This window comes from Kitasatospora sp. NPDC087861, from assembly GCF_044742585.1.
In the GTDB taxonomy this organism is placed as follows: Bacteria; Actinomycetota; Actinomycetes; order Streptomycetales; family Streptomycetaceae; genus Kitasatospora.
The window spans coordinates 1-49,192 of the sequence record NZ_JBIUUS010000046.1; the positions used below are offsets into that span (position 1 = coordinate 1).

Below are 49,192 nucleotides of genomic sequence, written 5' to 3' on the forward strand. Positions count from 1 at the left end.
ATACACCCCGCCCACCACCCCCCCCCCCCCCCCCGCCGGGGCCCCCCCCCCCCCCCCCCGGGGCCGCCCCCCCCGGCCCTATGTGGTCCGAGGACCTATGTGCGCGAGGGGGGAGTTGAACCCCCACGCCCTTTCGGGCACTGGAACCTGAATCCAGCGCGTCTGCCTATTCCGCCACCCGCGCATCTGGGTGATGAGGAATATCGTAGCCCATCCGCGCGGGTGCTCCGAACCAGGTCGGAGGGGGCGGGGTGGTCAGGCGAGCTGCTTGACGATCCAGTCGACCAGGACGCGGGAGACGTGGCTGTGCTCGGTGTTGGCGTCGTCGAACTTCACGGCGTCGAGGTGGCCGTTCTGCAGGGCATCCTCGGAGATCGCGGCGGCCGGGTCGACGTCCCACTTCACCGGGTCGAAGCCCAGCGCCACCGCGCTGACGGCCGGGACGAAGGTGCCGCTGCGGTACTCGTCGGAGATCTTCGCCTTGAGCGCCGTCGCGACCTTGCCGAAGGAGTCCAGGGTGCCGCCGGGCACGCTGTCCAGGGCCGGGACCTCGGTGGTGGTGCTGCGGCGCACGGCGAGGCCGAGGTGCATGCCGCCGATGCGCTCCTTGTCGCCCTTGTTCGGCTGGAAGCGGGCCGTGGCGCTGGCGATCAGGGCCTGCCAGTCGAACGCCACCTCGCCCGCCGGCAGCGGGAGGCCGACGCCGTCCCGGCGGCCGTTGGAGACGCCGAGCTTGCGCGGGATCCGCGGGAAGTTGCCGACCCGGTCGAGGTCGGCGAGGAACTCCTTGCGCAGGTCGCTGGCGGTGGCCACCGGGCCCTTGTACTTCGCGTTCTCGACCCACGCCCAGAGCAGCTGCTGAGCAGCAGGGCTGCGGATCAGCTCGGCCTGCTTGACGCCGTCCGGCCCGGCCGGGGTGTAGTCCTCGAAGAAGTACGCCATCTGCTGGAGGATCAGCGGGATCCAGGCGCCGTTGTGCGGGGAGTCGAAGGAGAGGTAGGTCGCCGCCTGGTGGTCGCCCTGGGGGTCGGACTCCAGCTTGGCGAGCGCGTAGCGGGTGATGATGCCGCCCATGCTCACCCCGCCGACGGTCAGCCGCTCGTCGCCCTTGCGCTCGGCGATGGCCCGGCGAATGGCGTCGATCGCGACCTCGGCGTTGGCCTGGATGTGAGTGTGGCGCTCGGTGAAGCCGATCAGGACGATGTCGTAGCCCTTGGCGAGCAGTTGGTCGAAGAGGCCCGGCCGGCCGTCGGCGACGGTGTTGAAGTAGGAGAAGAGGCCCGGGAGGTCGCTGGGGCCGTAGTTGAAGCCGTCCGCGAAGAGGAAGGGCTTCCGCAGGCCGAGCTTCGGGTTGGCGTAGTAGACCGCCGCCTGCCCGGTTGCCGTCTGCCCCTTGTACGGCGCGCCGGTCAGGTCCCAGACGACGTCGGCGTCCCGGCCGCCAGCCTCGCCGGACAGCGCGGTGGTGAACCAGACCTCGGGCTTGAGGGAGCCGGCGATCTCCGCCAACTCTGCCTTGGTGGGCTCGGACTGGCCCTCCTTGAGGGCCGTGAGCGATACGTCGATACGGGGTTCTTGTGCCATGACTGCTACCGCCTCTGTTGAGTCGAACAGGGACTACCCGTGCACTGCGGGCGACTGTAACCGTCCGGTTACGTATCGCATCGGCATAACACGCAGAGTGGTCGAAATTGCTCGCGAGGGGTCGCCGGACGACCGGAACTGACCGATCCGCGCTCCGAGGCCCTGCCTGCGTCGGCGGGTGCGGCTAGCGTGAGCACGCGGGGCAGTTCGACTGATACCAGGGGGACCGATGGAGAACGTGCCGGACCATGGCCGGACCGTGCGGAACGGGTCGCTCGCGATGATCGGCCTGGGGGTTCTGCTGTTCGTCCTCAGCCTGGTCTATCTGATACCGCACGACATGGGCGTGACGTCGGCTCTCCGCAGTCGCGGCGTCCACACCCCGGCGGTCGTCACCGAATGTGCCGAAGTGAGCGGGCCGCAGGACAACCCGGCAGGCAACGCCAACTGCCGGGTGCGGTTCACGACTTCCGAGGGGGCATCCGTCGAGACCCGACTGGCCTATGTCACCGACAGTATCAAGGCCCGTGACACGGTGACGGTGGTGTACGACCCCCAGCACACCGACGTCGCCGCCCTTGCTTCGAGCATCGGCTTCTGGAACTCACTGACCCGGAACGCACTCGATGTGGTCGCACTGGTCGCGTCGGTCGTCATGACCCTGCTGGGCCTCGCGGCCCATCTCGCCTACCGCTGGCTCATCCGGGGAGGTCGCCCGAACGGACGGCCGCGATGAAGGCTCCCCAGGCGGCGGCGGGGAAAACAAGGGCCGGACCGTGCGGATCCTTGGAGTCACGCACTGGGACGGCGCCGGGCAGGAACCCGGGGGCCACCTCGATGCAGTTGCCGCCGTTGTTGCCGCTGTAGCTGCTCTTCCGCCAGGCGGCTGCGGCGAGCTCGTTGCTCATCATCTCTGAAACCCTCCAGCGCCTCGGCGATCAGCCGAAGCGAGTCGCACTCTGACAGGCATTCGCCACGGAGCCGATCATAGCGACGCTGATGCCTGGCCACGTTGGCGGAATCATCGCTCAGATGCCCTCGATCGAGGCTCTCCGAGTACACCAGGCGCTGGCCGTCCGGCAGCTCCAGCAACACCATAGCCGTGTTGATGAGAGTCCGCTGATTCGAGAACGGCATCACGTGAATGACGACGTTCCGAAGCTGGGCCACCCGCAGGAGATGCTCCATCTGACATCTCATCACGCCTGGCCCGCCCACGACCCTGCGGATGGCGCTCTCATCGAGAATGACCAGCAAGAGCGGCCCGTCAGGCGCAAGAAAACGACTCTGCCGACTGAGTCGAGCCCTGGTCAGCTCCTCAATCTCCTCCGAGTTGCCCGCCGTATCGCCAGTGGCGAACAGCGCACGCGCGTACTGCCAGCACTGCAACAGGCCATACATCACGCCGTCCTGGTACACCCGCACCCCGACGACGATGGCCTCCAGGTCCACGTACTCCTGGAACCAGTCCGGGTGCTCGATCGACGCGCTCCAGTCGACCCGACCGTACAGCCGCTTCAGCAGGTCGCCGGTGTTCAACAGCCTCTCGATTTCCTCGACTTCCTCGATCGACGGCTTCCGCTTCCCGCCCTCGGTCCGCGAGACCACCGTCCGGTCGCGGTGCAGGAGCTTGCCCATCTCCTCCTGCGTGTAGCCCGCCGACTCGCGCGCGTAGCGGACCTCCTCACCGAACATGATCGCGGAGCTCGCCGTGGTCCCCCGCCTGATCGTCCGCCGTGCCATCACTAACCCCCTGTTGTGCGCCACACGTCTCGCACGCTGATTTGGCGTCACCGTACCTCCGCCGCCCCGATGATTGACACCAGAACGCAATCATTTGCATGCAGAGCGTGATTGCATGCGCCTCTCACACTCCCCCATCCGCCCCCCGAGGTACTCCACCATGCTCAAAACCCACCGCCCCCGCACGTTCGCGGCCCGCCTCGACTCCCGCCCGGACTCCACCCCCGTCGCCCGGCAGTTGCTCCGCGCCTACCTCGCCGCGCTCCCCGCCGGCGACCGCTACTCCGACATCGCCGAACTCCTCCTCGGCGAACTCTTCGCCAACGCCGTCCAGCACACCGACGCCCCCGCCGACCGTCTGATCGAGGTCCGCTTCGCCCTCATCGGCGACCGGCTGCGCCTCGAAGTCCACGACGCGGGCACCGGCCGCCCGTCCCTCCGCTCCCCCGCGCCCAACGACGAGCACGGGCGCGGCCTCTTCCTCGTCAACGAGCTGGCCGAGCGCTGGGGTTGCTGCCCCCGCGCCGGCGGCATCGGCAAGTTCGTCTGGGCGCTGATCGCACCCTCCCCCGTCGCCACACTCACCGTCCTCGCCGTCTGAAGGTGCCCTCCATGCGACTCGCTCTCACCGCCCGGCACCTGTTCGACACCGGTTCGACCCCGGCCGACGCCTACGCCACCCTCGCCCGCCGCACCCGCGAACCCGTCCGCGCCGCCCGTGCCGTCTGCGTCGCGCTCGGCATCCCCGCCGCCGAGACGCAGCTCCGCCTCGACGACTGCTTCGACGCCCTGCTCGCCGACCCGCGCCCGGGCTCCGAGGCGGACACCGGCGAACTCCTCGAAGCCCTCGGCGTGTTCGACGTCCCGAAGACGCTCGACGACCGCGACCTCGCCATCGTCGACCAGTTCCTCGCCGCGATCGACGCCCTGGGCGGCATCCGCGCCGGCCACCAGCACGGGCTGGCCCGCTGGTTCGTCACCGGGAACCTGACCGCCGCCTTCCTCTCCCTCGCCGCCACCCGGCCCCGCCCCACCACCGGCGACCCGGCCCACTACTGGACCGCCCTGGTCACCGCCGGCGAGTTGCTCGCCGCCTCCCCCGCCCCCGACGCCCGCATCAAGCCCGCCCTGGCCCACTGCCGCGACCGCGCGCAAGCCGCCACCCGGTAGCCCGCATCCGACAGTCGATCGCGCGACAGGTCGACGTTGCGCTGAGTGCAGCGTCGGGCGGGATCGGCCCGACGCTGCAGGCCGATCACGCCCCATGTCCAGGGCGATGGCACCGCCCGTCGAACGCGGGTGATGATGTACTGGGTCAACGTCCGGCATTCGACGGCCAGTTGGGGGATCCCTTGTTCCGCAGCAACCGCCCGCGCACCTTCCACCTCCCCACCCCGCGCGAGACCGCCGAGGAGTGGAGCGAGCGGATCGCCGTCCTCCGCGACGCGCCGCCCGGGTGGTTCGTCCTGCTGGGGCGGATGGCCAGCGACGGCTACCTCTGCCACCTCGACCTGAACTACCACCTGGATCGCGAGTTCGTCGCGATCGTCCAGACCTCCCGGCCCGTCCCGGACAGCCACCGGGTCAAGTCCGTGACCACCCCGGAGAGCCAACTCGCCAACTTCCTCGCGAACTCCGACCGCATCGACCCACGCGCACCCTGGACCCCGCTCGACTCCGGGCCGACCACCGGAGAGTTACGGCTGAACGGCGAGCGCGTCCCCGTCGAGGTCCTGCACAGCCACGGCTGCCGCAGCGCCCTCGTCCCCCAACTCCCCGGCCAGGACGGTTACGTGATCGTCACCGCCCCCGACGAGCACTGGGACACCGTTCTCGACCTGGTCCTCCAACCACCCACCGCGTTCTGAATCTTCACCCCAAGGTGGGGTTTGGCTCAACGAACCCCTACCCCGGTGCCGAGAAGCCAACGGGGTGGCGGCGCTGAGGGCCGCCACCCCGCTCCTCGCCCGAACCCGACCGGCGGCGGCAACCGCTCTGTGCGGGCCGCCGGACCGGGTGCCGGTGCTGTCCGGCCGCAATCCGGTAGCGGACCGAGCGGCGCTTCGGGCAGGCTCTCGGGCATGGTCTCGGTATTGCAGAATGTGGCGATCGACTGTGCGAACGCCTATGAGCTGGCTCGGTTCTGGAGTGAGGTGCTCGGTTGTCCGCTGCATCCGGAGGCCGAGCCGGGTGCAGCGGAAACCGAGGTGGTGCTGCCGGAGGGCCCACTGCTGTACTTCAACCAGGTGCCGGAGCCGAAGACGATCAAGAACAGGCTTCACCTGTGCGTGCGTCCGAAGACCACGCGCGAGGAGGAGGTCGAGCGACTGCTGAAGCTCGGGGCCACCCTCGTCGACGATCGCCGGGAACCGGACGGCCCCGGCTGGGCCGTCCTCGCGGACCCTGAGGGCAATGAATTCTGTGTTCTCCGCAGTGAGTCCGACCGCGCAGCGATGTCCTCTTCAGGCGATTGATGCCGCACCCGGCGGCGTGCCGCTCCCGATCACCCGGTCGCACAGCCCCTGATCGCCACCGCCCGTGCGGCCGGCCACCGATGTACCGGTGGCCGGCCGCACGGGACTGACGGACGGTCAGGCCGCGCGACCCTGCGCCCAGGTGTAGAGGCGGTGGGCGCTGTCGCCGAGGCGCGTGGCGTAGAGCGTGTTGGTCGGGCCGCCCGCGAGATCGTCGCTGGTGGTGGTCACGCCGACGACGGTGCCGGTGCCGGTCCGGGTGTCGAACTGTGCCAGGTGGGGGCCGCCGCTCGCCCCGTGCGACATGTCGCAGGACTCACCCCACAGCAGGGGGGCCTTGGGGCCGGGCTGGGCCGGTCCGGCGCAATGGATCATGCGCGATCCGGCGTACTTGGCGCTGGGGTTGTTGAGCCGGTCCTTCGGGTACCCGAAGGTGTGGATGAACTCGTCCTTGGCCGGCTTGGTGAACGCGATCTTCTGGCTTCCCGTGACGTCCGCGACCCGTCGTCCCTCGGCCGAAGGGTTCGCCACGAGGAGTCCCGCGTCGTAGCCGGCGACGGCGACAGCGTCCGAGGTCGTCTTGCCCGGATCGGCGTCCCAACGGGAGGAGGTGGCCGCCTCCTTGATGCTGAAGCCGCCGAGCGGCTTCGTGCCGTTGCGGTAACCGGGCACGAAGTAGAGGTTGTGGTTCCACGTCGTGTCGGTGGCGGCGGCTCCGACGCCCCTCAGACAGTGCGCCGCCGTGATGACGGTGCTGCGGTTCGCGCTGGCGACGACCGTTGCGGTGCAACTGCCGTCGTAGCCGTCGGAGAAGGTGAAGAAGAGCCGGCCGACGCTCTTGTTCACCGCTCCGCCGTGCGTCCACGTGGCCCCGGGGTCCGGCGTGTTCGCGGGAAGCGGCTGCGGATCGTCAGGCGTGTTGTCGTCCTCGGGCACGGGGGTGATCTCGGGGACCATGGCGCCCGCCAGCTTCATCCGTTCGGGAGTCCAGTAGGCATCGATCCGGCTGCGCTCCTGTTCGGTCGTGGCGCCGGAATGCGTGGTGACGGATTCCCGTTCCGCGGCGAAGGCCGTGTTCGGCAGCAGCACGGCCGCCGTGGTCGCGCTCAGCAGGAGGACTCCCGCGGCGGCGAACTTGCGGGGGAACGCTCGGGGTGTGGTTGACATCGTCGCCAATCTCCTTTGGGTGCGGTTCGTTTCGAGCACGGCTCGGCCGACGCTTCAGGAGCGTTCGGCGGCCTTGTACAGCGGCTTCGTGATCGCGGAGGTGAACTGCGGGCCGACCAGGTGTCGGGTGCAGGCGGGGTCGCCGCGGTCGCAGACCCGGCCCGAGGAGTCGAAGAAGCCACCCAGGGTGTTGTCACCCACCACCGTGCCGATCCCGGAGGACGGGTCGAAGTCGGCGACGCGGGGACCGCCACTGGAGCCGCCGCCCATCACGCAGGGGGCGCCCCACTGACCCCGGGGCTCCGGGTACTTCTCGGTACCGGGGTACTCGCGGGTCTGTCCCACGCAGTGGGCGAGCCTGGCCCCGGTGTACTCGGGCAGGCCCGCGCGGGTGGGATCGCCCGAGGACTCGCGCGGATAGCCGAACTCGTGGACGGAGGCGTTGCCCGGCCGGTCGAAGCCGATGCGCTGTGCGGCGCCGACGGCGTCCTGCACGCGCTTTCCTGCGGCGTTGGTGTTCAGGACCAGGAACGCCTGGTCGTACGCGTTGTACTTCAGGGCGTCCTGCTGGTCGTTGAGGAGCCAGGTGGCGTCGGCGACCCCGGCGCGGGCGACGAACTTGCCGTACGGCGCGAGACCGTCGCGGTAGCCCGGGACGAACATCTCGTTCGACAGCCACTCGTCGTTCTCACCAATGAGGTCAGGGCTGTTGACGCAGTGCCCCGCCGTGACGACGGTGCTGCGGTTGGCGCTGTTCACGACGGTCGCGGTGCAGCTCTCGTCCTGACCGTGGTTGGTGAAGAAGAGCCTGCCCACCGTCCTGCTCAGGGTGTCGGCACCGGTCCACGGAGCGCCGTCGGGGGCACTCTTGGGCGGATTGCCGGACGACGGCGTCGTCAGGGCGGCCATCCGCTCGGGGGTCCAGTAGTCCAGGACGGTCTGCTGCTGCGCGGCCGTGACCGCCTCCGGATGGACGACCACCCGGCTCGCGGTGGCCGCCCCGTCCGTCGCTGCGGCCCCGTCCTGCGCTGCGGCCCCGGCGGCTCCTGCGGGCGCGGCCAGCGCCAGGCCGGCTGCCAACACGGCTGTCGTCAGGACGACTTGGGTGCGCGCTCGGCTGTGGATCCGGTTGCGGTGGCCGCCGATCCGGCCATGTGTTTGTGGCATGCACGGCACCGTAGGAGCGGGATGTCAGATTCTCGTCTGGGGGGAGTCTCATCCGTTCATCGGTATCAGCAGATTCCGGTAACCGGCGTTTCATCCTTGTATCGGTAACGGCCGCACCCCTCACTGACCCTCCTCCCAGGTGCGGTGGCCGAGTTCGGCACCGGCCAGGGTGCGAGTGGCGGCGTCGTCCCTGGTCGCGGGGGTGTTCGTCACGATCGTCTCCGGTTCGTCCCGGGCGGGGAGTTGATCTGCCCGCCGCAGCGTTGTTTGGTGGCTCCTGCTGCTCTGACCCCCGGCGACGAAGGAATGTGACACGGTGGACGAGAAATCTGCGCGGGCGGCGCTCTTCGAGGCGCACCGGCCTCGGCTGCGGGCCGTGGCGTACCGGATGCTCGGCTCGATCAGCGAGGCCGAGGACGCCGTCCAGGAGGCCTGGCTGCGGTACGACCGCACCGACACCGCCGACGTGCAGAACCTCGCCGGCTGGCTGACCACGGTGGTCTCGCGGGTCTGCCTGAACCTGCTGCGCGCCCGGGCGCTGCGCCGCGAGGAGCCGCTGGAGGGCCCGTCGGACGAGACGGGCGCGCCGCGCATCCCGGACCCGCTGCTGCGCGGCGAGGGCATGGTCGACCCCGAGCAGGAGGTGCTGCTCGCGGACTCGGTGGGGCTGGCGCTGATGGTGGTGATGGAGTCGCTGTCGCCGGCCGAGCGGGTCGCCTTCGTGCTGCACGACCTGTTCGCGGTGCCGTTCGACGAGATAGCCCCGCTGATCGAGCGGACGGCGGCCGCGACCCGCCAGCTGGCCAGCCGGGCCCGCCGCCGGGTGCAGGGGCAGGCGCCGGCGCCCGATCCGGACCTGGGCCGTCAACGGGCGGCCGTGGACGCCTTCTTCGCGGCCGCCCGCGGCGGCGACCTGGACGCGCTGGTGGCGGTGCTCGACCCGGACGTGGTGCTGCGCTCGGACGGCGGCGGGGTGCGGGCCCGGCACACGGTGGTGCTGGCGGGCGCCGCCACGGTGGCCGGCCAGGCCGTGCTGTGGGGCGGGCTGTCGCCGTTCGCCCGCCCGGCGCTGGTCAACGGCGCCGCGGGCGCGGTGGTGATCGGCGACAACGGCCGGGCGCTGTCGATCATGGCGTTCACGGTGGTGGACGGCGCGATCGCGACGATCGACGTGCTCACCGACCCGGAGCGGCTGGCGGCGCTGGACCTCTCGGCGTTCCGCGGCTGACCGGTGCGGGTGGGAGGGCGGCCGCCCTCCCACCCGTGGGGCCGGTCAGCGCCCGACGGCGCCGTCCAGCTGCTCGCGGATGAGGTCCGCGTGCCCGGCGTGCCGCCCGGTCTCCTCGATCACCCGCAATCCGACGGTCCGTCACCAACCCTGGGTGGTCACCCAGTCGGCGAGGTGGCGGGCGCACTCGTCGACCGACTCGCGCCAGCTGTGGCTCGCGCCCTCGCCGGCCTCGTCGCTGACGTGCTTGACCAGGCGGACCGGGACTCCGGCGCGGTGCGCGACGGCGGCGACGGCGTAGCCCTCCATGTCGACCAGGTCGGCGTGCTCGGCGAGCCGGTCGCGGGCCGCCGGGTCCGAGACGAAGAGGTCCCCGGTGGCCAGCACCGGCCCCTCGCCCTTGCCGATCACCAGCGGGGCGCCGTAGCTGCGGCCGGTGAGCGCGTACAGGGCGGGGGTGTCGAAGTCGTGCTGGATGACCTGGACGACGTGGTGGGTGCCCTCCCAGCCGGGGCGCAGCGCACCGGCGGTGCCGAGGTTGATCACCTCGGACGGCCGCTCGCCCTGGGCGAGGACGGTGGCCAGCGCGGCGGTGGCGTTGATCTTCCCTATTCCGGTGAGCAGGACGGGCAGCCGGTCGTCGAGGTGGGCGGCCTCCTCGCGCACGGCGACGACGAGCAGCGGGCGGTCGGGCGAGATCGTTCCAAGCAGGCGCATGGGCCCATCGTACGGAGGGCCCCCGCCGTACGAGGCGCACCGACCGGGCCGGGAACGACGGCGTCGCGGCGACGGCCCGACGGCGGTACCGCGGCACCGTCACGGCAGGGGTGCCCGAGACAATCGGACCTCTCCGTTCCGGCTTGTCGGGGGAACCGCATAGGGTGCAACCGGCGTCGGAGGGTTCGCCGCCCGCCCCGCATCCGAGCGGCGGGCCTCGAACAGCGCGCGGCGACCGCGCGGCACGTACGTGGGAACCGTGCGGGACAAGCTCAAGATCGGCGCAAGTCGGGTGTGGCCGGGGGGAGTCACGGCCATACTGCTGGCATCGGCCGGGCCCCGGACAGCGGGCCCGGTCCCAGGGGAGGATGAGGCGGGTGGCGACACCAGGAGGTAGCGGCGCACCGAGCGCCGTAGTCCCGGCACGGCCGAGTCGTCCGCCGGGCGCGCCGGTCGGGCCGGGCGCACCGGCGCCCGGACCGGGCGGCGTGCCGGCACCACGGCCCCCGGCGGCCCGGCCGGCGCCGCGCGGCCTGCGGGGCCGGCTGGCACGGGCCACCCGGACGGCGCCGGGCCGGCTGCGGCTGGCCGGGGCGGTGCTCGCGGTACTGACCGTGGCGTTCGGCGGGCTGACCGCCTGGCAGTTGGAGACCAGGGCGCAGGCCGCCGAGCGGGTCGTCTCGTACAGCCAGCCGCTGAGCCAGGCCGCCGCGGACATCCACCGCTCGCTGGCCGACGCCGACACCACCGCGGCGACCGGCTTCCTGCTGGCCGGGGCCGAGCCGAAGGGCGTCCGGGACCGCTACGAGCAGGACCTCGCGAAGGCCGCCAAGCTGATCGCCGACGCCGCCGCCCGGACCACCGCCACCTCCCCCGCGCAGGGCTCGCTCACCCGGCTGAACCAGCAACTCCCGGTCTACTCCGGGCTGGTGGAGAGCGCCCGGGCGGACAACCGGCAGGGCATCCCGCTCGGCGGCGCCTACCTGCGGTACGCCTCCGAGCAGATGCAGACCGTGCTGCTGCCGGCCGCCGCCGAGCTGTCCGCGACCGAGAACGGGGAGCTGGCGAACGACTACGCCGCGGCCAAGTCCGTGCCGTGGGCGGCGTACGGCCTGGCGGTGATCACCCTCGGGGCGCTGCTCTGGGTGCAGCTGACGCTGTTCCGCCGCACCAACCGGGTGTTCAACCCGGGCCTGCTCGGCGCCACCGCTGCCGTCCTGGCCGGCGGGCTCTGGCTGACCGTCACCGGGCTCACCGCCAGCGCGGCGCTCAAGCAGAGCGACCGCGAGGGCGCGACCCCGCTGCGGGCGCTCAACACCGCCCGGGTGGACGTGCTGACCGCCCGGCTGGCGGAGAACCTGAACTTCGTCGCCCGCGGCTCCACCGGCAAGTACGCGGACCAGTGGACGAAGGCCACCGACCACCTGTCCGGCGACGCGCCCAAGGACGCCCCGGCGGACCGGCAGGCCGGCTCCCTGCCGGAGGCCCTGCGGCTGGCACCGCCCCAGGCCCGGTCGGCCGTCGACGACGCCCGCGCGCAGTACGGCGTCTGGTACGACCGGCACGGCGCCGCGCGGAAGCTGGAGATCGACGCCGCCGACTACCAGGGCGCCCTGGACGCGACCGTGACGGCCACCGACGCCCCCACCACCGCCGACAGCGCCTTCAACGCCACCGACCAGGCGCTCGCACAGGCCGCCGTCGTCGAACAACAGCGGTTCCAGGCCGCCGCGAAGGACGTCGACACCGACCTGCGCGCCGCCGCCGGCGCGGCCGCGGTGCTCGGCCTGGTGGCCGCGGCCGCGGCGCTGCGCGGCCTGGGCCGACGACTGGCCGAGTACCGGTAGAGGGGGGAACGGACAGATGCGCGACAGGACCGTACGGACCAGGCCGGCCGCGGCGCTGGCACTGCTGACGGCCGCCGCGGCCGTGCTCGGCGGGGGCGGCCCCTCCGGCGCCGCACCGGCGACCGGCCAGGCGGCCCGCCAGGCCACGGCACCGCAGGCCGTCCAGCAGGAACAGCAGGAGCAGGCCGAGCCCTGCGACATCTACACGAGCGTCCCGCCCAGCACCCAGGACGGCCCGGCGGTGAAGGCGATCAAGGCCAAGCGCAGCCTGGTGATCGGCGTGGACCAGAACAGCTACCGCTGGGGCGCCCGCAACCCGAACACCGGTCAGATCGAGGGCTTCGACATCGACCTCGCCCGGGCGATCGGCGCCGCCGTCATCGGCGACCCCGACAAGGTGGTGCTCAAGCCGGTGGCGACCGCCGACCGGGTCGACGCCATCAAGGGCGGCCGGGTCGACCTGATCGTCCGCACCATGACCATCAACTGCGACCGGATGAAGGACGTGGCCTTCTCCAAGCCGTACTTCAACATCAGCCAGCGGGTGCTGGTGCCGAAGGCCTCCACCGCGAAGGGCATCGACGACGCGATCAAGGACCGGACGGTGTGCGCCGCCAAGGGCTCCACGGCCTCGACCGTGCTGGCGGCCAAGAACACCGCCCGCCAGGTCGTCACGGTGGAGAACCACCTGGACTGCCTGGTCCTGATGCAGCTCGGCAAGATCGACGCCACCATGACCGACGACGGCCTGGCCGCCAGTCAGGCCGCCCAGGACCAGACCGTGCGGGTGGTCGACGGCGAGGTGCAGCCCGAGGTGATCGGCGTCGCCATGCTGAAGACCAGCCCCGACCTGACCGCCCGGGTCAACCAGGTGCTGGCCGACTACTACGCCGGCGGCGCCTGGCGCCTGTCGTACGAGCACTGGCTCAAGCCGTACATGCTCAACGAGGCCGACCACTACTGGCCGGTCCCGCACTGACCGGACGGGCGCGGGGCGCCACCGGGCCGTTGACGCGGTCTTGACGCCCCGCGCCCGTCCGGCCCGAACGGCCACCGGCTAGGGTTCGGGACGATCACCACGGGGAGACCGGTGGTGGGCACGGGGGTTGTCGTGGGATCGCACGTCGGGATCGCACGCGAGGAGGAAGGACACGGCGTTGGCGGCTTCGGCTGGCCCGGTACTGAGCCGGGAGGAGGTGGACCGCGCGCTGGCGCGCCTCGGCGCGGAGCGGGACGCGGTCGAGTCGGCGCTGCTCGCCCTGCAGGACCACCCGGGGCTGCGGCTACTCGACGGCGCCGAACTGGCCGGGCGCACGCTGGAGCGCTGGTCCGTCGCCGGGAAGGGCCTGCCGCTGCTCTGGGCGCTGTTCGATCGCTACGCGGAGGCGCTCGCCTCGGCCCGCGCCGTCCGGGCCCGCAAGGCCAAGCCCGGCGCGCCCGAACTCGCCGAGCTGAGCGAACTGCTCACCGGCGACGCCGTGACCGTCCCCGGCGGCGCGCTGCCGGACGGCCCGCAGCTGCTCGGCGCGCCCGCCCGGCTGGTCGAGCGGATCAGCCTGGACGCGCTGATGTCCCGGATGAACTCCTGGTACGCCACCGTGCTGGAGGTGGTCAGCGCCGCCGACGCGGTCTGGTCCGCGCTGCCCGCCCGGATCGACCTGCTGCTGGCCGAACTCCACCGGGTGCGGAACCTGGCCGCCTCGCTCGGCGTCCGGGCCGGCGCCCACCCGCTGGGCGACGACCTGACCGGCCTGGAGGCCGACCTCACCGGGCTGCGCACCGAGGTGCGCGAGGACCCGCTGGCGCTGTGGCGCCCGGCCAGGGTGCCCGCCCAGCGCGGCACCGTGCCCGAGGGCGGCGCCTTCGCCACGCCCGCCGGGATGGTCGACACCGAGCGGTTCGACCGGGCCGGGCGGGCGCTGGACGGCGTCCGGCTGGAGCTGGAGGACCTGCTGCGGCTGCGCGACGACGCCGAGGAGCGCCTGCAGGGCGTCGGCGACCTGCTCCAGCGGGCCGACGCCACCCTGGCCGAGGCCCGCCGGGCGCGCGGCGAGGTGCTGGCGAAGATAGCCGCCAGCGACGTCCCGGCGGTGCCCGGGCCCGCCTCGGCGCTGCGTGAACGGATCGTGACGGCCCTGGAGTTGCGCCAGGGCGGGCAGTGGGGCCGGCTGGCGCCGCTGCTGGAGACGCTGGAGGACGCCGCCGCCAAGGAGCTGGCCCGGGCCCGGCAGTCGCTCACCGAGGTGACCCAGCCGCTGGCCGTCCGCGCCGAACTGCGCGGCCGGCTGGACGCCTACAAGGCGATGGCCGCCCGGCTGCGGGTCTCCGAGGACCCGGAAGTGATCGAGCGGTACGAGAAGGCGCGCTGGCTGCTGTGGAGCGCGCCCTGCGACCTGCGGGCGGCGGCCGCCGCGGTGGCCCGCTTCCAGCAGTCGCTGCGGCCGGCGCAGGCCGAGGCCGCACAGGAGGCGACCGGCCCGACGCCGGTCGACGGACAGGTTCAGGGGGGCTGAGGTTGATGGGCGAGACGTGCGTGAGGCCGGAGTGCTCCGGCAGCGGCAGGATCGACGCGGACGGCTACTGCGACGAGTGCGGGCTCGCCCCGACCGGCGGCGCCGCGGTGGCCCCGACCGCGGTCAAGGCAGCCCCGGCCGCCGCGGGCCCCGGCACGCCCTGCCCCCGGGACTGCTCCGGCACCATCGACGCGGACGGCTACTGCGACGAGTGCGGCCTCACCCCGCCCGGCGGCGACACCGGCGTCACCCAGCCCTACGTGCCCTCCGCCCGGGTCTCCACCGACTCGGCGCGCAGCGGCTCGATCCGCTCGATGTCCTCCCGCACCGGCTCGGCCCGCTCGATGTCCGGCCGCTCCCGCTCGCACCGCTCGACCCGCACCGGCAGCAGCCGCTCGGTCTCGGTGCGCAGCAGCCGCGGCAGCGTCAGCGCGGGCACCCGCAACCGGCTGGGCGCCGGTCTGGTGACCGTGCCGACCGTCGAGACGGCCGACCCGGCCCAGGCGGTGCTGGAGAACCCGGAGGTGCCGGAGCGCAAGCGGTTCTGCTCCAAGTGCGAGACCCCGGTGGGCCGGGAGAAGAACGGCCGGCCGGGCCGCCCGGACGGCTTCTGCACCCAGTGCGGCACGCCGTACTCGTTCACGCCCAAGCTGCGCCGCGGGGACCTGGTCGGCGGGCAGTACGAGGTGGTGGGCTGCCTCGCGCACGGCGGGCTCGGCTGGATCTACCTGGCGGTGGACCGGCGGGTCAACGACAAGTGGGTCGTGCTGAAGGGCCTGCTGGACACCGGGGACGAGGACGCGCTGGCCGCGGCCGTCGCCGAGCGGCGCTTCCTGGCCGAGGTGGACCACCCGAACATCGTCCGGATCATCAACTTCGCCGAGCACCCGGACCTGCGCACCGGCTCCACCGACGGCTACATCGTGATGGAGTACGTCGGCGGCAAGTCGCTCAAGGACATCGCCAACGACCGCCGCACCCCCGACGGCCGGCGCGAGCCGCTGCCCGTCGAGCAGGCGATCGCGTACGCGCTGGAGGCGCTGCCGGCGCTCGGCTACCTGCACGGCCGGGGCCTGGTCTACTGCGATTTCAAGATCGACAACGCGATCCAGAGCGGCGACGCCCTCAAGATCATCGACATGGGCGCCGTCCGCCGCCTCGACGACGACGGCCCGATCTACGGCACCATCGGCTACCAGGCCCCGGAGATCGCCACCGACGGCCCCTCCCCCGCCTCCGACCTCTACACCGTGGCCCGCACCCTCGCGGTGCTCACCTTCGACTTCCAGGGCTACAGCAGCACCTACCGGGAGACCCTGCCCGGCCCCGAGGACGTCGAGGTCTTCGCCCGCTACGAGTCGTACTACCGCTTCCTGGTGCGCGCCACCGACCCGGACCCGGCCCGCCGGTTCTCCTCCGCCGAGGAGATGGCCGACCAGCTCACCGGCGTGCTGCGCGAGATCCTCGCCCTCCAGGACGAGCGGCCCCGGCCCGCCATGTCCACCCTGTTCGGCCCCGAACTGCGCGTCGTGGACACCGAGTTGGTCATGCCCACGGAGCAGTCCGGGCAACTGAGGCTGGCCGCCCTGGACCCGGCCGCCGCCGCCCTCGCACTGCCCGTCCCGCGCGTCGACCCCGCCGACCCCAACGCCGGCTTCCTCGCCACCCTGCTCGCCACCGACCCCGAGGAGGCGCTCGCCGCCCTGGCCGGCGCCCCCGCCTACTCCGTCGAGCGGCGGCTGCGCGAACTGCGCGCCCAGCTCGAACTCGGCCGCCGCACCGCCGCCGCGGAGGCCCTCGACGCCTTGGAGCAGGAGCACCCGGACGACTGGCGGGTCGTCTGGTACCGCGGCCTGGTCGCCCTGGTCGGCGCCGCGGACAGCCCGGACGCGCCCGACGAGGCCGGACTGCGCGCCGCCGCCGAGGCCTTCGACGCGGTCTACGACGCCTTCCCCGGCGAGGCCGCCCCCAAGCTGGCCCTCGCCATCTGCGCCGAACTCCTGGAGGACGGCGGCGACGCGGCCGAATTCTACCGGCTGGTGTGGACCACCGACCCGGCCTACCTGAGCGCCGCCTTCGGACTCGCCCGGGTCCGTCTGGCCGAGGACGACCGGCCCGGCGCCGTCCGCGTCCTGGAGTCCGTCCCGGCCACCTCCAACCAGTACACCGCCGCCCGGATCGCGGCCGTCCGCGCCCGGCTGCGCGAACGCCCCGCCACCGACCCGCTCGCCGCCGACCTCGGCGCCAGCTCCGACCAGCTGACCGCGCTGCGCCTGGACGACCGTCGCCGCGAGGAACTGGCCGTCGAGCTGCTCGGCGCGGCCCTCGTCTGGGTCACCGCCGGTTCGCCCGGTGCCGAGCGGAGCGGCGGCACCACGGTGCTGGGACGACCCACGGTGGAACGGGAACTGCGCTTCGCCCTGGAACAGTCCTACCGGGTACTCGCCCGGTTGGCCGACCGGGCCGAGACCAGGATCGAGATGGTGGAACGGGCCAACCGCGCCCGTCCCAGGACGTGGGTGTAGCCGATGCCGCAGCAGACCGTGTGCCCGAGCTGTTCCGAGCCGATGGACCCGGAGGACGCCTTCTGCGGCGCCTGCGGGGCCGGCCGGAACGGCCGGCCCGCCCCGGGCGCGATGCCCGCGAGCTGGACCGCCACCCAGAGCGAGGCCACCCCGTCGCAGCACGGGCCGCTCTGCGCGCACTGCGGGCTGCCGCAGGTCACCTCCGACGGCTACTGCGAGGCCTGCGGCGGCGCCCAGCCGCGCCCGCGCGACCACATGGAGAAGTCCCTCGCGGGCGTCGCCGGGGTCAGCGACCGCGGCGTGCGCCACCACCGCAACGAGGACTCCTTCACCGTCGCCGCCACCTCGCTGCCCGGCGGCGAGCCGGTCGTGGTCGCCGTGGTGTGCGACGGCGTCTCCTCCTCCGACCGCCCGGACCAGGCCTCCGAGACCGCCGTCGACGCCGCCTCCGAATCGCTGCTGACCGCCCTGGAGGCCGGCCGCGAACCCACCGCCGCGATGCGCCAGGCCGTCGCCGACGCCGCCCAGGCCGTCGCCGACCTCGCCCAGGAGGGCCCCGGGCCCACCCGGCCCGACGTCAACGCCCCCGCCTGCACCTTCGTCAGTGCGATAGCGTCCGGCGGCCGGATCACCATCGGCTGGGTCGGCGACACCCGGGCCTACTGGATCCCGGACGACCGCGCCGGCGCCGAGCCGTTCCGGCTCACCCAGGACGACTCCTGGGCGGCCCGGATGGTCGAGGCCGGGCTGATGGGCGAGGCCGAGGCGTACGCCGACCCGCGCGCCCACGCGATCACCGGGTGGCTCGGCGCCGACGCCGAGGAGGTCGTCCCGCACACCCTCGACTTCACGCCGCACGTCCCCGGGGTGCTGTTGATCTGCACCGACGGGCTGTGGAACTACGCCGAGGCGGCCACCGACCTGGCGTACTTCGTCCGCCCGGACGCCCGCACCGAGCCGCTCGCGGCGGCGCAGACCCTGGTGAAGTTCGCGGTCGCCGCCGGCGGCCACGACAACATCACCGTCGCCGTCCTGCCGATCGACCCGCCGGCCGCCGGCGCCGAGGAGGAGGACGCCCGCACCGCCACCGCGCTCGACCTGCCGGTGATCACCCTGCCGGGCACTCGCGCGGGCACGGGCGTCGCGGGCACGGGCGCAGCGGGCACGGGCGCAGCGGGCACGGGCGTCGAGGAGGACGAGGACTACGAGCCGACCCTGCCGGACCTCCCGGTGATCGGCTCCCCCGCCGCCCCGCTGCCCCCGGCCGCACCCCCGCCCGCCCCGCCGGCACCCCCCGCGCCGCCCGCACCCCCCGCGCTGCCCGCCGCACCGACCGTCCCCCCGCAGCCGCCGCACCCGCCGACGGCCTGACCGGACGCCGCCCCGCCCGGCGCCGCACCGGGCGGCAGCCCGGTCCGCCGGCCCGCGCCCGCGCGGCCGGCCCCCACCGACCGATCCCTACCGACCACCCTTCCGACGGGAGCCACCGGCCCATGGCAACACTGGCGAAGCCGAACCTGCCCAGGTTCGACGTGGAGATCTTCCAGAACGAGTTCCTTGCCGACGGCGCCCGCGAGGTCAACGCCATCGTCACCGTCACCGCGACCGGCGGCGGCACCTCCGGCGGGCGCCCGCTCGGCATCACCGACGCGGGCCCGCAGGGCGCCGACGCCGCCGCGGCCGTGGTGATCCTGGTGGACTGCTCGGGCTCGATGGACTACCCCAAGACCAAGATCAACGGCGCCCGCGAGGCCACCGCCGCCGCCATCGACGCGCTGCGCGACGGCACCGCCTTCGCCGTGGTCGCCGGCACCCACGAGGCCCGCGAGATCTACCCCGGCGACGGCACCCTCGCGACCGCCTCCGCCACCACCCGCGGCCACGCCAAGGAGGCCCTGCGCCGCCTCACCGCCGCCGGCGGCACCGCGATGGGCACCTGGCTGGCCAAGGCCGACAAGCTCTTCCTGACCCGCCGCGACATCGCCATCCGACACGCCGTCCTGCTCACCGACGGCAACAACGAGCACGAGTCGGCGGCCGACCTGGAGCGCGCCATCGAGCGGGTCACCGGCCACTTCACCGCCGACTGCCGCGGCGTCGGCACCGACTGGAAGATCGACGAGCTGCGCAAGATCTCCTCGGCGCTGCTCGGCACCGTCGACATCGTCGCCGAACCCTCCGGCCTGGCCGAGGACTTCCGCTCGATGATGGCCGGCGCCATGGGCAAGCAGGTCGCCGACGTCGCACTGCGGATCTGGACCCCGGCCAACGCCGCGGTCAAGTTCGTCAAGCAGGTCGCCCCCGCGGTCGAGGACCTGACCGACCGGCGCGCCGAGGCCGGCCCCCGGGCCGGCGACTACCCCACCGGCTCCTGGGGCGACGAGAGCCGGGACTACCACGTCTGCGTCGAGGTCCCGGCCGCCTCGATCGGCAACGAGATGCTCGCCGCCCGGATCAGCCTGGTGCTACCCCCGCAGGTCGGCGGCGGCACCCCCGAGGTGCTGTCCCAGGGTCTGGTCAAGGCGGTCTGGACGGACGACCTGGCCTCCTCCACCCGGATCAGCCCGCAGGTCGCCCACTACACCGGGCAGGCCGAGCTGGCCTCCTCCATCCAGGAGGGTCTGGAGGCCCACCGGGCCGGGGACGTCGACGCCGCCACCGCCAAGCTGGGCGCCGCCGTCCGGATCGCGCACGCGACCGGGAACGAGGGCACGTACAAACTGCTGCAGAAGGTGGTGGACGTGGTCGACCCCAAGGAGGGTACGGTTCGGTTCCGTAAGAACGTGAGCGAGGCCGACTCGATGACCCTTGAGACCCGGTCGACCAAGACGGTACGTGTGAAGAAGTGACCGCTGAAGACGTGACCGGGCCGACGGCCCGGTGCGACGCCGCCCCAAGCCGGCTCGAAGTGAGGGGGAACTGATGCCGATCTGCCCGAGGGGCCATGAGTCGCAGGCCGAGGACTGGTGCGACTTCTGCGGCTTCCCGATGACTCCGCCGGCCCCGACGCCGCCCGGGGCCCACCCTGGAGCCCATCCCGGGGCCCATCCCGGAGCCCACGGAGCCCATCCGGGGGCGCACGGGGGCCACCCCGCGCCCGGGGCACCCGCCGGGCACGCGGAGCACGGTGGTGCACCCTACGGCGCACCGCTGCCGCCTCCGCCGATGCCGCCGGGGGCCTTCCCGCCACCGGGAGCCGTCCCGCCGCCCGGCGCGATGCCGCCGCCCCCGGCCCAGGGCTTCCCGGACCTCACCGAGGGCCTGGCGGTCTGCCCGATCTGCCGCAGCCCGCAGACCGGGCGGTTCTGCGAGGAGTGCGGGTACGACTACGAGCTCTCCACGCCCTCGCGCCGCCAGCCGCCGCCCGTCGGCGTCCCGGCGCCCGGCGGCCACACCCAGCCGCCGCCGTTGAACATCCCGGCGGCGTACGGCGGCGCCCCGCAGCCGGCCGCCCAGCCCCCGTACGCCCAGCCGCCGCACGCCCAACCGCCCGTCCCGCAGCAGGCGCAGCACCAGCAGCCGCAGCATGCCCAGGCACAGGCACAGGCACAGCACCAGGCGCACCAGCAGCAGGCCCCCGCGCCCGCGCACACCTACGGCTACCCTCCGCCGGAGGGCGCGTTCCCCGAGGCCCCCGTCCGGGAGGACTCCGGCCCGGTGTACGCCGAGCCGCCCGGCCCGAACAACCGCGGCGGCGACTTCGGCACCTCGTTCCACCTCGCCCCGCCGCAGCCCCAGCCGGGGGCCGCCCCCGCGGAGCCGCTCCGGGCCAACTGGATCGCGGTGGTCTCGGCCGACCGCGACTACTTCACCGAGATGATGGCCCGCAGCGGCCCCGAGGCGGCCGGCCTGTTCTTCCCGCCGTACTGCCCCGAGCGGCGGGTCCCGCTGACCGGTCGCGGCCAGCTGCGGATCGGGCGGCGCAGCCAGCACCGCGGCACCGTGCCGGAGATCGACCTGTCGGTGCCGCCGGAGGATCCGGGCGCCTCGCACCAGCACGCGCTGCTCGCCGAACAGGCCGACGGCAGCTGGGTGCTGGTGGACCAGGACTCGACCAACGGCACCACCGTCAACGGCGGCGCGGAGCCGATCGCCCCGCACACCGCCGTACCGCTGAACGACGGCGACCGGATCCACATCGGGGCCTGGACGACGATCACCATGCACCGCGCCTGAAGGATCGTCAGCACGAACTCCGGCCGGGCCGGGCGGAATTCAACTTTCCGCCCGGCCCATTTTGTTCCCGAATCCTCAAAGTATCCGCAAATTCGCCATCTCCGATGTGCACAAGGGACTCCGGAAGCCCTAGGCTCAGGGCACATGACTGCAGCTATATCCGCCGACGGCATCCGTCAGCGGTACGGGGATGTGCAGGCTGTCGACGGGGTGTCACTCACCGTCGAAGCCGGCGAGTTTTACGGGATCCTGGGCCCCAACGGCGCCGGGAAGACCACCACGATGGAGATCCTGGAAGGCGTCCGCAAGCCGGACGAAGGCCGGGTCGAGCTGCTGGGGATGGCTCCCTGGCCGCGCAATCCGAAACTGCTGCCGCGCATCGGCGTGCAGTTCCAGGCCTCCGCGTTCTTCCGGAAACTGACGGCCCGGGAGACCATCCGCACGTTCGCGTCCTTCTACGGGGTCGGCCCCAAGCGCGCCGACGCGATGCTGGAGCGGGTCGGCCTGACCGACAAGGCCGAGGTGATGACCGACCAGATGTCGGGCGGCCAGGCGCAGCGCCTGTCGATCGCCTGCGCGCTGGCCCACGACCCGGAGATCGTCTTCCTGGACGAGCCCACCACCGGCCTCGACCCGCAGGCCAGGCGCAACCTCTGGGACCTCCTGCGGGACATCAACAACGAGGGCCGCACGGTCGTCCTGACCACCCACTACCTGGACGAGGCCGAGGTGCTCTGCGACCGGGTCTCGATCATGGACCACGGGAAGATCCTGCACACCGGTGCCCCGGCGACGTTGATCCGCGAGATCGACGACACCGTCCGGATCAGCGTCGCGTCCGGCCAGCTGACCGTCGAGCGCGCCCGCGACCTGCTCACCGCGGCCGGCGCCGACATCGCCACCCTGGAGGACGACAGCGTCTCGCTCTCCGTCTCCACCCGCCTCCCGGCCCCGGTCCTGAGCGTCCTGGCCGAGCAGAACGCGCTGCGCGGCCTCGAAGTGCGCGGCGCCACCCTGGAGGACGTCTTCCTCCAGCTGACCGGACGGGAGTACCGCGCATGACCGCCAGCACCTCCACCGAACCGAAGGTCCCCGCCCAGCGCGGCGGATCGGGCGGCGGCGCGAGCGCCGAGCGGGAGCGGGTCAGCGCGTTCTGGAGCCTGTCCCGCGCGATGCTGCTCGGCATGAAGCGCGACCGCACCGCGACCTTCTTCATCCTGCTCTTCCCGCTGGTGTTCCTGGTGTTCTTCGGCAGCCTGGGCAAGGGGTCCAGCAGCCCGCACGCCAAGGTGGCGCAGGTCGGCGCGGTGAAGCTGTTCGACTCGATGCAGGGCGGCGACCGGGCCGGGCTGGACCAGGTCCTCACCATCACCCGCACCGACGACGAGGCCGCCACGCTGGAGAAGGTCCGCAAGGGCGACTACGACGCGATGATCAAGCAGGGCCCGGACGGCGAGGTCGAGCTGCGGTTCAGCGCCGCCGACACGGTCCGCGCCGGCGCCGTCCAGGGCGTCCTCGGCTCGGTGGTCCAGAGCGCCAACCAGAAGGCCACCGGCCAACCGCCGGCCTACGTGCTGGACGCCCAGCAGGTCGAGGACAAGTCGCTCAAGTCGATCCAGTTCCTCACCCCCGGCCTGCTCGGCTGGGCCGTCGCCACCGGCGCGGTGTTCGGCGCCGCACTGACCCTGGTCGGGTGGCGCAAGTCCAAGGTGCTGCGCCGGCTGCGGCTGGCCCCGGTGAGCGCGGGCACGGTCGTCAGCTCCAGGATCCTGGTCTCGCTGCTGACCGCCCTGCTCCAGACCACCGTCTTCCTGGTGGTCGCCACGAACTTCTTCGGACTCAAGCTCACCGGCAACTGGTGGCTGGTCATCCCGCTGGTGGCCTGCGCGACGCTCGCCTTCATGTCGATCGGCCTGCTGGCCGGTTCGGTCGCCAAGACCGAGGAGGCGGCCAACGGCATCTCGCAGATCATCGTGCTGCCGATGTCCTTCCTGTCCGGCGCGTTCTTCCCGATGGACGGCGCACCGGGCTGGCTGAAGACCGTCTCCGAGGTCATGCCGCTGCGGTACCTGGTGCAGGCCTCCCAGTCGGTGCTGACCCGCGGCGGCGGTGTCATGGACGCCCTGCCCACCATGGGCGGACTGCTGCTCTTCGCGGCCGTCCTGACCGGCATCGCCTGGAAGCTGTTCAAGTGGGAGGACGCGTAACCGCCTCCCCGGTCGCCTGAGCCCTGCGGGGTCGTACGCCTCTGATCCCGGTGTACGGCCCCGTCGGCGTCTGCGACCATGGTCGGGTGACAGAGATCCGGCGAGGCACGTTCAGCGAGGAGACCTTCTTCGACCAGGTCGGCGGGGAGCCGACGTTCCGGCGACTGGTCCACCGGTTCTACCAGGGCGTCGCCGAGGACGAGTTGCTCCGGCCGATGTACCCCGAGGAGGATCTCGGCCCGGCCGAGGAGCGGCTGGCCCTGTTCCTGATGCAGTACTGGGGCGGCCCGCGGACCTACGGCGAGCAGCGCGGCCACCCCCGGCTGCGGATGCGGCACGTGCCGTTCAAGGTCGACCGCGCCGCGCACGACGCCTGGCTGAAGCACATGCGGGCGGCGGTGGACGAGCTGGCCCTGCCGGCCGGGGCCGAGCAGCAGCTCTGGGACTACCTCACCTACGCCGCCGCATCGATGATCAACACCCCGGGCTGACCAGGGCCGGTCCGGCCACCCGGGCGGGTCCTACCGGAGCGGGCTGAGCCCCAGGCCCGCGCCGGGCGCGGCCACGGTCCGGACCGCCACCGAGCCGGCCGGGGCGCTCAGCCGCAGCCAGCCGCCCACCCGGTGCACGGTGAGCGGGGCACCGGGCTTCAGGAAGCCGATCACGTACGCCGCGTGCACCGCCCGCAGCGGCAGCTCCGGCAGCGCGGCGACCGGGCGGGACCAGATCTCGTCGGCCAGCGCGTCCAGCACCGCGCGGCTGCGGTGGTGCTCCGGGACGGCCTCGCTGCGCGCGCGGAACTCCCGTACACCGGCCATCAGTTCGGGGTACACCTCGGCCGCCGGCGGCGCCCCGACCGGCCGCCAGCCGGTGCGCGGCGGCAGCAGCCCGGCCCAGGCAGGGCCGGTCACCGGGGCGGGCAGCGCGAGGGTGCCCGCCTCGCCGTCCACCCCGTCCAGCAGTTGGCCCGCCGAGACCGTCAGATCGACCGGCTCGCCCAGCCCGGTCAGCCGGGCGGTGCGGATCGCCAGCGCGCCCGAACCGCCCAGCGGCAGCCGCCCGAAGACCGCCAGCACGCCGTCGTCCTCGGCCGGGGCCACCGCCTGCAACCGGACGGCCGCCGCCCGGTCGAAGCGCAGCAGGCGCAGCAGGAAGGCGGAGAGGTCGGCGGCCTCCCCGGCGTCGGTGAGGGCGAGACGGGCGGTGATGGTCAACGCGGGTCAGCTCGAATCGTCGGAGGTGGGCGCTCAGGCGGCGACTACGGCGGGCTCCTCGTCCATGAACCGGGACAGGAACTCCCGCTCCACGGGCGAGATCCGGCGCGGCCGGCCCTCGGCCAGGTCGTAGGGGACGACCACGGTGGACGCCCGGACGTACACCGTCTCGGTGCCGTCCTCGGCGACGTCCTTGATCTCGTAGGACACGGTCAGCGAGGCGCCGCCGATGCGGGTCACCCGGGTCTCGATGGTGACCGGCTCCGGCCGGTGCACCAGCGGAAGCTTGTAGTCGATCTCGTGGCGGGCCACCACCGAGCCGCCCGCGAACTCCCCGGCGCCGGCCTCGGCGGCCTGGGTGAACATGAAGTCGATCCGGGCCTCCTCCAGGTAGCGCAGGAAGACCACGTTGTTGACGTGTCCGAAGGCGTCCATGTCGGACCAGCGCAGCGGGCAGGCGTAGATGTGGCGGGCCACAGGTGTTCTCCTCGACATCCGATCGCCCGCCGCCGTGCGGTGGCGGCGGGCCCGCGGCCCCGGCAGGCCGCCCCGGAGGGCAAGTCTGCCGGGCCGCCGTGACGGCTGGGTGTCAGCCGCGGGTCAGCTTCTTGTACGTGGCCCGGTGCGGGCGGGCGGCGTCGGCGCCGAGCCGCTCGATCTTGTTCTTCTCGTACGACTCGAAGTTGCCCTCGAACCAGAACCACTTGCTCTCGCCCTCGTAGGCGAGGATGTGGGTGGCCACCCGGTCCAGGAACCAGCGGTCGTGGGAGATGACCACGGCGCAGCCGGGGAACTCCAGCAGGGCGTTCTCCAGCGAGGAGAGCGTCTCGACGTCGAGGTCGTTGGTGGGCTCGTCGAGGAGCAGCAGGTTGCCGCCCTGCTTGAGGGTGAGCGCCAGGTTCAGGCGGTTGCGCTCACCACCGGACAGCACGCCGGCCGGCTTCTGCTGGTCCGGGCCCTTGAAGCCGAAGGCCGACACGTAGGCGCGGGACGGCATCTCGACCTGGCCGACGTTGATCCAGTCCAGACCGTCGGAGACGACCTCCCAGAGGGTCTTCTTCGGGTCGATGTTGGAGCGGGTCTGGTCGACGTAGCTGATCTTGACGGTATCGCCGACCTTGACCTTGCCGGAGTCCGGAGTCTCCAGGTCCTGGAGCATCTTGAACAGCGTGGTCTTGCCGGCGCCGTTGGGGCCGATGATGCCGACGATGCCGTTGCGCGGCAGGGTGAAGCTGAGGTCGTCGATCAGGATCTTCTCGCCGAAGGCCTTGGAGAGGTTCTCCACCTCGATGACGACGCTGCCCAGACGCGGGCCCGGCGGGATCTGGATCTCCTCGAAGTCCAGCTTCCGCATCTTGTCGGCCTCGGCCGCCATCTCCTCGTAGCGGGCGAGACGGGCCTTGGACTTCGCCTGGCGGCCCTTGGCGTTGGAGCGGACCCAGTCCAGCTCCTCCTTGAGCCGCTTGGCGCGCTTGGCGTCCTTCTGGCCCTCGACCTTGAGCCGGGACTGCTTGCTCTCCAGGTAGGTGGAGTAGTTGCCCTCGTAGCCGATCGCGCGGCCGCGGTCGAGCTCCAGGATCCAGCCGGCCACGTTGTCCAGGAAGTACCGGTCGTGGGTGACGGCGACGACGGTGCCGGCGTACTTGGCCAGGTGCTGCTCCAGCCAGTTCACCGACTCGGCGTCCAGGTGGTTGGTGGGCTCGTCGAGCAGCAGCAGGTCGGGGGCCTCCAGCAGCAGCTTGCAGAGCGCGACGCGGCGCTTCTCGCCACCGGAGAGCTTGGTGACGGCCCAGTCGCCGGGCGGGCAGCCCAGCGCGTCCATGGCCTGCTCCAGCTGGGCCTCCAGGTCCCACGCGTTGGCGTGGTCCAGGTCCTCCTGGAGCTTGCCCATCTCGTCGAGCAGCGCGTCCGAGTAGTCGGTCGCCATCAGTTCGGCGATCTCGTTGAAGCGGTTGAGCTTCCCCTTGATCTCCTTGACGCCGTCCTCGACGTTCTCCAGGACGGTCTTGGACTCGTCGAGCGGCGGCTCCTGGAGCAGCATGCCGACGGTGAAACCGGGCGAGAGGAAGGCGTCGCCGTTGGAGGGGTGCTCCAAGCCGGCCATCATCTTCAGCACGGTGGACTTGCCCGCGCCGTTGGGGCCCACGACGCCGATCTTCGCCCCGGGGAGGAAGCTGAGCGTCACGTCGTCAAGGATGACCTTGTCTCCGTGCGCCTTGCGCACCTTGCGCATCGTGTAGATGTATTCCGCCACGTGAGATCGCTCCGGCGTCGTCGGGAGTATTCGGCTTGCAGCCTTCCATTGTGCCGCACCCGGCCGGGAGCCCCGAACGCCCGGGGTGCCCCACAGGGGTATCCGCAGCTCGCCGCCGAAAGGCGCGGGCCCGGCCCCCCGCAACGGGTGCGGGGAGCCGGGCCGGGTGTCGCCTCAGGGCCTCAGGAGGTCAGCGCCTCCGGGCCGACGGGGCGGTTCAGGCGGTGGTGCGACCGTGGCGGCCACGGCGGCGCAGGACGAAGACCGCGGCGCCACCGGCCAGGACCAGGGCACCGGCGACGCCGGCGAGGATCGGGGTCGAGTCGCTGGCACCGGTCTGGGCCAGGCCACCGGTGCCCGGGGCCGAGCTGCTGGCGGCCGGGGTCGGGTGCGCCGCGGCGGCGGTGCTGGCACCGGCCGACGGGGTGCCCGCCGACGGGGTGCCGGCCGGGGCGGCCGGGCTCGGGGTGCCGCTCGCGGCCGGGGTCGACGGGCCGGAGGACGGGGTCACGGCGCTGACCGGCTTGCAGTCGAGGACGCCCTTGAACTCCTTGGTGTAGCCGTTCGGGCCGGTGACGGTGATGTCGTAGGCGGCCTTCTCGGCGACCGGGACGACCAGGCTCTCGGTCTTGCCCGGCTGGACGGTCAGCTGCTTGCCCGGCTTGACCGTGACGGTGGCGGCCTCGTCACCGCCGTTGGTGACGGCGACGCGCACGCCGTTGCTCTCGCACTCGACCTGGGCGGTGCTGTCGACCAGCGCGCCCTTGCCCTGCTTCCAGGTGGCCTTGGCGGCGGCGGCGACGCTGAGCTTGCTGGAGCCGGCCAGGATCATGGTCTGGCTGTGGTCCTCGGCGGTGTAGCCCTTGCTGAGGAAGACGCGGCCGCTGGGCACGACGGTGTCGGCGGTGGCGTTGAGGGCGGCCGCGCCGTCCGGGGTGCCGGCCGGCACGTCGAGGAAGAGCTGGGTGTTGGCGATCGGGCCGGCGACGGTGGCACCGACCGGCTTGCCGTCCTTGTCCAGCAGCTTGACCTTGTCGGCGGCGTCGCCGGAGACGGCGAGCTTCACCTCGCTGGCGCTGGAGCTGAGGGTGAACGGGCCGATCTTGCCGCCGGACTTGCCGGAGACGGAGTCCGGGTTGAGGGCCAGCGAGGGCTTGGGCTCGGCGGCGATGCCCTTGTTGGCGTCGCTGAGCAGGTAGTCGCGCAGCTTCTTGGCCTTGGCGTTGCGCGGGGTCGCGTTCTTGCCGTCCGAGTACTTCCAGATCGCGGCCTGGGTACCGGCGGCGGCGTCCTCGGCGGTCAGGCCGTCGACGCCGACGGTCTTGCCGAGCGTCGTCAGGTCCTTGACCTGCGGGTAGGAGTTCTCCAGGATCCAGCGGATCTTGGCGGCGTCCTGCGCCTTCTCCTTGCGACCGAGGGAGCTCGACTTCCAGTCGGACTCCTGGTACTCGATCTTCTTGCTGATGTTGACCGGGAAGCCGAAGTCGATGCAGTAGGTCTGCAGCTCGCCGTCGGCGGTCTTGAGGGTGAACAGACCGCCGTCGACCGTGCCCTCGCCCTCGACATCGATCTTCTCGCTGATCATCGTCGGCTGGACGACCGCGGTGACGCCCGAACCCGGGGTGCCGGCCGCAGCCGCCGCACCGGCCGCGAACAGGCCCCCGCCCAGCGCCAGGCTGGTCGTGAGCATGACAGTGGTTATGCGGGGGAGATTCCGCACCTGCCTCTGGAACATCTGGGATCCCTCCGGGCCGGGCCGCGCCGATGGGCAGCCCGCCGACTTGCCGTGCCGCGGGCGCTCCCTGTGGCGCCGCTGCGGGGTATGAACCAGACGAATCCTATTGAGCCCCGCAGGTCCCGAAACCCCCATGCGAAATCAGGACGATTCCGTATCTGGATCGTTATCAACCCCCTCAGTTCCCACACAAGCTGACGATCAGCCAGAATCTCCTCGCCACTTTTCGTTATCCGGACGAGATTGCGCGTGCGGGCGCAACAACGGTCTCGATCAACATATTTGTCGACAGTTAAGGTCATCAACCAGTCAGATCAGCGCAGCCTGCTCGTCACCTTCCGGCTCCCCCTCGGCCACCCGGCTCCGCTCCCCCGCGGCCGCGGCCGCCTGCGCCGAGGCCACCGCCGAGGCCTTCCGCGCCTCCAGCGCGTCCGCGATCCACCCCGGCACCAGCTCCCCTCCGGCCTGCGCCCCGGCCGGCCCCGCCGTGCCCGGCGGCTGCCCGCGCACCCCCGCCGCCCAACGGAACGCCGAGGTACCGCGAGTGAGGTCGTGTCCGACCGATCGGGCGTCGATCTCGACCTTGGTGCGCTTCACCTCTCCGTCGACCCACTCCCGCACCCGCAGCCGACCGCTCACCAGCACCGGATCACCCTTGGCGAGCGAGCCGATCAGGTTCACCGCCAGCGCCCGCCAGGCCGTCACCGTCAGCCACTGCGTCTCGCCGTCCACCCAGCACTCGCGCTGCCGGTCGTACCGGCGCTCGGTGCAGCCGAGCCGGAAGTTGGCCATCGGCACCCCTCCCCCCGTTTCGCCGTAGCTCACCTCCGTCGCGACATTGCCGACGACCGTCACATGCGTCTCGCTCACAGCGCACTCTCCGTTCTCGCCGATGCACCGTACGGAATCGACCGGTGCGCGTTGAGAGTGCGCTTCACGGGAAATCCCCGCCAGGGAGTTCCGAAATCCTGTGGATAACTCGACGCTGTGGAAAACAGGGGTCACTCGCAGGGGTGAATTTCGGCCTTTCAGCCGCCCTTCACGCCCATCTCATCGCGGCCATGACAACAAACGGGCTGCTCGCCGACCCCCACCGGCACGCCCCGGAACGCCCGGAGCCGACCGTCCGCGCACGTCATCCGACCGAAGGAACCCGAATACGGCCCCCCTCCCGCACCGATGGCGGCACATTCTCCGTGCCGAATCCATAACGGGTGGGGCGGCAGCCCCGTAACGACTGCACAACGTCCGGCGCGGAACACTGCCAGACCGCTGCACTCACGGCGTTCACCTGCGATTATCGGACCGCTCCACCGAACCGACACACCAACGGCGGTGTCGTCGAACCCGGCCGAGGAACTGGGCACCCTTATCCTGTCCCCGACAGGGCGAGGGCCCACCAACCCCCACCCCCACCCTCAGGTACGGGGCCGGACACGCGCGCCCTCGGCGCTCGTCGCCCGAACCCGGCCACGGTCACGCCCACCCGGGCGCAGCCCGTCCCGCCCCCATAGCTCAGCGGATAGAGCACCCGCCTTCTAAGCGGTAGGTCGCAGGTTCGAATCCTGCTGGGGGCACCACCCTGCCATTCCCGCAGGCCGCCAGGCCGCCAGGCCTGCGGTCGCATTGCCCGGCCGCCGCAGACCGCCCGGAAATCCCGTACACCGGCCGCCTGATTCCGTGTACCCACCGCGCATAACCCGTGACGATGCGTGTCATGGACGCAGCCGAAATCCCGGGCGAATCACGCCCCCGGGACAATTGCCCCCAGACGGCCCGCCGACGACCCGAACGGCGGCACGGGCCGATGACCCGACCCGCGGCCCACCCGGCAACCCGGCCGGCGGCTCAGTCGGCGGCCGCGAGCCCGGCCAGATAGCCGTCCAGCAGAGCGGCCTGGCGCTCGGACGGGAACTCCGCCGGGGCGAACAGCGCCTGCACCACCAGGCCGAGCACGAAGGCCTGCGCGCCGGCCGCGAGCGCGGCGGCGTCAGCGCCGGCCGGGAGCTCCCCGAGCCGCTGGGCGTCCGCGACGTGCGCCGTGAGGTCCTCGCGCGAGCGGGCGTAGCGGCCCGCGTGCGCGGCCGCGAGCTCGGGATCGGCGAGGGCGACGTCCCAGGAGCCGACCCAGATCCGGTTGTCGGCCGCCGCCGCCCCGTCCAGCGGCAGGATGTCGAGCAGCGCGGCCCGCAGCCGGGCCAGCCCGGCGGGTGGCACCGGGGTGCCGTCGGCGGGGGCGGCGCGCCGGGGGCGGGAGCCGGAGCGCCGGTCGAGCTCCTCCAGCGCGTGGCTCAGCAGGGCCCGCTTGCTGGGGAAGTAGTGCGTCAGCAAACCGGTGGAGGCCCCCAGTTCGGCGGCCACCGCGCGCAGGGTCAGCCCCTCGAAGCCGCGGCTGGACAGCACCCGCCACACGCCCTCGGACACTTCCAGGCGGCGGGCGTCATGGTCTCCACGGGCGGGCGTCATGGCGGCCATCGTACATACCAAACGTTTGTTATGTATGGTTCCCAGCGAGCACCGCGCATCCCCCGAAAGGCCCGCCCATGTTTGCCGTACCGCTTGCCGAGAACGCCGAGCTGCGCCCGCTGGAGCCGTGGCAGGCGGCCGAGTTCCTGGCCCACATCGACCGCGCCCGCGCCCACACCGACCCGTGGATCCCCTGGGCCACCCGCTCCACCGACCTCGCCTCCGCCCGCGCCACCCTGCAGCGCTACGCCGACCAGCAGGCCGCCGACACCGGCCGGATCTACGGCATCTGGCTGGACGGCACGCTGGTCGGCGGCGTGATGTTCGTGGCGTTCGGCGTCGAGTCCGGCAACTGCGAGATCGGCGTGTGGACGGAGCCCGCCGGCGCGGGCCGCGGCCTGGTCACCGCCGCCGTCCGGCACCTGCTCGACTACGCCTTCGTCACCCGGGGCCTGCACCGCGCCGAGTGGTGGACCACCTCGGACAACGCCCCCAGCCGGGCCGCCGCCCAGCGGGTCGGCATGAAGCTGGACGGCGTGCTGCGCGAGTTCTTCCTGCACAACGGCGTCCGGCACGACATGGAGGTCTGGTCGCTGCTGGCCGCCGAGTGGACCTCCGAGGCCTGACCGAACGAGGCGGGGCCCGGTGGACACCCCGTCCACCGGGCCCCGCACCGTCCCTCCCCTCTCAGGGCGCCGCCCTCGGCCGCCCTCAGGCCGCGAGCACCGACGGCTCCTGCCCGGACCGCTCCGCCCCCGCCGCGGCCCCCCGCAGCCGCAGCGCGAGCAGCAGGACCAGCGCCAGCATCCCGCCCGCCGACAGGAACACCACGTCGACGGCGTCCGTGAAGCTGCGCAGCGCGTGCTCGCGGGCCGCGCCGCCGAGCGTCCGGACGGCGCCGAGCGGCCGGCCGGGCTCACCCGCCGCGAAGACCCGGGCCAGCACGGTGCCGAAGAGCGCCGCGCCGAGCGCGCTGCCGAGGCTCTGGAAGAAGCGGATCCCGCTGGTCGCGACACCGAGCTGGTGCCGGGGCGCGGCCTCCTGGACCACCGTGATCAGCTGGCCGATCAGCTGGCCCAGCCCGCAGCCCAACAGGGCGAGTTCGCCGCACACCGCCCACAGCCCGGTGGTCGGCCCGCTGAGGCCGAGCAGGGCGAGGGCCAGGGCGGCACAGCCCGCGCCGACCACCAGGAAGGTCTGCGTGGCGTGGCCGCGGGCGGTCAGCCGGCCGACCAGCAGCCCGACCGCCGTCATCCCGGCCGCCATCGGGATCAGGTAGAGGCTGGCCGAGGTCGGGGCGACGCCGCGGGCGATCTGCAGGTAGAGCATCACGTAGACGATCGAGCCGGTCATGCCCATCCCGACCAGGCCCTGGATCGCGAAGCCGAGCCGCACCTCGCGGATCCGGAACAGCGACAGCGGCAGCACCGGCTCGGCGGCGGTGGCCTGGCGCCACAGGAAGAGGCCGAGTGCGGCCAGGGTGGCGGCGCCCAGCCCGAGGATCACCGGGGAGGTCCAGGCGTGGTCCTTGCCGCCCCACTCGGTGACCAGCAGCAGCCCGGTGGCGAAGGCGGCGACCAGGGTCGCGCCGAGGAAGTCCAGACCGCGACGTCCGGCCGCCGGCGGCAGCTTGATCACCAGGGCGGTGCCGACCAGGACGAGCAGGCCGAGCGGCAGGTTGATGTAGAAGATCCAGCGCCAGCCGAGGTGGTCGGTGAACAGCGCGCCGACCAGCGGGCCGACCGCCATGCCGATGCCCGCGACGATCCCGCCCATCGCGCCGCCCTTGCCGCTGCCGCGCTCGGCCGGGTCCTTGAGATGGGCGATGACCACCATGGTGACGCTCATCAGCCCGCCGCCGCCGATGCCCTGGAGGGCCCGGAAGGCGATCAGCTGTCCCATCGACTGGGCCGCCCCGCAGAGCGCCGAGCCGAGCAGGAAGGTGCCGACCGCGCCGAGCAGCACGCGCTTGGCGCCGTACACGTCGCAGAGCTTGCCGTAGAGCGGCAGCAGCGCGGTGGCGGCCAGGGCGAAGGCGCTGACCAGCCAGGGGAGGCGGTCGACGCCGTGGACGGGGTCGAGTTCGCGGACGATCGGCACGGTGGCCGCGGACACGATGTTCATGTCGAGCACGGCCAGCACGATCGTGACCAGGCAGATCAGCTGGGCCAGGCCGCGCCGGGCCGGGGTCATCAAGGCCGGGTCGGGTGCGGTCGGTACGGCGGTCGCCATCGGAAAGTCCCCCCAGGGTCAACGGAGTTCGGCCCGGACCGGTGCGGTCCGGCGGGCAGGCCACCACCATGACAGTATTTTTGTACCTGGTCAATTCTTCGGCCGAGCCAATTGTTCTGCCCAGTCAATCTTTGGTCCTGGTACAGTCGCCCCATGGCGACGCACACCGGCTTGGACCTCGGACCCGACCGCGACCTCGACGCGCTCCCGCTGCGCGAGCGCAAGAAGATCCAGACCGCCATCCGGATCTGGCGCACGGCCGTCGGGCTGTTCGCCGAGCGGGGCTTCGACCAGGTCTCGGTCGCCGAGATCGCGGCCGCCGCCGAGGTCTCCAAGATGACCGTCTTCAACTACTTCCCCACCAAGGAAGACCTGGTCATGAGCCCGATGGAGCAGCACCTCGACGAGTCGGCCCGGGTGGTGCGCGAACGCACCCCGGGCACCTCGGCGGTGGTCGCGCTGCGCGAGCAGTACCTCGCGGCGCTCGAACGCTTCGACCCGGCCACCGGCCTGAACGACGACCGGGCCGTGGTGGACGTGGTCCGGCTGATCCACCGCACCCCGACGCTGGCGATGCGCGCCACAGCCGGTTTCGGCGCCCAGGCGAGAGCCCTGCTGACCGACGAGCTGATCGCCCAGGACCCGGCCCACGACGAGCTCACCGCCCAGCTCGCGGCGGCCCAACTGCTCATCACCCGGCTGACCCTGACGACCGACAACCAGCGCCGGATGCTGGCCGGCGAGAGGCCGGCGGACGTCCTGCCCGGCGCCCTCGACCGGGCCCGCCGCGCCTTCGCCCTGGTCGAGCGGGGCCTCGGCGACTACTGCGCCGGCACGTCCTGAGAGAGTGGGCGCACCACGACCGCCCGGAGGTGCGCATGGACCAGCCGCTGCTCACGCGGGACCGCTCCGCCCTGCCCGTCCACGCCGAGGGCCTGCACGCGTACGTCGGCGAGGACGGCGTCGCCGTCCTGGAGTTCGCCCGCCCGCACCGGCGCAACGCGGTGACCCTGGCGATCTGGCGGGAGCTGCCCGAGGTGCTGATGCGCCTCGCCGAGCGGCCGGGGGTGCGCGCCCTGCTGCTCACCGGCGCCGGCGGCACCTTCAGCGCGGGTGCGGACATCACCGAACTCGCCGAGGTGTACGGCGATCCGGAGCGCGCGGACGCCTACCACGCGGTCAACGTCGCCGCCGAGGAGGCGCTGGCGGCCTTCCCGCATCCGACCATCGCCGTGGTCCAGGGCGCCTGCGTGGGCGGCGGCTGCCAGCTGGCCGTCGCGTGCGACCTGCGGTTCGTCGCCGAGGACGCCCGGCTGGGGATCACCCCGGCCAAGCTCGGCGTGGTCTACCCGGCGGTGCCGACGCTGCGGCTGGCCCGGCTGGTCGGCCCGGCCCGCGCCAAGTACCTGCTGTTCTCCGGCGAGTTGGTGGCGGGCCGCGACGCGCTGCCGCTGGGCCTCGCCGAGCGGGTCCTGCCGGGAGCCGAACTGGACGCCGCGGCACTGGAGTTCGCCCGGCTGCTGACCCGGCGCTCGGCCCAGACGATCGGCGCGGTGAAGGCCGCGCTGGCCGTCCCGGCGGAGCAGGCCGCGCAGGCGCTGGCGCCCTGGGAGCGCCGCTCCCGGGAGGCCTCGGACGTGCACGAGGGGCTGGCCGCGTTCCTGGCGGGCCGCCCGGCGCGGTTCTGAGCGGATCGGCCCGACCGCAGCGGGCCGACGCGGACCGGGCCGACAGCAGCCGGCCGACGCGGACCCGTCGACGCGGACCGGGCCGGTGGGCGCCCAACCGGCGGCCCGCGTACGATCATCCGACCGGCGCGCCGAGCCGTCGGACCGCCCCCTCCCCACCGTCCCCACCGGAGCAGCAACCCCGATGACCGAGGCCACGACCGCCCCCACCAGCCGGACGATCTGGGCCCGCCGGGTCACCGACGGCGTCGAGCCGAAGAACGTGATCATCGCGCTGCTCCCGCTGCTCGGCTGCGTCCGCTACGGCTGGGCCGGCCTCGGCTGGGCGGTCTTCGCGGCCCTGTTCGCGGCCGTCATCCCGACCCTGTTCATCCAGCGCGGCATCCGCAAGGGCACCCTGGAGGACCGCCACGTCGGCCACCGGCAGCGCCGGCTGACCGTCATCCCGTTCATCATGGGCTCGGTCGCGACCGCCTTCGCGGCGATGCTCTGGCTGGACGCCCCGGCCGACCTGACCGCGATGGTGCTGGCGATGTTCGCCTCGCTGATCCCGATCCTGGTGATCACCGTCTGGTGGAAGGTCTCCGTGCACACCGCCGTCGCCGCGGGCGCGGTGGTCTGCCTCGGGATCGCGCTCGGCCCGCTGTGGCTGCTGCTCTCCCCGCTGGTCGCGGTGATCGGCTGGTCCCGGGTGGTGCTGCGGGACCACACCACCGCGCAGACCATCGTCGGCGCGGCGGTGGGCGCGCTCACCGCCGGGCTCACCTTCTGGGCGGCCCGTTAGGGCTTGCCGAGCCCGGTCGGGTCGGCCCCCGGCGGGGCCGGCCCCGCCAGGCGTCAGCGGATCGGCATCCCGGATATCGCCCGGGCGATCACCAGCCGCTGGATCTCGCTGGTCCCCTCGAAGATCGAGTAGATCGCGCTGTCCCGGTGCATCCGCTCCACCGGGTACTCCCGGGTGAAGCCGTTGCCGCCGAGGATCTGCATCGCCTGCGCGGTGACCCACTTGGCCGTCTCCCCCGCGTACAGCTTGGACATCGAGCCCTCGGCCGCGGTGAACGGCTGGTTGTTGGCGGCCATCCAGGAGGCCCGCCACACCAGCAGCCGGGAGGCGTCGATCCGGGTCTTCATGTCGGCGAGCTGGAAGGCCACGCCCTGGTTGTCGATGATCGGGCGGCCGAACTGCTCGCGGGTCTTCGCGTAGTCCAGCGCCACCTCGTACGCGGCCCGGGCGATGCCGATCGCCTGCGCGCCGACGGCGGGCCGGGAGGCCTCGAAGGTGGCCATCGCCGCGTTGCCCCTGCCGCCCGAGCGCTTGACGCCCTCGCGGGCCCGGGCCAGCCGCTCGTCCAGCTTCTCCTTGCCGCCGAGCAGGCAGCTGCCGGGCACCCGGACGCCGTCCAGCACCACCTCGGCGGTGTGCGAGGCGCGGATGCCGTGCTTCTTGAACTTCTGGCCCTGGCTCAGCCCGGGGGTGCCCGGCGGGACGACGAAGGAGGCGTGCCCGCGCGCGCCGAGGTCCGCGTCGACGGTGGCGACGACGACGTGGACGGCGGCGATCCCGCCGTTGGTGGCCCAGGTCTTGGTGCCGTTCAGCACCCACTCGTCCTTGGCCTCGTCGTACACCGCCCGGGTGCGCAGCGCGGAGACGTCGGAGCCGGCGTCCGGCTCGGAGGAGCAGAACGCGGCCACCTTGAGGTCGTCCGGGGTGCCGAACATCTGCGGGGTCCAGGTGCCGATCTGCTCGTCGGTGCCGTTGGCGAGCACCGCGACGGCGGCCAGGGTGGTGCCGACGATGGACAGCCCGATGCCCGCGTCGCCCCAGAACAGCTCCTCCATGGCGATCGGGATGCCGACGCCGGAGGGGTCGAAGTACTGCTGGGCGTAGAAGTCCAGTGAGTAGATGCCCAGCTTGGCGGCCTCCTGGATGATCGGCCAGGGGGTCTCCTCGCGCTCGTCCCACTCGGCCGCGGCGGGGCGGACGACGTCCGCGGCGAAGCCGTGCAGCCAGTCGCGTACGGCGAGCTGGTCCGCGCCCGGGTCCAGCGAGAACGTGCTGCTCATGGTGCTTTCCTCCGAAGAAGGGTGCGGCCGACCGGGGGTGTTACCTCGGGTAACATCGTCGGAGTCTGCTACTGATTGGTAACCGGTGTCAACGCCCGGCACCGCCCCCGCACCACCCCGTACACCACCGACCGCGAGGAGCAGCGCATGTCCCGAGAGCCCCGCCGCGAGCAGTTGCTCAACGCCGCCGACCGGGTCATCCAGCGGGACGGGCCGACGGCCAGCATGAACGCCATCGCCGCCGAGGCCGGCATCACCAAACCGATCCTCTACCGGCACTTCGGCGACCGGAACGGCCTGATCAGCGCCCTCACCGAGCGCCACACCAGCGGCCTGCTGGCCGCCATCCGGGCCGCCCTCGCCGAACCGCTGGAGCGCCGCGACCGGGTCGAGCACGTCCTGGACACCTACCTGGCCGGGATCGAGGCCCGCCCGCAGGTGTACCGGCTGCTCACCCACCCCGAACCGGGCGACCCGGGCGGGGTCGGCAACGCGCTCGCCCCCGCGCTGCGGCAGATCGCCGAGGAGATCACCCGGGCCGTCCAGAGCCAGGTCGACCTCGGCGCCGACCGCGACCTGCTCGCCGAGGCCTGGGGCCGGGGCATCACCGGCATGGTGCTGGCGGCCGGCGACTGGTGGCTGAACAGCAGACCCTGCTCGCGCACCCGCATGGTGCAGGCGCTCGCCGACCTGCTCTGGGGCCGCCTGGCCGCCGCCGCGGACCGGCCCACCCCCGCCCTGCCGACCCCTCCGGTCGAACCCGCCGACTGAACCCGCCGGCTGAACTCCTCTCCAGCGCAGCCCCCTTGCGCCGCCCACCGCAGTCCGGGCATCATCGGGCCCCCACCCCTTCGCCGCGTGCCCCCGCGAGGTCCCGATGCACCTGCGCCGCACCGTCGTCGCCCTCCTGCTCGCCGCCGCCGCGGCCCTCACCGCCGCACCCGCCACCCCCGCGGCCGCACACGGCGGCCCGCCCGCGCGGTTCCCCGCCGGTACGGTCACCGGCCCCGACGGCCGCACCGCCTTCACCGACGCCCAGGGCCGCCGCCTTCAACTGCGCGGCTTCAACCTGGACAAGTACGCCGAGGCCACCGAGGCCGACGTCACGTCCCTGGCCGCACAGGGCTTCACCCTGATCCGGGTGGCGGTCTCCTGGACCAGGCTGGAGCCCGTCCGCGGCCACCTCGACCCGGCCGAACTGCACCGCCTGCGCCAACTCCTCGGCTGGGCCGACCGGTACGGCCTGCTCGCCCTGATCGACTTCCACCAGGACGTCTACGGGCCGAAGTTCGGCGGCGGCGACCGCGGCATCCCGCCCTGGGCCACCCGGGACGACGGCCTGCCGTTCACCCCCGACCCGGACGACTGGTTCGCCGGCTACTTCCAGCCCGCCGTCCAGGCCGCCTTCCGCCACCTCTACGACGACCCCGACCTGCGTGCCTGGCAGGCCGACTTCTACACCCGGCTCGCCCTCGAACTGCGCGGCCACCGCTCGCTGCTGGGCTACGACCTGTTCAACGAGCCGTTCGGCCCGGTGGACGGCGACCCGACCGACCCGGCCGTGCTCGCCGCCGCCTCCGCCGCCCTCGAACAGGGCCGGCTCGCCGACATGTACCGCCGCCTGATCGCCGCCGTGCGCCGGGTCGACACCCGCGCCTGGCTGTTCGTCGAACCGACCGTCCTGGTCGGCCAGGGCGTGCCCACCCGGTTGCCCGGCTTCGAGGACCCGCGCCCCGGCCCGGCCCGGCTCGGCTACGCGCCGCACTTCTACGACACCGCGGTCGAGAACGGCGCCGACTGGGACCCGTCCGACGGCTTCGTCGAGCGCTACACCGCCGCGATCGCCGCCTACCCCGCCGCCCACCGCCTGCCGGTCCTGGTCGGCGAGTGGGGCCCGCCCGACTCCCGCAGGCCGGGCAACACCCAGCTGGTCCGCCGACAGGTCGCCGCCATGGACGGCTTCGCCGAGGGCTGGACCATGTGGTACTGGTGCCGCGGCACCGGCGGCTACTGCGCGCTCGACCCGGCCGGGCACCCCGCCCCCGGTGACGAGCCCGCCTTCGGCCCGTACCCGGCGGCCGTCGCCGGGGCCGGGGTGAGCACCACCGCCACACCCACCGGGCACACCGTCCGCTGGAGCGCCGACGGCACCCGGCACAGCACCGAACTCGTCCTGCCCCCGGCGGCGTTCCCCCGCGGCGCCCGGGTCGCCGCCACCCCCGCCACCGCCCGCGTCGACGTCGAGCAGCCGTACGGCGGGCGGGCCGGCACCGTCCGGATCCGGCTCCCGCACACGAGCCCGGGCACCCCGGTGACGGTGACGGTCACGCCGAGCTGACCGCCACCGGGGCGCACCCGACGGACAATCGCTAGGCCAGCCCCCGCCGCGCCAGCAGCGGCCCGGTCTCCGGCGCCCGGCCGACCACCGCGCGGAAGGACTCCAGCGGGTCCCGGCTGAAGCCGCGCGCCAGCAGCTCGCGCCGGAACAGCTCGCCGCTCTCCCGCACCGGGCGCCCGTTGCCCTCGAACCACTGCACGGTGTCGGCGTCCAGCACCTCCGACCAGATGTACGCGTAGTACCCGGCGCTGTAGCCGCTGGAGAAGATGTGCTGGAAGTACGCCGTCCGGTAGCGCGGCGGGATCGCCGGCACCGCGATCCCGGCCTCCGCCAGCACCCGCGCCTCGAACTCCTCGGCGTCCTCGATCTCCCCGCCCTGCGGCACGGTGTGCCAGGCCCAGTCCAGCAGCGTCGCCGCCAGGTACTCCACCGTCCGGAAGCCCTCCCCAAAGCCCTCGGCCGCCGCCATCCGCTCGACCAGCGCGGCCGGCAGCGACTCCCCGGTCACGTGGTGGCGCGCGTAGCCGGCCAGCACCTCCGGCCGGACCATCCACATCTCGTTGACCTGCGAGGGGAACTCGACGAAGTCCCGGGGCACCGCGGTGCCCGCGAACAGCGGGTACCGCACGTCCGAGAACAGCCCGTGCAGCGCGTGCCCGAACTCGTGGAAGAGCGTGCGCACCTCGTCCCAGGCCAGCAGCACCGGCTCGCCCGGCGCGGGGCGCGCGATGTTCAGGTTGTTCAGCACCACCGGGCGCCGGCCGGTCAGCCCCGACTGGCCCACCAGCTCGTCCATCCAGGCGCCGCCGCGCTTGGACGCCCGGGCGTGGAAGTCGCCGATGAACAGGCCCAGCGAACCGCCGTCCTCCTCGAACACCTCGAAGACCCGCGCGTCCGGGTGGTAGGCGGTCAGGTCCGGCCGCTCGGTGAAGGTCAGCCCGTACGCCAGCTTCGCGGCGAGGAACACGCCGTCGTGCAGCACCCGCTCCAGCTCGAAGTACGGGCGCAGCACCGCCGCGTCCACCTGGTACGACTCCTGCCGCACCTTCTCCGAGTAGTACGCCCAGTCGTGCGCGGCGATCTCCTCGATCCCGTCCGCGGCCGCCACCTTGGCCAGCTCGGCGGCCTCCCGGCGGGCGTTGGCCACCGCCGGCCCCACCAGCCGGGCGAGCAGCCCGGACACCGCCTCCACCGTGCCGGCGGTCTCGTCCTCGACCACGTACGCGGCGTGGCTCGGGTGCCCCAGCAGCGCGGCCCGCTCGGCGCGCAGCGCGGCCATCCGGATCGCCAGCGGGCCGTTGACCGCCGCGCCCCGGCCGAGCGAGGCCGCGAGCAGCCGCTCGCGCACCGACCGGTCGGTGAGCAGCGCCAGTTCGGGCTGGCCGGAGGTGCTCTTCAGGGACAGCACGAACCGGCCCTCGTGGCCGAGCACCCGGGCGTTCTCCGCAGCGGCGGCGACCGCGTCCGCGGACAGCCCGTCCAGCTCCTCGGCCGTGTCCACGACCAGCGCGGCGGCCTTGGTGGCGGCGTTCACGTTCTGCTGGAACGTCGTTCCGAGCGCGGCGAGTTCGGCGTTCAGCCCGCGCAGCCGGGCCTGCTCGGCCTCGCCCAGCCGGGCGCCGGAGCGGACGAAGCGGGTGTGCCGGGTCTCCAGCAGCCGCAGCGACTCCGGGTCCAGGCCCAGCTCGGCGCGGCGCCCGTACAGCTCCTCGATCCGGGCGAACAGCGCGCGGTCCAGGTGGATCGCGTCGTGGTGCGCGGCCAGCAGCGGGCTCACCTCGGCGTCCACCTCGTCGACCAGCTCGCTGGTGTCGGAGGCCGACTGGTTGCGGAACACCGCGTCCACCCGGCGCAGCAGCTCCCCGGAGCGCTCCAGGGCGACCAGGGTGTTGTCCACGGTCGGCGGCTGCGGATCGGCGGTGATCGCCGCGATCTCGGCCAACTGCTCGGCCATCCCGCGCTCGTAGGCGGGCAGGTAGTGCTCCGGCCGGATCGCGGCGAAGGGCGGCAGTTCGTAGACCAGGGCGCTGGGCTTGAAGAACGGGTTCTCGGTCATTTCGCCGACCATACGCCGTGTCCCCGACCCTGCCTATGCGCCCCCGCCCCCGGGACATGCCCGTTGTCGTACCCACCCGTTAACGTCGAGGTCGGACACCCGTAGACCGCACATCCGTGCCCGTACCCGCACGCCCGACCAGCGCGCCGGAGAGGAGACGCCCCCGTGGCACCCAGGACGGCCCTCGCCCCCGATCCGCACGGCCCGGGCGGCCGGCTCCAGCCGCTCGACGACGCCGGCACCCCGCTCGGTCCGCCCGAGCGCGTCCCCGACCTCGCCGCCGCCGTCGCCGCCCGGAAGGCCGCCGGGAGCACTCGTCCGCTGGGGCCCCGCTGGGTGTGGGCCGCCGCCGAGAGCGCCTACGCGCCGCTGCTGCCCCGGCTGCCCGACCGGCTCGCCCGCTGCCACGACCTGCGCCTCGTCGAGGCCCTGCTGCTCACGCGCGAGGGCCGGCTCGGCGCGCCGCGCTCGCTCGGCGCCGCCTGGTCCCGGCTGCGCGGCCTGCCCGTCCCGGACGACCTGCCCGAGCCCGGCTCCGCCGAGTCCGACGACGGGCAGGACACCCTGTTCGCCCCCGACCGGCTGCAACTGCCGCCCGGCGCCGACCCGCTGGCCGCCGTCGTCGCCGTCCACGCCGAACAGCAGCGCCGGCTCGCCGCGATCGCCGACCCGGCCGCCCGGCAGCGGTTCCGGCTGCTGGTCGCCGCCGAGTCCGCCGGGGCGCTGGTGGCCGCCGAGATGGCGTACGACGGGCTGCCCTGGCGCGGCGACGTCCACGACCGGCTGCTGACGGAGCTCCTCGGCCCCCGCCCGACCGTCCCCGGCACCCAGCCGCGACTGCTCGCCGAACTCTCCGCCGAGCTCCAACAGGCCCTCGGCGGGCGCCCGTTCAACCCCGACTCGCACACCCAGGTACTGCGCGCCTTCGCCGAGAACGGCATCCAGCTCAGCTCCACCCGCTCCTGGGAGCTCAAGCGCGTCGACCACCCGGCCGCCGCGCTGCTGATCCGCTACAAGGAGCTGTCCCGGATCCACGCCGCGCACGGCTGGGCCTGGCAGGACGCCTGGGCCCGCGGCGGCCGGTTCCGGCCCGAGTACGTGGTCGGCGGCGTGGTCTCCGGGCGCTGGGCCAGCCGCGGCGGCGGCGCGCTGCAGATCCCGCGCATCCTGCGCCGCGCCGTCGTCGCCGACCCCGGCTGGCTGCTGGTCGTCGCCGACGCCGCCCAACTGGAGCCCCGGGTGCTCGCCGCCCTCTCCCAGGACGCCGGGCTGGCCCGCACCGCCGCCGGCGGCGACCTGTACGAGGCGCTGGCCGCCAGCGCCTTCCAGGGCGACCGCGACAAGGCCAAACTCGGCCTGCTCGGCGCCATGTACGGGCAGACCAGCGGCGACATCGGCCCGCTGCTGAACACCCTGCACCACCGCTACCCCGCCGCGATGGGCTACGTCGAGGCCGCCGCCCGCACCGGCGAGGACGGCGGCGTGGTCGCCTCCCGGCTCGGCCGGGTCTGCCCGCCCGCCTCCGCCGAGTTCCTCGACCTCACCGAGGACCCCGGGACGGCCGGCGAGGCCGGCGGGCGGCAGGCGCGCGCCCGCGGCCGCTTCACCCGCAACTTCGTCATCCAGGCCAGCGCCGCCGACTGGGCGCTCGCCCTGCTCGCGGCCCTGCGCCGCCGGCTCAGCGCCCTGCCGGTGGCCGACCCGGCGGACCGGCCGCACCTGGTGTTCTTCCAGCACGACGAGGTGATCGTGCACACCCCGGCCAACCTCGCCGACGAGGTGGCGGCGGCGGTCGCCGAGTCCGCCGACGAGGCCCGGCACCTGGTCTTCGGCGACACCCCGGTCCGCTTCCCGCTCACCACCGCGGTGGTGGACTGCTACGCGGACGCCAAGTAGCCGACACCGACTCGGCCGGACGGGCCCTACAGCTTCCGGAAGCCCCGGGCGTCCTCGGCCGCCGCCACCACCTCGGCCAGCGCCGCCCCGGTCGAGGCGGTGACGGCGGCCGCCACCGCGCCCTCCACGAACGGTGCGTCCACCAGCCGCGCGCCCGGGCGCGGCTCGTCCTCCAGCACGGTGACGGCGGTGAGCACCGAACTCCCGAGGTCCGGCAGCACCACCACGCCCGCCCCGCCGTCCGCCTCGGCGACGGCCCGCGCGATCAGGTCGTAGCTGGTGCCGAGCCCGCCGTCCTCCGTCCCCGCCGCACACACCACCCGCACGCCGCCGGGGGCGAGTTCGACGAGCAGCTCGCGCAGTCCTGCGGCCAGCCGGGCGCTGTGCGAGACCAGGACGATACCTACGTGTTCGCTCATGCCTGCGACCCTACGACCGGACCCCACTACTCCGGGCGGGTGACGGGAAACCCGCGTGTCGCACCCCGTGCCCGCCACCCCCGGCTGGCGTAGCGTCGGGGCAGCGCCGTCTGCCGCACGGCCCGCCAAAGCGTCCTGACCGAGGGAGCGAAGAGCGTTGAAGAAGCTGATCAACACCCCGGAGAGCGTCCTGGAGGACGCGCTGGCCGGAGTCGCCGCCGCCCATCCCGAACTGACGGTGGACCTCCCCAACCGGGTGATCACCCGGGCCGCCCGCCCGGCCGCGCCCAAGGTCGCGGTGATCTCCGGCGGCGGCTCCGGGCACGAGCCGCTGCACGGCGGCTTCGTCGGCCCCGGCATGCTGGACGCCGCCTGCCCCGGCGAGATCTTCACCTCCCCGGTGCCGGACCAGATGCTGGCCGCCGCCAAGGCGGTGGAGAGCGGCGCCGGCGTCGTCTTCGTCGTGAAGAACTACACCGGCGACGTGATGAACTTCGAGCTCGCCGCCGAACTCGCCGCCGAGGAGGGCCTGGCGGTCCGCACCGTCCTGGTCGACGACGACGTCGCGGTCGAGGACTCCACCTGGACGGCCGGCCGCCGCGGCACCGGGGCGACCGTCCTGGTCGAGAAGACCATCGGGGCGCTGGCCGAGCGCGGCGCCCCGCTCGACGAGGTGGCCGCCCTGGGCGAGCGGGTCAACGCCGCCTCCCGTTCCTTCGCCATCGCGCTCACCGCGGCCACCGTCCCGGCCGCCGGCAAGCCCGGCTTCGACCTGCCGGAGGACGAGATCGAGGTCGGCGTCGGCATCCACGGCGAGCCCGGCCGCCGCCGCGAGAAGCTGCGCCCGGCCCGCGAGCTGGCCGCCGAGGTGGTCGACACCATCCTCGCCGACCGTCACCTGGCCCCGGGCGACGAGGTGATCGCCCTGCTCAACGGCCTCGGTGCGACTCCCCTGCTGGAGCTGTACATCGCCTACGGCGAGGTCGCCGCCCGGCTCGCCGAGCGCGGCATCACGGTGGCCCGCAGCCTGGTCGGCAACTACGTCACCAGCCTGGACATGGCCGGCTTCTCGCTCACCCTCACCAAGGCCGACGCGCAGTTGCTGGAGCTGTGGGACGCGCCCGTCGACACCCCCGCCCTCAAGCGGGCCTGAGCAGGGAGACGGCATGGACTTCGACACCCCGCTGTTCGACACCGCACTGGCCGAGGCCTGGATCCGCGCGATCGCCGCGGCCGTCGAGAAGGAGCAGGCCCGGCTCACCGAACTGGACTCGGCGATCGGCGACGGCGACCACGGCAGCAACCTCCACCGCGGCTTCAGCGCCGTCCTGGCCGCCCTCGACGACCTCCGGCCGGCCGGCCCCGGCACGGTCCTGACCAAGACGGGCAGCACGCTCATCTCCAAGGTCGGCGGCGCCTCCGGCCCGCTCTACGGCAAGGCCTTCCGCGCCATCGGCGCCGCCCTGCCCGACCCGGCCGGCCCGGCCGACGTCGCCGAGGCCCTGGCGGCCGGTCTGGACGCCGTCCGCGCGCTCGGCAAGGCCGCGCCCGGGGACAAGACCATCGTCGACGCCTACACCCCGGCCGTCGCCGCCTTCCGCGCCACGGCCGCCGCCGGTGCCGCCCTGCCCGAGGCCGCTGCCGCGGCCGCCGACGCCGCCGAGCAGGGCGCCCGCGACACCGTCCCGCTCCAGGCCCGCAAGGGCCGCGCCTCCTACCTCGGCGAACGCAGCATCGGCCACCAGGATCCGGGCGCCACCTCCACCGCCCTGCTCTTCCGCGCCCTCGCCGACGTCGCCGCGGGCTGAGGCCCACCGGCCGTCCGGGCCCGTCCCGTCCTCCTCCCCGCGCGGCCGCCCGTGCGGCGAGGAGGACTCGGGCAGCCCGCCCCTCAGCCGTCCGTCCTGGCGATCAGCAGCAGCAGCGCGTCGTCCCGCAGCTCCCCGCCCGTGTGCGCCAGCAGGTCCGCGTACACCCGCCCCACCGCCGCCTCCAGCTCCCCCGCCGAGCGCGCGGCGCCCCGCACCAGCGGCCCGACCCGCTCCGCCAGCGGGTAGAACTCCCCGCTCTTGTGGTGCCGTGCCTCGATCACCCCGTCCGTACAGAGCACCAGCACGTCCTCCGCCCCGAACGGCTGGTCCCAGCTGGCCGGCTCGCCGGCCGCCAACCGTCCGAGGCCCAGCGGCACCCACGGGTCGGGGGCGTCCAGCACGTGCGCCCGCCCGTCGCCGTCGACCCGGATCGGCGGGACGTGCCCGTACTGCAGCAGTTCCATCACCCCGGGCGAGCGGAACTCGGCGAACAGCGCGGTGGTGAACTCCCCGTCCGGCACGTGCCGCTCGACGCTGGCCTCGATCCGCGCCGCGACGCCCCGCAGCCCCGCCTCGTCGTACGCGGCCTCGCGGAACGCGCCCAGCACCACCGCGGCCGTCTGCACCGCGCCGAGCCCCTTGCCCCGGACGTCCCCGACCGCGACCCGGATCCCGTGCGGCGTCTCCAGCACCGAGTACAGGTCCCCGCCGATGAGTGAGGCGTCGGCCGCCGACACGTACCGGACAGCCAGCCGCAGCGGCCCGACCGTCGGCCCGGGCAGCCGCAGCAGGGCCCGCTGGGCCGCCTCGGCGACGGAGCTGACGGCCGCGAAGGCCGCCGCGCGCCGCATCCGGATCTTGGCGACCCAGGCGGAGAAGAGCGTCAACACGACGTAGCTGACCATCGCACCGTAAAGGAAGCGTGCGTCGTTGATGTTGTCGACCTCGTCGTAGTGGCTGAGCCCGAAGACCGCGAACAGGCCGAGCGAGCAGACCGCGAGCAGTTCACCCGGCTTGAGGGTGAGCGCGGCGATGGCCGGGACGACGGTCATCAGCGGCGCGAGGTAGCGGTCCTTGCCGGAGAGGAGGTCGGCGAGTGCGACCAGGAGGACGGCCAGCAGGGCCGGGCTGGCCCGCCGCCAGAACGGCACGTCCTGGAGGTCGGCGGCGAGCAGGGCGCCGCGCTGCCGCTCCGGCGACAGCCCCGCGGCGGCGGGAGCCGACGGGGACTGGGCACGACGGATCGGAAACACATATCGAACATAAGGGACGATCGCCGCGCCCAGCCATCCGCCTGCCCCACGTCGGGCCGCCGACCCGCCGCGAACCAGCCCCAATCATCACCGAATGTCCCATTTGTCATACAGTTCGACCAAAAGTGGCTACCCCGAGGAGGCCCGACCGGTGTCCGGATACCGCAACACCCCCCGCATCTCCGACGGAGATCCTGCGCGGGGTGCTCACCCCGGTCGGCCACATCCTGTGGACCGCGATCATCGGCGGGGTGCTGTTCCGCGAGCGGCGCGGCGGGCGCTTCCGCTTCACCGCCCCGGTCATCGTCACCTACCTGGGTGTATCGCTGCTGCACGCGCTCTGGGACAGCATGAACGGCATCGCCGTCTGGCTGGTCGCCAGGACCACCGCGAGCGAGTGGCAGCGCGCGCTGTTCGCCCTCGGCCACATGCCCGACCCGACCACCGAGCAGGTGCAACCTGTACACCTGCTACGACACGGCCGGGCTGATCATGGTCTCCTTGGGCGGGCTGCTCTGGCTGCGACTGCTGGTCCGGCGCGAGCGCGGGGCGCCGATCCCGGCCCAGCTCCCGGCCTCCCCGGCCTGAGCCGGTCGGCCGCATACGCTCTGCTGTCGGGCGCGCCCGCGAGGCGCGCCCCCCACCCGCCCCTCCGGGGAATACCCCAGAGGGGTACGGTGTCAGCAGAGTAGAGCCCGGGCCGACGCCCGGGGCAGCACACCTCCCGGAGGCCCGGATGTCCAGCACCATCACCTACACCGTGACCGGCATGAGCTGCGGCCACTGCGAGAACGCGATCAGCGAGGAGCTCTCCGCCCTGGCGGGCGTCACCGAGGTCGCCGCCGACGCCAAGGCCGGCACCGTGACGGTCTCCTCCCTCGCCCCGCTGGACGACGAGCAGATCCGCAGCGCCGTCGACGAGGCCGGCTACGAGCTGGTCGGCCGCAGCGCCTGAGGTTCGTCCGGTACGGCGGGGCCCGGGCAGCGGCCCCCGCCGTACGCCCCACCAAGGAGCTGATGCGCATGAGTACAACCGTCCCGGGCGTCCACGGCGCAGCCGGCGCCCAGGCACGGGACCGGGTCGAGCTGTCGATCGGCGGGATGACGTGCGCCTCCTGCGCGGCCCGGATCGAGAAGAAGCTCAACCGGATGGACGGCGTCGAGGCCACCGTCAACTTCGCCACCGAGAAGGCCCGGGTCGACTACGGCCCCGGGGTGACGGTCGAGGACCTGATCGCCACGGTCGAGCGCACCGGCTACAGCGCCGAGCCCCCGCCGCCCCCGGCGCCCGCCGCCCCCGCGCCGGTCGGCGCCGACACCACCACCGACCGGCCCGCCGCCGACCCCCTGCTCGACCGGCTGCTGATCAGCGCCGTCCTCAGCGTCCCGGTGGTCATGCTGTCGATGATCCCGGCCCTGCAGTTCACCAACTGGCAGTGGCTGGCCTTCGCGCTCACCGGCCCGGTCGTGGTCCACGGCGGTCTGCCGTTCCACCGCGCCGCCTGGACCAGTCTCAAGCACGGCGCCGCGACCATGGACACCCTGGTCTCGCTCGGCACCCTGGCCGCCTTCGGCTGGTCGTTCTGGGCGCTGTTCTGGGGCCACGCCGGCAGGCCCGGCATGCGCCACGACTTCTCGCTGTCGATCGGCGACACCGACGCCTCCTCCACCCTCTACCTGGAGACGGCCGCCGCCGTCACCGTACTGATCCTGCTCGGCCGCTACCTGGAGGCCCGCTCCAAGCGCCGGGCCGGCGCCGCCCTGCACGCCCTGCTCGACCTCGGCGCCAAGGACGTGTCCGTCCTCCGGCGGGGCCGCGAGGTCCGGATCCCGATCGGGGATCTGGCCGTGGGCGACCGGTTCGTGGTGCGGCCGGGCGAGAAGATCGCCACCGACGGCGTGGTGGTCGACGGCGGCTCGGCGGTGGACGCGTCGATGCTCACCGGGGAGTCGGTGCCGGTGGAGGTCTCCGTCGGCGACGGCGTCACCGGTGCCACCGTCAACGCGGGCGGCCGCCTGGTCGTCGAGGCGACCAAGGTCGGCACGGACACCCAGCTGTCCCGGATGGCCCGGCTGGTCGAGGACGCGCAGAACGGCAAGGCCGCCGCGCAGCGCCTCGCGGACCGGATCTCCGCCGTCTTCGTCCCCGTCGTCATCCTGATCGCGCTCGCCACCCTGGTCGGCCGGCTGCTGGTCTCGAACAGCCCCACCGAGGCGTTCACCGCCGCCGTGGCCGTGCTGATCATCGCCTGCCCGTGCGCCCTGGGCCTGGCCACCCCGACCGCGCTCATGGTCGGCACCGGCCGCGGCGCCCAGCTGGGCATCCTGATCAAGGGCCCGGAGGTGCTGGAGTCCACCCGCAAGGTCGACACCATCGTCCTGGACAAGACCGGCACCGTCACCACCGGCCGGATGACC

The 49,192-nt window shown here is 73.3% G+C and carries 46 protein-coding genes and 2 tRNA genes; 29 read left to right on the top strand and 19 right to left on the bottom strand.

Going from position 1 to position 49,192, the window contains the following annotated elements; translation table 11 throughout:
- Positions 1-100: 100 nt before the first annotated feature.
- Positions 101-184, bottom strand: a tRNA-Leu gene (locus tag ACIOJE_RS36400).
- A 71-nt stretch (positions 185-255) separates the two neighbouring features.
- Positions 256-1,584: an esterase/lipase family protein gene (locus tag ACIOJE_RS36405; RefSeq protein WP_400782431.1), complete on the bottom strand. Its 1,329-nt coding sequence runs from the start codon at positions 1,582-1,584 to the stop codon at positions 256-258.
- A gap of 229 nt (positions 1,585-1,813) precedes the next feature.
- Here ACIOJE_RS36405 and ACIOJE_RS36410 point away from each other — a divergent pair, with 229 nt between their 5' ends.
- Complete coding sequence (locus tag ACIOJE_RS36410) at positions 1,814-2,320, top strand: DUF3592 domain-containing protein (protein WP_400782434.1); 507 nt, start codon at positions 1,814-1,816, stop codon at positions 2,318-2,320.
- On the opposite strand, the gene ACIOJE_RS36415 is transcribed toward ACIOJE_RS36410, so the two are convergent.
- Together ACIOJE_RS36415 and ACIOJE_RS36420 are read right to left on the bottom strand one after the other, a co-directional pair.
- Positions 2,283-2,417 (bottom strand): DUF397 domain-containing protein, encoded by a 135-nt coding sequence (locus tag ACIOJE_RS36415; protein ID WP_400782436.1) that lies wholly within the window; start codon positions 2,415-2,417, stop codon positions 2,283-2,285. The genes ACIOJE_RS36410 and ACIOJE_RS36415 overlap by 38 nt on opposite strands.
- Positions 2,377-3,279, bottom strand: coding sequence for a Scr1 family TA system antitoxin-like transcriptional regulator (locus tag ACIOJE_RS36420; protein ID WP_400782438.1), 903 nt, complete (start codon positions 3,277-3,279; stop codon positions 2,377-2,379). Before ACIOJE_RS36420 ends, ACIOJE_RS36415 begins: the two co-directional genes overlap by 41 nt.
- 208 nt (positions 3,280-3,487) lie before the next feature.
- On the opposite strand from ACIOJE_RS36420, the gene ACIOJE_RS36425 reads away from it, so the two are divergent.
- The 4 genes from ACIOJE_RS36425 (at position 3,488) to ACIOJE_RS36440 (ending at position 5,801) form a co-directional block, all read left to right on the top strand.
- Positions 3,488-3,928, top strand: a complete 441-nt coding sequence (locus tag ACIOJE_RS36425; protein ID WP_400782440.1) for an ATP-binding protein — start codon at positions 3,488-3,490, stop codon at positions 3,926-3,928.
- 11 nt (positions 3,929-3,939) lie between these two features.
- The gene (locus ACIOJE_RS36430; RefSeq protein WP_280684385.1) at positions 3,940-4,497 is read left to right on the top strand and encodes a hypothetical protein; all 558 of its coding nucleotides are present in this window, start codon (positions 3,940-3,942) and stop codon (positions 4,495-4,497) included.
- A 182-nt stretch (positions 4,498-4,679) separates the two neighbouring features.
- Positions 4,680-5,195 (top strand): hypothetical protein, encoded by a 516-nt coding sequence (locus tag ACIOJE_RS36435; protein ID WP_280684383.1) that lies wholly within the window; start codon positions 4,680-4,682, stop codon positions 5,193-5,195.
- A gap of 213 nt (positions 5,196-5,408) precedes the next feature.
- Positions 5,409-5,801, top strand: a complete 393-nt coding sequence (locus tag ACIOJE_RS36440) for a VOC family protein (RefSeq protein WP_280684378.1) — start codon at positions 5,409-5,411, stop codon at positions 5,799-5,801.
- A gap of 117 nt (positions 5,802-5,918) precedes the next feature.
- Here the strand turns inward: ACIOJE_RS36440 and ACIOJE_RS36445 are convergent, their stop codons facing one another.
- Together ACIOJE_RS36445 and ACIOJE_RS36450 are read right to left on the bottom strand one after the other, a co-directional pair.
- Positions 5,919-6,968 carry a trypsin-like serine peptidase gene (locus ACIOJE_RS36445; RefSeq protein ID WP_400782443.1) on the bottom strand — a complete coding sequence of 350 codons (1,050 nt, stop codon included), beginning with the start codon at positions 6,966-6,968 and terminating at the stop codon, positions 5,919-5,921.
- Positions 6,969-7,022: 54 nt separating this feature from the next.
- Entirely contained in the window at positions 7,023-8,135 is a 1,113-nt protein-coding gene (locus tag ACIOJE_RS36450) for a trypsin-like serine peptidase (RefSeq protein ID WP_400782445.1), read from the bottom strand.
- 316 nt (positions 8,136-8,451) lie between these two features.
- On the opposite strand from ACIOJE_RS36450, the gene ACIOJE_RS36455 reads away from it, so the two are divergent.
- On the top strand, positions 8,452-9,363 hold the full coding sequence (locus ACIOJE_RS36455; protein WP_400782447.1) for a sigma-70 family RNA polymerase sigma factor: 912 nt from the start codon (positions 8,452-8,454) through the stop codon (positions 9,361-9,363).
- A gap of 45 nt (positions 9,364-9,408) precedes the next feature.
- Here the strand turns inward: ACIOJE_RS36455 and ACIOJE_RS36460 are convergent, their stop codons facing one another.
- Positions 9,409-9,492, bottom strand: a complete 84-nt coding sequence (locus ACIOJE_RS36460; protein ID WP_400782489.1) for a DUF664 domain-containing protein — start codon at positions 9,490-9,492, stop codon at positions 9,409-9,411.
- Between the two features lie 12 nt (positions 9,493-9,504).
- The gene (locus ACIOJE_RS36465; RefSeq protein WP_280684370.1) at positions 9,505-10,080 is read right to left on the bottom strand and encodes a nucleosidase; all 576 of its coding nucleotides are present in this window, start codon (positions 10,078-10,080) and stop codon (positions 9,505-9,507) included.
- Positions 10,081-10,568: 488 nt separating this feature from the next.
- Between ACIOJE_RS36465 and ACIOJE_RS36470 the strand changes: the two genes are divergently transcribed.
- The 10 genes from ACIOJE_RS36470 to ACIOJE_RS36515 all read left to right on the top strand — a co-directional run bounded on the left by ACIOJE_RS36470 (position 10,569) and on the right by ACIOJE_RS36515 (position 23,839).
- Positions 10,569-11,927: a hypothetical protein gene (locus ACIOJE_RS36470; RefSeq protein WP_280684369.1), complete on the top strand. Its 1,359-nt coding sequence runs from the start codon at positions 10,569-10,571 to the stop codon at positions 11,925-11,927.
- Between the two features lie 16 nt (positions 11,928-11,943).
- Complete coding sequence (locus ACIOJE_RS36475) at positions 11,944-12,906, top strand: glutamate ABC transporter substrate-binding protein (RefSeq protein ID WP_280684367.1); 963 nt, start codon at positions 11,944-11,946, stop codon at positions 12,904-12,906.
- A gap of 178 nt (positions 12,907-13,084) precedes the next feature.
- Positions 13,085-14,440, top strand: coding sequence for a hypothetical protein (locus ACIOJE_RS36480; protein WP_280684365.1), 1,356 nt, complete (start codon positions 13,085-13,087; stop codon positions 14,438-14,440).
- A gap of 5 nt (positions 14,441-14,445) precedes the next feature.
- Positions 14,446-16,965: a tetratricopeptide repeat protein gene (locus ACIOJE_RS36485; RefSeq protein ID WP_400782451.1), complete on the top strand. Its 2,520-nt coding sequence runs from the start codon at positions 14,446-14,448 to the stop codon at positions 16,963-16,965.
- A gap of 3 nt (positions 16,966-16,968) precedes the next feature.
- Positions 16,969-18,336: a protein phosphatase 2C domain-containing protein gene (locus ACIOJE_RS36490; protein WP_400782453.1), complete on the top strand. Its 1,368-nt coding sequence runs from the start codon at positions 16,969-16,971 to the stop codon at positions 18,334-18,336.
- Between the two features lie 122 nt (positions 18,337-18,458).
- Positions 18,459-19,814, top strand: a complete 1,356-nt coding sequence (locus ACIOJE_RS36495) for a VWA domain-containing protein (RefSeq protein ID WP_400782455.1) — start codon at positions 18,459-18,461, stop codon at positions 19,812-19,814.
- Between the two features lie 316 nt (positions 19,815-20,130).
- On the top strand, positions 20,131-21,141 hold the full coding sequence (locus tag ACIOJE_RS36500; RefSeq protein ID WP_400782458.1) for an FHA domain-containing protein: 1,011 nt from the start codon (positions 20,131-20,133) through the stop codon (positions 21,139-21,141).
- A gap of 144 nt (positions 21,142-21,285) precedes the next feature.
- On the top strand, positions 21,286-22,203 hold the full coding sequence (locus ACIOJE_RS36505; protein WP_280684355.1) for an ABC transporter ATP-binding protein: 918 nt from the start codon (positions 21,286-21,288) through the stop codon (positions 22,201-22,203).
- Entirely contained in the window at positions 22,200-23,348 is a 1,149-nt protein-coding gene (locus tag ACIOJE_RS36510; RefSeq protein ID WP_280684353.1) for an ABC transporter permease, read from the top strand. The genes ACIOJE_RS36505 and ACIOJE_RS36510 overlap by 4 nt, the downstream gene beginning before the upstream one ends.
- Before the next feature lie 86 nt (positions 23,349-23,434).
- A complete protein-coding gene (locus tag ACIOJE_RS36515; protein ID WP_280684351.1) occupies positions 23,435-23,839 on the top strand; it encodes a globin in 405 nt (134 codons plus the stop codon).
- A 30-nt stretch (positions 23,840-23,869) separates the two neighbouring features.
- Here ACIOJE_RS36515 and ACIOJE_RS36520 read toward each other — a convergent pair whose 3' ends face one another.
- From ACIOJE_RS36520 to ACIOJE_RS36540, 5 genes are all read right to left on the bottom strand, one after another.
- A complete protein-coding gene (locus ACIOJE_RS36520) occupies positions 23,870-24,562 on the bottom strand; it encodes a hypothetical protein (RefSeq protein ID WP_280684349.1) in 693 nt (230 codons plus the stop codon).
- Between the two features lie 33 nt (positions 24,563-24,595).
- On the bottom strand, positions 24,596-25,039 hold the full coding sequence (locus tag ACIOJE_RS36525; protein WP_280684348.1) for a thioesterase family protein: 444 nt from the start codon (positions 25,037-25,039) through the stop codon (positions 24,596-24,598).
- A 112-nt stretch (positions 25,040-25,151) separates the two neighbouring features.
- On the bottom strand, positions 25,152-26,816 hold the full coding sequence (gene ettA, locus ACIOJE_RS36530) for an energy-dependent translational throttle protein EttA (protein ID WP_280684347.1): 1,665 nt from the start codon (positions 26,814-26,816) through the stop codon (positions 25,152-25,154).
- Between the two features lie 217 nt (positions 26,817-27,033).
- Entirely contained in the window at positions 27,034-28,506 is a 1,473-nt protein-coding gene (locus tag ACIOJE_RS36535; RefSeq protein WP_280684345.1) for a Cys-Gln thioester bond-forming surface protein, read from the bottom strand.
- Between the two features lie 354 nt (positions 28,507-28,860).
- Positions 28,861-29,421: a single-stranded DNA-binding protein gene (locus ACIOJE_RS36540; RefSeq protein ID WP_400782463.1), complete on the bottom strand. Its 561-nt coding sequence runs from the start codon at positions 29,419-29,421 to the stop codon at positions 28,861-28,863.
- A gap of 634 nt (positions 29,422-30,055) precedes the next feature.
- Between ACIOJE_RS36540 and ACIOJE_RS36545 the strand changes: the two genes are divergently transcribed.
- Positions 30,056-30,131: transfer RNA gene (locus ACIOJE_RS36545), tRNA-Arg, on the top strand.
- 268 nt (positions 30,132-30,399) lie between these two features.
- Here the strand turns inward: ACIOJE_RS36545 and ACIOJE_RS36550 are convergent.
- Positions 30,400-31,017: a TetR/AcrR family transcriptional regulator gene (locus ACIOJE_RS36550; RefSeq protein ID WP_280684341.1), complete on the bottom strand. Its 618-nt coding sequence runs from the start codon at positions 31,015-31,017 to the stop codon at positions 30,400-30,402.
- 77 nt (positions 31,018-31,094) lie between these two features.
- On the opposite strand from ACIOJE_RS36550, the gene ACIOJE_RS36555 reads away from it, so the two are divergent.
- On the top strand, positions 31,095-31,643 hold the full coding sequence (locus ACIOJE_RS36555; protein ID WP_280684339.1) for a GNAT family protein: 549 nt from the start codon (positions 31,095-31,097) through the stop codon (positions 31,641-31,643).
- Between the two features lie 85 nt (positions 31,644-31,728).
- On the opposite strand, the gene ACIOJE_RS36560 is transcribed toward ACIOJE_RS36555, so the two are convergent.
- Complete coding sequence (locus ACIOJE_RS36560; RefSeq protein ID WP_400782466.1) at positions 31,729-33,249, bottom strand: MFS transporter; 1,521 nt, start codon at positions 33,247-33,249, stop codon at positions 31,729-31,731.
- Between the two features lie 153 nt (positions 33,250-33,402).
- On the opposite strand from ACIOJE_RS36560, the gene ACIOJE_RS36565 reads away from it, so the two are divergent.
- The 3 genes from ACIOJE_RS36565 (at position 33,403) to ACIOJE_RS36575 (ending at position 35,721) form a co-directional block, all read left to right on the top strand.
- A complete protein-coding gene (locus ACIOJE_RS36565; RefSeq protein ID WP_400782469.1) occupies positions 33,403-34,092 on the top strand; it encodes a TetR family transcriptional regulator in 690 nt (229 codons plus the stop codon).
- 35 nt (positions 34,093-34,127) lie between these two features.
- On the top strand, positions 34,128-34,937 hold the full coding sequence (locus ACIOJE_RS36570; RefSeq protein WP_280684335.1) for an enoyl-CoA hydratase/isomerase family protein: 810 nt from the start codon (positions 34,128-34,130) through the stop codon (positions 34,935-34,937).
- Between the two features lie 184 nt (positions 34,938-35,121).
- Complete coding sequence (locus ACIOJE_RS36575; protein WP_280684333.1) at positions 35,122-35,721, top strand: hypothetical protein; 600 nt, start codon at positions 35,122-35,124, stop codon at positions 35,719-35,721.
- A 53-nt stretch (positions 35,722-35,774) separates the two neighbouring features.
- On the opposite strand, the gene ACIOJE_RS36580 is transcribed toward ACIOJE_RS36575, so the two are convergent.
- Positions 35,775-37,001 (bottom strand): acyl-CoA dehydrogenase family protein, encoded by a 1,227-nt coding sequence (locus ACIOJE_RS36580; protein WP_280684331.1) that lies wholly within the window; start codon positions 36,999-37,001, stop codon positions 35,775-35,777.
- Between the two features lie 147 nt (positions 37,002-37,148).
- Here ACIOJE_RS36580 and ACIOJE_RS36585 point away from each other — a divergent pair, with 147 nt between their 5' ends.
- Both ACIOJE_RS36585 and ACIOJE_RS36590 read left to right on the top strand, forming a co-directional pair.
- A complete protein-coding gene (locus tag ACIOJE_RS36585) occupies positions 37,149-37,772 on the top strand; it encodes a TetR family transcriptional regulator (RefSeq protein ID WP_280684329.1) in 624 nt (207 codons plus the stop codon).
- Positions 37,773-37,878: 106 nt separating this feature from the next.
- Positions 37,879-39,339, top strand: a complete 1,461-nt coding sequence (locus ACIOJE_RS36590) for a cellulase family glycosylhydrolase (RefSeq protein WP_400782473.1) — start codon at positions 37,879-37,881, stop codon at positions 39,337-39,339.
- 31 nt (positions 39,340-39,370) lie between these two features.
- On the opposite strand, the gene ACIOJE_RS36595 is transcribed toward ACIOJE_RS36590, so the two are convergent.
- Positions 39,371-41,395, bottom strand: coding sequence for a M3 family metallopeptidase (locus ACIOJE_RS36595; protein ID WP_400782476.1), 2,025 nt, complete (start codon positions 41,393-41,395; stop codon positions 39,371-39,373).
- Between the two features lie 165 nt (positions 41,396-41,560).
- Between ACIOJE_RS36595 and ACIOJE_RS36600 the strand changes: the two genes are divergently transcribed.
- Positions 41,561-43,291 carry a bifunctional 3'-5' exonuclease/DNA polymerase gene (locus tag ACIOJE_RS36600; RefSeq protein WP_400782478.1) on the top strand — a complete coding sequence of 577 codons (1,731 nt, stop codon included), beginning with the start codon at positions 41,561-41,563 and terminating at the stop codon, positions 43,289-43,291.
- A 26-nt stretch (positions 43,292-43,317) separates the two neighbouring features.
- Here ACIOJE_RS36600 and dhaM read toward each other — a convergent pair whose 3' ends face one another.
- A complete protein-coding gene (dhaM, locus tag ACIOJE_RS36605; protein ID WP_280684321.1) occupies positions 43,318-43,710 on the bottom strand; it encodes a dihydroxyacetone kinase phosphoryl donor subunit DhaM in 393 nt (130 codons plus the stop codon).
- A 157-nt stretch (positions 43,711-43,867) separates the two neighbouring features.
- Between dhaM and dhaK the strand changes: the two genes are divergently transcribed.
- Entirely contained in the window at positions 43,868-44,863 is a 996-nt protein-coding gene (dhaK, locus tag ACIOJE_RS36610) for a dihydroxyacetone kinase subunit DhaK (RefSeq protein WP_280684319.1), read from the top strand.
- Between the two features lie 13 nt (positions 44,864-44,876).
- Positions 44,877-45,518, top strand: a complete 642-nt coding sequence (dhaL, locus tag ACIOJE_RS36615; RefSeq protein WP_400782482.1) for a dihydroxyacetone kinase subunit DhaL — start codon at positions 44,877-44,879, stop codon at positions 45,516-45,518.
- 83 nt (positions 45,519-45,601) lie between these two features.
- Here dhaL and ACIOJE_RS36620 read toward each other — a convergent pair whose 3' ends face one another.
- Positions 45,602-46,774: a PP2C family protein-serine/threonine phosphatase gene (locus tag ACIOJE_RS36620; protein ID WP_280684316.1), complete on the bottom strand. Its 1,173-nt coding sequence runs from the start codon at positions 46,772-46,774 to the stop codon at positions 45,602-45,604.
- A gap of 203 nt (positions 46,775-46,977) precedes the next feature.
- Between ACIOJE_RS36620 and ACIOJE_RS36625 the strand changes: the two genes are divergently transcribed.
- From ACIOJE_RS36625 to ACIOJE_RS36635, 3 genes are all read left to right on the top strand, one after another.
- Positions 46,978-47,466 (top strand): hypothetical protein, encoded by a 489-nt coding sequence (locus ACIOJE_RS36625; protein ID WP_400782485.1) that lies wholly within the window; start codon positions 46,978-46,980, stop codon positions 47,464-47,466.
- Positions 47,467-47,510: 44 nt separating this feature from the next.
- Positions 47,511-47,729, top strand: a complete 219-nt coding sequence (locus tag ACIOJE_RS36630; protein ID WP_280684313.1) for a heavy-metal-associated domain-containing protein — start codon at positions 47,511-47,513, stop codon at positions 47,727-47,729.
- A 68-nt stretch (positions 47,730-47,797) separates the two neighbouring features.
- Positions 47,798-49,192 (top strand): heavy metal translocating P-type ATPase (locus tag ACIOJE_RS36635; protein ID WP_400782487.1); only part of this gene is annotated, 1,395 nt, incomplete at its 3' end.

Coding starts and splice junctions, on each gene's coding strand:
- ACIOJE_RS36445 (WP_400782443.1), bottom strand. CDS start 6,968: ATGTCAACCACACCCCGAGCGTTCCCCCGCAAGTTCGCCGCCGCGGGA.
- ACIOJE_RS36630 (WP_280684313.1), top strand. CDS start 47,511: ATGTCCAGCACCATCACCTACACCGTGACCGGCATGAGCTGCGGCCAC.
- ACIOJE_RS36490 (WP_400782453.1), top strand. CDS start 16,969: ATGCCGCAGCAGACCGTGTGCCCGAGCTGTTCCGAGCCGATGGACCCG.
- dhaM (WP_280684321.1), bottom strand. CDS start 43,710: ATGAGCGAACACGTAGGTATCGTCCTGGTCTCGCACAGCGCCCGGCTG.
- ACIOJE_RS36550 (WP_280684341.1), bottom strand. CDS start 31,017: ATGACGCCCGCCCGTGGAGACCATGACGCCCGCCGCCTGGAAGTGTCC.
- ACIOJE_RS36565 (WP_400782469.1), top strand. CDS start 33,403: ATGGCGACGCACACCGGCTTGGACCTCGGACCCGACCGCGACCTCGAC.
- ACIOJE_RS36440 (WP_280684378.1), top strand. CDS start 5,409: ATGGTCTCGGTATTGCAGAATGTGGCGATCGACTGTGCGAACGCCTAT.
- ACIOJE_RS36485 (WP_400782451.1), top strand. CDS start 14,446: ATGGGCGAGACGTGCGTGAGGCCGGAGTGCTCCGGCAGCGGCAGGATC.
- ACIOJE_RS36425 (WP_400782440.1), top strand. CDS start 3,488: ATGCTCAAAACCCACCGCCCCCGCACGTTCGCGGCCCGCCTCGACTCC.
- ACIOJE_RS36420 (WP_400782438.1), bottom strand. CDS start 3,279: ATGTTCGGTGAGGAGGTCCGCTACGCGCGCGAGTCGGCGGGCTACACG.
- ACIOJE_RS36505 (WP_280684355.1), top strand. CDS start 21,286: ATGACTGCAGCTATATCCGCCGACGGCATCCGTCAGCGGTACGGGGAT.
- ACIOJE_RS36570 (WP_280684335.1), top strand. CDS start 34,128: ATGGACCAGCCGCTGCTCACGCGGGACCGCTCCGCCCTGCCCGTCCAC.
- ACIOJE_RS36465 (WP_280684370.1), bottom strand. CDS start 10,080: ATGCGCCTGCTTGGAACGATCTCGCCCGACCGCCCGCTGCTCGTCGTC.
- ACIOJE_RS36590 (WP_400782473.1), top strand. CDS start 37,879: ATGCACCTGCGCCGCACCGTCGTCGCCCTCCTGCTCGCCGCCGCCGCG.
- ACIOJE_RS36510 (WP_280684353.1), top strand. CDS start 22,200: ATGACCGCCAGCACCTCCACCGAACCGAAGGTCCCCGCCCAGCGCGGC.
- dhaL (WP_400782482.1), top strand. CDS start 44,877: ATGGACTTCGACACCCCGCTGTTCGACACCGCACTGGCCGAGGCCTGG.
- ACIOJE_RS36430 (WP_280684385.1), top strand. CDS start 3,940: ATGCGACTCGCTCTCACCGCCCGGCACCTGTTCGACACCGGTTCGACC.
- ACIOJE_RS36560 (WP_400782466.1), bottom strand. CDS start 33,249: ATGGCGACCGCCGTACCGACCGCACCCGACCCGGCCTTGATGACCCCG.
- ACIOJE_RS36495 (WP_400782455.1), top strand. CDS start 18,459: ATGGCAACACTGGCGAAGCCGAACCTGCCCAGGTTCGACGTGGAGATC.
- ACIOJE_RS36475 (WP_280684367.1), top strand. CDS start 11,944: ATGCGCGACAGGACCGTACGGACCAGGCCGGCCGCGGCGCTGGCACTG.
- ACIOJE_RS36405 (WP_400782431.1), bottom strand. CDS start 1,584: ATGGCACAAGAACCCCGTATCGACGTATCGCTCACGGCCCTCAAGGAG.
- ACIOJE_RS36410 (WP_400782434.1), top strand. CDS start 1,814: ATGGAGAACGTGCCGGACCATGGCCGGACCGTGCGGAACGGGTCGCTC.
- ACIOJE_RS36450 (WP_400782445.1), bottom strand. CDS start 8,135: ATGCCACAAACACATGGCCGGATCGGCGGCCACCGCAACCGGATCCAC.
- ACIOJE_RS36580 (WP_280684331.1), bottom strand. CDS start 37,001: ATGAGCAGCACGTTCTCGCTGGACCCGGGCGCGGACCAGCTCGCCGTA.
- ACIOJE_RS36500 (WP_400782458.1), top strand. CDS start 20,131: ATGCCGCCGGGGGCCTTCCCGCCACCGGGAGCCGTCCCGCCGCCCGGC.
- ACIOJE_RS36535 (WP_280684345.1), bottom strand. CDS start 28,506: ATGCTCACGACCAGCCTGGCGCTGGGCGGGGGCCTGTTCGCGGCCGGT.
- ACIOJE_RS36585 (WP_280684329.1), top strand. CDS start 37,149: ATGTCCCGAGAGCCCCGCCGCGAGCAGTTGCTCAACGCCGCCGACCGG.
- ACIOJE_RS36575 (WP_280684333.1), top strand. CDS start 35,122: ATGACCGAGGCCACGACCGCCCCCACCAGCCGGACGATCTGGGCCCGC.
- ACIOJE_RS36595 (WP_400782476.1), bottom strand. CDS start 41,395: ATGACCGAGAACCCGTTCTTCAAGCCCAGCGCCCTGGTCTACGAACTG.
- ACIOJE_RS36555 (WP_280684339.1), top strand. CDS start 31,095: ATGTTTGCCGTACCGCTTGCCGAGAACGCCGAGCTGCGCCCGCTGGAG.